The organism is Sodalis sp. RH22 (assembly GCF_047324165.1).
In the GTDB taxonomy this organism is placed as follows: Bacteria; Pseudomonadota; Gammaproteobacteria; order Enterobacterales; family Enterobacteriaceae; genus Acerihabitans.
The window spans coordinates 630210-687880 of the sequence record NZ_CP178731.1 but is presented as its reverse complement, the minus strand read 5'-3'; the positions used below and the strand labels follow the sequence as shown (position 1 = coordinate 687880).

Sequence of the window (57671 nt, the reverse complement as noted above, 5' to 3'; positions counted from 1 at the left end):
CAGCAGCCAGGGGGCCGCGGCGCTAAGCTCTGGCTTCGCCCTAGCCGGCATCGGGACGCGGCCGCCACGCCATGCGGTAGAAATGGCGATAATAGGCATCGGCCTGCTTATCGATATCCACATCGGCAAAACGCTGCGGATAGAGCTTTTTCGCCATCCAGAGCTCGCCGACGGCCAGCGCCTCCGGCATCGGATATCCCCAGGCCTTGGCATATTCCGGCATCAGATAGACCCGGTGATGTTTAACCGCGTCGACGGATTGCCAGGCCGGATCGCCGTTAATCTGTTGCACCACCTCAGGATAGCGGTCCTGGACAAAAATCACCTGCGGATCCCAGGCCAGCACCTGTTCCATCGACACCTGCTTAAAGCCGCTGATGCTGGCGGCGGCCACGTTCAGCGCGCCGGCGTGGCGCATCATCAGGCCGGTATACTTGCCCGCGCCGTAAGTGGTTAACTCCGGGTTGGCCATATAAACGCGGATACGCTTATCGGCGGGAATGTCCTTGAGCCGGTCGTCGGTACGCGCCCGCGCGCTAAAGGTATAGTTAATCAGCGCCTCGCCCTGATCCCGGCGGTTTACCACCTCGGCTATCAGCCGGATACCCTGGCGCAAGCCCTGGTTGTATGCCTCTTCCTCATCCGCCATGGCGGGATTGAGCTTGCCCTGTTCCCCCGGCTGATCCTGGCGTAACGACACCGCGATCACCGGGATCCCGGCGGATTCTATTTGCCTGATCATTTCCGGCGGCGCGTAATTGGCGACAAACACCACCTGGGGATGCAGCGCCAGCAGGCTTTCGATATTCACCTGGTTAAGATCGCCGGGCATCGGCAGGGTCGCCAGGCGCGGAGCGAAGCGGGCAAAATCCGGTCCAAGCTGCTTTTTCCAGCTCGACAGCACGCCGACCACGTCGTCCGCCGCGTCCAGTTGCACCAGCAGGTTCAGGGTTTGATGTTGCAATACCACCACCCGGTCCACGCGGTCGGGTAGCGTAACGCTGCGCCCCAGCTGATCGGTGAGGGTCCGCGCCGCGGCAGCGCCGGCGCTGGCCGCCATCGCCAGGGAAAGGAGGACAAACGTGAGGAAAACGCGTAAACGTGCTGCAAAGTGAGACATAATAATCGCTATGGGAGGAGGAATTCGGTGTGTAATGAAATATATAACGAGTGCCCCGGTTGCACAAGGACCTAAGAGCGGCGCCACGCCGGAAACTTATGCTCCCGGCGTGCCATCGGAGACGATATCAAGCGCGTCAACGCGGCGCCCCTGATGGCGGGAAACAACGCTTTCCCGCCCTGCCGGACGGGAAAGCGACGCAATCATTCCCAGCGTTTTAACAGGATGCTGGCGTTCACGCCGCCAAAACCAAAACCATTGGACAGCGCATAGGTCATGGCCACCGGTTCCGGCTCGCCGCGCACCAGATGCAAACCCGCCGCCGCCGGATCGATATTGTCCAGGTTAAGGGTGGCGGGCACGATTTGGTCGCGCAGCGCCAGCACGGTAAAGATGGCTTCCAGGCCGCCGGCGGCGCCGAGCAAATGTCCGGTGGCCGATTTAGTGGAGGTAATGGCCAGTTCGCTGTTGTCGCCGAACAGGTGTTTGACGGCGTTGATCTCGCCCAGATCCCCCACCGGCGTCGAGGTGGCATGGGCATTCAAATGCCGTACCTGCGCGGGGGTGATACCGCCCTGGCGCAGGGCGATCTTCATCGCCCGGTAGGCGCCGTCGCCGTCTTCCGCACCCGACGTCATATGGTAGGCATCGGCGCTGGTGCCGTAGCCGATGATTTCCGCCAGCGGCGTGGCCCCGCGCGCCAGCGCGTGCTCGAGTTCTTCAACCACCAGCAGTCCGGCGCCTTCCCCCATGACAAAACCATCGCGGTCGCGATCGAACGGACGCGAGGCGGTGGCGGGAGCGGCGTTGAAATGCGTGGAAATGGCCCTGGCGGCGGCAAACCCTCCCAGGCTGACGGTATCGATGGCGGCCTCGGCGCCGCCGCACAAGGCAATATCCGCCTCGTCGTTGCGGATCAGGCGCACCGCGTCGCCAATAGCCTGCACACCCGCCGCGCAGGCGGTAACCGGCGCGCCGATCGGCCCTTTGAACTGGTGTTTAATGGAAACATGGCCGGCGGCCAGGTTGGCGAGAAACGACGGCACCGTAAAGGGCGACAGCCGGCCCGGACCGCGATTATCCGAGGTGCGCACCGCGTTGGCGATGGCCGGGAAACCGCCGATGCCGGTGGCGATAATGGTCGCGGTGCGTTCTTTCTGCTCATCCGTGCTTGCCGTCCAGCCCGCCTGGCGCAGCGCTTCATCGGCAGCCGCCATGGCGAACAGGATAAACCGGTCCATTTTCTTCTGGTCTTTCGGCGGCACAAAACGGTCCGGATACAGGCCGCCTTCCGGGTCTTGTTCCGGGTCGGGAACCTGGCCGCCGATTTTCACCGGCAGTTGTGCAACCATCGCCTCCGGCAAGGGGCGGATGCCGGACTGGCCCGCCAGCAGGCGCCGCCATACGGTTTCTGTACCGCAGCCTAAAGGCGATACCGCGCCCATACCGGTAATAACGATTCGACGGTTACTCATAAAAATTCCTTGTGCGGATATGCATCATGATGGTTTTGCTTTTCCTGTCTTGTTTCCAGCCGACGCTTTATGCTTTCACCAGCACGCGGCCCGGCGGCAATTGTGACGTTTAGATGGGTGAGCGTCTCGCCGGTATCCCGGTCGACGAGCACCGGCGCGACTTTCCCGGCATGCCGGCGGTTAACAGGCACGATGGCGATATCCTCCTGCGCCAGGGCCTGGTTGCCCCATTGCAGCAGGGTCAGCAGTACCGGAAAAAACGCCTCGCCCCGTTCGGTCAGTAAATATTCAAACCGCGCCGGACGCGTGCTGTAGGCCTGTTTGTATAAAATGCCGTTGCGCACCAGGGTTTTCAGCCGGCGGGTAAGCATGGTCGGCGACAGACCCAGGCTGCGCTGAAATTCATCAAACTTGCTGAGTCCCTGGAAGGCGTCGCGTAAAATCAACATGCTCCACCATTCCCCCACCAGCTCAAGCGATTGCGCGATGGGGCAATCCATCGCGCCGATATTGGTTTTTTGCATGGCTGAACGCTCCTGGTGCCCCAAGCCGGCCCGTTTTGCGCAGGTGACTACCATAATTGTAGCCTTCGGGGAAGTCACTCTAGCGTACAAGTGTACGCTGAACAAGTCCGATCAGTGCGGGTCATTGGTTTGCGCCGCCGCGTCGCGCCGCCGGCAGCTTTTTATGCGCATGTTTACGCCATTTTTGGCGATTAACCCTGTTTGTGTTGTTTTCCAGCGGTATTAACCTTTCCTTTTATCGCAATAGCTATAATTCCGCACAGATAGCCACCATGATTAAATTAATTTGCCGCAGGGAATATATAAGTTTTTTTTATCGACCCGGCCTATTACTGGCTGCGCTTTTATTTATTTTATTTCAGTGCATATATTGATAGCGGCTATAAGTATTGGCGCACTGTCCATCGGCATGGAGAAGGCAATGAAGTATCTGATCAACGATCGCATTGTATTTAATACGCTGGAATATCGTTTATCCTTATTAGCGGATGATGAAACAGCGGTCAATCTCTCCAATACAGCCGGGCGCGTATTAGAAGCGCTTATTATTTCCCATGGCAACGGCGATACCGTCAGCCGGGAAGATTTATTTGCCAACGTCTGGGAAAAACATGGTTTATCCCCCTCCAACGGTAATTTAAATCAACAGGTCAGCCTGATCAGGAAAGCGCTGATCGCGCTTGGGCTGGAGGCCTCGGCCATCGTCACCCTGCCTAAACGCGGACTTAAGCTAAACGATCGTTTGGCTATCGCCGTATATGATCAATCGCCGGATCCCGCATTGGACACACCCATTGCCGATGATAACGGCGGCGGTATGGAGACCGTAGCCCCGAAGACAGATCATTTCACTAAAGAACTTATGATAAATTTATTTTTAGCGCTGTCGATTATTATCACCGCGTCGACTACCTATGTCTATTTCAGGCAAGACGACAGGCAGCCTCTCTATTTCTTTAACAATATTGATTCATGCAACATTTATACCTTGCGTCCGATAAACGACCGGGAGCGCCCGGATCTGGCCGCGCATATCCAGCGGGCCATGGCGGGAAATATTGCACGCTGCGACGCCCATGACAAGGTGCTGTTCTCCCGTACCGCCGCCACGATAAAGGACGGCATCAACCGCCGTACTTTCCTGGCGAAATGTGAACAGGAGGCCGGCGGTAAACTCACCGGTTGCCTCAATTTCTACTTTTATAACTGGGACGTCTGATGAAAAGAATCTGGCTTATCCTGGCGTTGCTCCTGTTATCGCTTACGCTGTTTTACCGCAGTCATTACCGCGGCGGTATTTCCGGCTACCAGTGTTCCGCCCTGATGGTTTATCGTTCAGCCATTCCCGCCGGATCGTTAACCTACACGGTGGAAGCCAAAATGTTTTTTACCAGTCCGAGCCAGGGTTTTTATGCCCTTAACGGCACCCTGGCCCATGACGATCGCCTCTATAACCTGCACCGGAGCCGCTTTTTTAGTTACCGGCAGCAAAACCAGCAGGGTTTATATGAAATAACCATTACCCGCGAAATTGTCTCCACGCTGGATAACGCCCCCAACGGTATCGCCAGCCCGGTGCTCCTGCCGGTAGGCGCATCCCTGTTGCCCAGCTTTAGGCGTATCGATAAAAACGCCATCCTGGTCAGCCTGCTGTATTCGCCATTTTTTATCTGTGCGAGTGATTAAGCATCATTATCAATTTACCCGGCCTGGATTGCCGCCTGCGGCGCCACAATCCGCCCGCGCCGCGGCGGCGGCGAATTAACGCCGCCCTATCTTTGACTAACCGGCCCGGAAGATAAATACTTCTAATGCAATCCGGCCGCGTGACGCGCCATTGCCGCGGCGGCCGGTTGTCCCGTCCCGTTACCGAGAGTCCAGGTATGCCATTGATATAACCTTATGAGAAAAAGCAGATATTTCGGTTTTCCCCGGCCAGATAAACAGACGGCGCCATCGCCTGAACGCCCCCGCTTTACCCTGCTGTTTGAATTGGGCGCATCCGCCGCGCTGCTGATCGTCGCCCTGATAGCCATTAACGTCTGGCATCTCTGGCAAACCTACCAGTCGGCGCTGGCCAAATCCCAGACCGCCACCATGAACCTGACCCAGGCGCTGTCGCAGCATGCCAGCGACACCTTCGCCCAGGCCGAAGCCACGCTTGATGAACTGGCGCAACAGATCGCCGCCCTGGGCAGCGGCGCGGCGCAGTTGCCCAGGCTGCATCAGCTTTTCCAGCAAAAAACCGCCGGGTTAAAGCAAATCAGCGCGCTGTCGCTGTTTGACGCCACGGGCCAGATGATCGTCACGGCGGCTGAGCGGTTGCCCGCCGTCAACGGCTACGCCGACCGGGATTATTTTATCTATCACCGCGACCATCCCGAACTGACCCCTCGCATCGGCAAGGTTATCCGCAGCCGCATGACCAATGCGCTGATCGTGCCCATTTCACGCCGGCTCAACCATCCCGACGGCAGTTTTGCCGGCGTACTGCTGGAAAGCATTATGATCGATCATTTTCGCAGCTTTTATACCCGGTTTATGATAAGCGATGATTCAACGTTAATGATGCTGCTCGACAACGGTACCGTGCTTTACCGTCACCCGTATAATGAAAAAGTCATCGGCACCACCATCGCCGGTTCGCCGCTATACCGGGATAATATCCGCCAGCACAGCTCGGGTATCGTCAACAGCGCCCTGGGAGCCGATCCGGCGCAAAAACTCTATAGCTATACGCATCTCAAGCAGTTCCCGGTGATCGTCACTACCGGCCTGTCGCTGGATCAGACCATGGCGGACTGGCGCCAGGACGCGTTCAACCATGTGGTGATGACGCTTATTTTTATCGCGATGATTACCGTGGTCTGCCTGGTGCTGATGCGTCAGGCGCGCGCGCGGATGCGCGCCGAGCAACAGCTCATCCACGCCCAGCAGGAGCTGCGCAAGTTAAACCGGTCGCTGGAGCGGCTGGCGCGTTCGGACGGACTGACCGGGCTTTACAACCGGCGGCATTTTGATCTGTCGCTGGACAATGAATTCCAGCGCGCGCTGCGCACGCAGCAGGTATTGGGCATCATTCTGCTGGACGTGGATTATTTTAAACAATTTAACGATCTGTACGGCCATGTGGCCGGTGATAATTGCCTCAAGCGTATCGGGCACACCCTGAAAAACCTGCCGCTGCGCCACCGCGACGTGGTGGCGCGCTACGGCGGGGAAGAATTTATCGTCCTGCTGCCCGCCACCGACCGGGACGGCGCCCTGGCGGTGGCGCGGCGCATCCAGCAAGGGATCGTGGCGTTGAATATTCCCCACCAGGGCAGCCCGGCCGGTATCCTGACGTCCAGCCTGGGCGTTTTTGTCGGCCTGCCGGAGGCTGGGCAGGACACGCCCAGCCGGCTGGTGGTCAAGGCGGATTCGGCCCTGTACCAGGCAAAACGCCAGGGACGCAACCAGATTTGCCAGGCCTGATGATCCAGGCGTCAGATGCCGCTGAACCAGTTATACCCCTGATCTTCCCAATAACCGCCGGGGTTGGTGTTGTCCACCGACAGGGAAACGATATGCTTGGCGTTTTTAAAGCCCAGCTTGGTCGGTACCCTGAGCCTGAGCGGGAATCCATAGGCGTCCGGGAGTGCCTTGCCGGCAAAATCCAGCGCCAGGGTGGTTTGCGGATGCAAGGCGGTGGCCATGTCGATACTGGAATAATAGCGATCGGCGCAGCGGAAGCCGACGAAGCCGGCGCGCAGGTCCGCCCCGACCCGTTCAAGAAAGGTACGAAGCGGCACCCCGCTCCACTGGCCGATGGCGCTCCATCCCTCAATGCAGATAAGCCGGGTAATCTGGCTTTGCCGCGGCAGCGCCCGCAGTGTATCCAGCGTCCAGGGCCGCTTATCGGCCACCCGCCCCGACACCTCCAGCCGATAAGTGGAGAGATCGATTTCCGGCACATTATATTCGGGATAAAAAGCATTGAAGGGGAACGGGTTGGCAACCTGATCCGCGCGATAGGTTTGCGCCAGGCGCTGCCCGCTGAACAGCCAGCCCTGGACCCGGTCGTTCCAGCGCGACATGGCCCAAAGCACCTTATCCACCTCGTCGCCGTCCTGCAGGTTACAGCCGGTAAGCAGGGTCAGCGCGCCCAGGGTCAGGCCGGAGCGCAGCAACAGACGCCGCTGCAAACGATAAAGCGCCTTCTGCTGCGCCGGTTCGAGCTTTAATCCGCTGTTTGATCTGTTATTCATCCTGCGCATCCCGGGGTGAACGGCGTATAACGCCGGTGATCATGGGCCAAAAGGTGGACGGCACGGCGATCACCATCGCGACATGAACCACGGCGAATAACACTATGCCGCTCATGGCGAAAAAATGCACATACCGCGCCCGGTCGAAGCCGCCAAACAGCGCCGCCAGCCGGTAAAGCTGTACCGGCTTCCACATGGACAGCCCGGAAAGGACCAGCAGCAGCCCGCATGCCAGGGCAAACCAGTAAAAGGCCTTCTGAATGGCGTTATAACGCCCAAGCCGGTGCGCCAGGCGCAAGGTCAGCGCCAGCTTAACGTCGCGCGCCAGCGTGCGCGGCGTCAGCGGCAGGAAGTCGCGGCGAAAATGCCCGCTGCCGATACCCCACAGAATATACAGCAGGCCGTTTGCCGCCAGCGCCCACATCACCGCCAAATGCCAGGCGATGGCGCCGCCCAGCCACCCGCCCAGGGTGAGGACGCTGGGAAAGGTAAAGGCGGGAAAAATCGGCGAGGCATTGTAAATGCCCCAGCCGCTCATCAGCATGGCGCACAGTATCGGCACATTCAGCCAGTGCATGATGCGCACCGGGGCGCGGTGCCGGCGTATTTTGGTTAACGACGGGGAAGAAGATGGGTTCACTGGCGCTCCAGGATCGGCCGGTTAACAGGCCGGGCGGCCACGCCGCCCGGCCTGAAACACGCATCGGATATTACATGGGAGGCACGGTGCCGTTAACACCGGCCACAATACGCGCCGCCACGACATGATCCGCGCTGCCCGGCGCCGGGAACAGGATAATATGCGCGCCGGGTTTCAACAGCGAGCGATCACCGGGTGACAGTGTCACAACAGGCACGTCATCCGGCACCACAACCTTTTTTTCGCCGTTCTGGTACTTCACCGTCATGGTGCGTCCGTTGGCATTTACCAGCGTGCCCACGGTGCCGTTGGTCATGGTGCCGACCTGGCCGTCGGATCCCTGCCAGGGCCGGAACCCTTCGCCGGAACCGCGCAGCGACGGGTCGAACACATGGACTTCAAGGGCTTTTAAGGTGCCGTCCGGCTGCGGCGCCGCGGCGGTGCCGATAAAGCTATTCGGTTTAATATCGCTGATTTTACCCTGCGCCACCGCGGAAATGGTGGTTTTGTCATTCAGGGTGGCGGTGACCGCCGCGCCCTTGCGATCGGTGAACTGCAGCTGGTCGCCGCTGAACTGCGTCACCGTGCCCCGCACCGCCATCGGTCTGGCGGGGGCGTCCGCCGCCATGACGGCGGGGGCGCACAGCGTAAGCATGCCCAGCAGCATGCCGGATAAAAGGGTATAACGAGCCATGAACGTCTCCTGTTCCAGTTTTGCGGCCTGTGGCGCGCCGGATATAACATTTTTTATACGACTTTATAACATTACGCGCGTTTTTGACATTTGGCTTGGGCAAAAAACGCTTTCGCGGCGGGAAGATGTTGAAAGATATTTCAGCATGAACGGCATCAAGGCCTGGCGCAGACAGAATAAAGCGGCGGCAGGGCATGGCGGCAAGACGATTAAAAGCGCGTGACCAGGGCGCGATGCATGGCTCACATCCTGTGGGCCATCCCGCGGGCCAACGCCTGCGGCGTTGTGCTAAAGCGCTCCCGGGTGTCGTGGTATGGCTCACCTCCCTGTGGGCCAACGCCGTATCATTCAGGGTTTGAGGATGACTTTGGTCCAGCCCTCGTCGCGATCGTCAAAATGCTGGTATGCCTCCGGCGCCTGCGCCAATTGCAGGCGATGGGAAATAATTTGTGACGGTTTCGCCTTGCCCTGGTGAATCAGGCGCGCCAGCTGACGGTTATAGGCCTTGACGTTGGCCTGGCCGGTGCGGATTTGCTGGCCTTTAAACCAAAAGCTGCCGAAATCGAACGGCATTTTACCCTCTTTGGCTAGCTCCTGGCGCGCACCCGGATCCTGCGGAACAAATACCCCCACCACGCCGATGCCGCCGGTGGCTTTGGTGGAGGCCACCAGGCTGTTCATGGTAACGGAGATATCCTCATGGCCGTGTTTATCGCAACACTGGTAGCCGACGCATTCGCAGCCGCAGTCGGTGCCGCGCCCGTCGGTCAGGTTTAAAATTTTCTCCACCGCCGCGTCGCCGACGCCGTTAATGGCCGTGGCGCCGAGTTTCTCGGCCAAGGCCAGACGGCTTGGGTGGGTATCCACCACAAACACCTGCGACGCGCCCTTGATGATGGCCGAATGGGCGGCCATCAGCCCCACCGGGCCGGCGCCGTAGATGGCGACGCTATCACCCGGACGCAATCCCGCCAGTTCCGTGGCGTGCCAGCCGGTGGGGAAAATATCGGATAGCATCACGTAATCGTCCTCTTTCTCCTGCGCGTCGCGCGGCAGCACCAGACAGTTGAAATCGCCGAAGGGCACGCGCAGCAACTCCGCCTGACCGCCCTCATAAGGTCCCATTTCGGCAAAGCCGTAGGCGGCCCCCGCCGAACCGGGGTTGGCGGTCAGGCAGAACCCGGTCAGCCCGCGTTCGCAGTTTTCACAAAACCCGCAGCCGATGTTAAACGGCAGGCAAACATAATCCCCGACCTTGATGCGCTCCACCCCCGCCCCGGTTTCAATAACCCGGCCCAGGTTTTCATGTCCGAAAATACGGCCCGTTTCAAAGCTGGTGCGGCCTTCATACATATGCAAATCCGAACCGCAGATATTGGTGGTGGTGATGCGCACCAGTACGTCGGTTGGCTTGATGATTTTCGCGTCCGGCATATCCTTCACCGCCACATCGCGTGGACCGTTATAAACGACTGCTTTCATGATTTCCTCCGGAACATGTCACTGTGATTGGGGGCAAAATGGTTTCTATCCGCATGCTTAACGGATAGACCAAAAGCCGCCGGGGCGCTATTAATGATGAGTTTTTTTACACAAAATATCGCGGCGGATAAGGATAACAATCGAGGCGGGACGTGCGTTAGAGTGAGATGACCTGTGGCATAAGGCGCTGAATAAAGGCTAATTAATCAGTATTGATGAACAGTGACCGGCGCAATACGACCTTGCGGGTACAACATCATGCCCCGCTCGGCGGCGGGGCATGATGCCTGGCGGTTAACGATTAACGTCGACGACAATCCGGCCACGGACTTTGCCGTCCAGCAGCGCGCCCGCGGTGGCGATGACCTCGCCCAGGCCGATTTCCCGGCTGATGCTGTTTAACAGGCCGTCGTCCACCAGGGCGGCGATTCGCTGCCAGGCGATCAGGCGATCGGCCACCGGGCGCATCACGCTATCCACCCCGGCCAGGGTCACGCCGCGCAGGATAAACGGCGCCACGCTTGCCGGCAAATCCATGCCCTGGGCCAGGCCGCAGGCGGCCACGGTACCCTGGTAGCGTAAACCGGCGCAGACATTGGCCAGCGTATGGCTGCCGACGCTGTCGATGGCGGCGGCCCATTGTTCCTTACCCAGCGGACGCCCCGGCGCGGAAAGCTGCGCCCGGTCGATAACCTCGGCTGCGCCCAGTTGCCGCAGATGTTCCGCCTCCTCCTGACGCCCGGTGGACGCCGTTACCTCATAGCCCAGGCGGGAGAGGAACGCGATGGCAAAGCTGCCGACGCCGCCGTTGGCGCCGGTAACCAGTACCTTGCCCCCCGCCGGCGTCACGCCGTTTTTCTCCAGCGCCAGCAACGCCAGCATGGCGGTATAACCGGCGGTGCCTATCGCCATGGCCTGCCGGGCGGTCAGCCCCGCGGGCAGCGGGATCAGCCAGTCGCCGTTCAGCCGCGCTTTTTGCGCCAGCCCGCCCCAGTGTTTTTCCCCCACGCCCCAGCCGTTAAGCAGCACCGCGTCGCCCGCTTTAAAAGCGCTATGATCGCTATGCGTGACGATACCGGCCAGATCAATGCCCGGCACCAGGGGGAACGTGCGTACCACCGGGCCTTTACCGGTAATGGCCAGCCCGTCTTTATAGTTGAGCGTGGAATACGCAACATCTATCTGCACATCGCCCGCGGGCAGCTGCGCCTCGTCCAGGCGGGTATGGCGGGCACGATAGCCTTGTTCGTCTTTCTCAACCAAGATTGCGTTAAACATGCTGATTCCTCAAATGGTCTTTAAATATCGTGAGCCCGGCAAGGGTTCAGCGCGGCAGACCGGCGAAAAACCCGTCGGCGAACCGCTGTAAAGGTTGGGGGCCGCCGGCCAGCCGGGCGCGCATTACCGCCCCTTCCCAGCCGATCCAGAAAAATTCCGCCAGGCCTTCGCAGTCCGCGTCCGGCGGTAATTGCCCGGCGGCGCGCGCCAGCCGCAGGCAGCAGGCGACCCGCTGTTGCCATTGCTGCAAAATGTCGCTGAGCTGGCGGCGGTAGCTTGCCGGCAGCACGTTGATTTCCTGCCCGAGATTGCCCACCAGGCAACCGCGTCTGAAATCGTATTTCGCCATGCCCAGGCTGAGGTCGGACACCAGCGCCCGCAGGCGCTCCAGCGGCGGCAGGGTTTCGTCCAGCAGCCAATGGTCCAGCTTGCGCAGAAAATAGCGGCCGTAGTAGTCGATAATCGCCTGCCCGAACGCTTCCTTGCTCTCGAAGTAGTAGTAAAACGAGCCTTTCGGCACGCCCACCTGCTTCAGGATGCCGTCGATACCCGAGGCGCTGAACCCCTGCTCGGTCAGGATAGCGGTACCGCAGCGAATCAGATTTTCACGGGTATCCGGCTGGTCCCGGGCGATTTTCGGCGGACGCCCGCGCCGCGCGGCAACAGTTTTTTCATTCATGGTAATAATATAGACCGATCGTCTATAAAAATCGAGTGTAACCTGTTCCACCGCGCGGTTTATTGCGCCGGATCATGATCCGGCAAACGCCAGGCCAACCGGCCTGGCGAACGTCGCGGGCAGCGTTACCCGGAGGAATCAGTCATGCGCGGTGACCGCGGCAGGCGCCGGCTCCGCCTGCAATTGCGTCGCCGGCCGGTTCCGGCCGCGCATAAACCACGCCGGGATAATCGCCAGGAAGAAAAACACCGCCACGATATAAAACCCGTCCTGATAGGCGAACAGCTGCGCCTTCGGCACCAGCATGGTTTCCAGGTAGGCCATTGAGCCGGGATTCACGCCTTGCGGTAAGCGGCTGCCGAACGGATTGCCCCAGTGGGAATAGAGCAGCGCCAGGCGGGAGATGGATTCCGCCGCCGTGGCGTTGGCGGCCGTCAGCGCCTGCGCCAGGGCGTCGCCGTGAAAAATGGTACGCCGGTCGATAATCACCGACAGCAGGTTAACGCCAAAGGCGCCGCCCAGCTGGCGGACAAAATTAAGGCTGCCGGATCCCTGGGCCAGCTTATCCGCCGGCAGCGCCCGCAGCGCCCCGGCGTTCAGCGCCGGCAGCATAACGCCCAACCCGATACGACCCAGCACGACCCACAGGGCCATGGTCCAGAAAGGGGTATCGACATCGACGCCGCCGGACAGCCAGCAGGACAGGCCGAAAATCGCCAGCCCGGCCATCACCGGCAGATGCGGCGGCAGGCGATCGCTCAGTTGTCCGGCAATGGGAAATATCAATCCCAGCACCAGCCCGGAGGGCATCAGCAATAATCCGGAGCGGGTGGGCGTATACCCCTGCACGGTTTGGACAAACAGCGGGATGATATAGGTGGAACCGTAAATGCCGGCCCCCAGCGCGAAGGCCACCACGCACCCGGCGGAAAAACGCAGGTTATTGAATACCCGCAGGCTAAGCAACGGCTGCGGCGCCACCAGTTCCCACAGGATAAACGCGGCGGCGGTTATCAGGGCGGCGGCAAACATGCCGATAATAAAAAAAGAATCCCATCCCTCGCGCTGGCCGTTGGACAAACCGGTGAGCAGCGTGATCAGCGCGCAGACCAACAGCAAAAACCCGAGGCCGTCGAACCTGCGGCGCGGCGCGGCGGCCTGCTTATCCAGCCCCGGCAGGATAACCATCGCCGCCGCCATGCCGGCAACGCAGAATGGCACCACCACCAGAAAGACAAAACGCCAGTCGTACTGATCGACCATCAGGCCGCCGACCGTCGGCCCCAGCGCCGGGGCCAGCACCACGCCCACCCCATAGATGCCCATGGCCTTGCCGCGCTGCGCGGGAGGAAATACCTGCGAGAGCACCACCATCGCCATCGGCTGGATAATGCCCGACGCGCAACCCTGCAGCACCCGGGCCAAAATCACTTCGGCGCCGCTGGCGCTGGCAAAGCCCAGCAGGCTGCCGGCGATAAACACCGCCAGCGCGCCGACAAACGCCCGCCGGTAGCCGAACCGCTCCAATACCCAGGCGGTCATCAGCATGGTGGCGGTCATCGAGGCTAAAAAAGCGGTGGAGAGCCATTGCACCTGATCCTGCCCCAGGCCAAACGCCCCCATGATATCGCGCATGGCCACGTTAACGATGGTGGCGGTGGCGGTGGTGGCGATGGTGCCCAGCATCACCGTGCCGGTGGCCAGCCAGCGATACGCGGGACCAAAACGCTGCGCCTGGGTCTCAATGGGCGACATTGATGGCCACCTCAACCATCAGGCCGGGTTTCAGCCGCGCGTCGGCCTGGTCAAAGGCAATACGCACCGGCACCCGCTGGGTGATTTTGGTAAAGTTGCCGGACGGATTGGGACTGGGCAGCAGGGCGAATTGATTGGTGGCGGTATTGCCGACCCGGATCACGTGCCCATGGGAAACCAGATCGGGATAGGCGTCGATGCCGATATCCACCGGCTGGCCCACCGCCACCTTATTCAGCGCCGTTTCCTTAATGTTCGCCTCCACCCAGACGTTGTGCGGATCGTGGACCATCATCACCCACTGTCCTGCCTGCACATAATCCCCCACATCGCCCAGCGTACGATCCACCACCCCATCCACCGGCGAGCGCAGGGTACGATCGGCGATTTCCTGGGTAATCTGCTGCGCCTGCGCCGTCAGCGCCACCAACTGCTGGCGCTGCATATCGATCTGCCGGTCCAGCACCTGCAGCTGCCCGCGCTGCGCCCGGGCATTGGCCAGCGCCGCCCGCTGCGACAGCAGCTGCGCCTCGGCCTCCCGCTGCTGATCCTGACGCTGCAGCAGGGCGGTATGGCTTTCATCCCAGGTCTTGCGCGGCGTCAGTCCGCTTTTCACCAAACTATCGTCACGCTGGAAATTGGCTTGCGCCAGCGCCAGCTGATGCCCGGCGTCGGACAGCGTCGACTCCGCCACGGTCAGCTGCGCCTGCGCCTGCTCAAGGGTGGCCTGGGTGGTTAAATCGGCGGTCTGGCGCTGCGCCTCGGTATAGCGGATTTGCGCATTGGCGGATGCCAGGTCGCCTTGCACCGCCGCCAGCCGCAGCCGGGCGTCGCGGTCGTCGATCTGCGCCAGGACCTGGCCTTTTTTAACATGATCGCCATCCATCACCGGACGCGCCACCAGCCAGCCGTCCACCCGGCTGGCCAGGGTCACCACCTCGCCGCTAATATGGGCATCATTCTCGGCCACATGGGCAAAACGCCAGTCAAGCCAGGTGATAAACCAGATAGCCAGCGCTATCACCACCACCAGCCCGGCGATAACCCAGGTTTTCTGCCGATTGTTAAGACGTTTAAACCGGGTGAGGGACAGAAATCGCCGCTCGTGTACACCACTATTCATACGGGTTCCCTGTCGACGACGGCCAAACTGACCAGCACCTGTTCCAGCAAACGGTTCATTTGTTCGATATCGTTATCGTCCACGCCGGCCAGCGCCCGATCGCGCACCTGCTGGGCCATCCCCTCCACCTGCTGGACCCGCTGCATGCCGGATTCGGTCAGATGGATCTCTTTGGCGCGGCGATCGCTGCCTTCGCGCCGCTCGATAAACCCCTGGTTTTGCAGGTTATCCAACAGGCGCACCACCGAGGACGCATCCAGATAAATGGCTTCGGCCAGGTCTTTTTGCAGCATCGGCTTGTCCGCGCGCGCCAGGTATAACAGCGGCACCCAGGTGGCTTCCGTCAGGCCATAGGGCTGGAGCTTGCGATCGATGACCCGCCGCCATTGCCGCGCGGTCTGGGCAATCAGGTTGGCGAAATGGCGCTTGGGCGACGGAGCGGGCAGCGTTGAATCGGTTAAAGACGAGGTAGGAGTTGATGACATAAGGAATAGATTCCAACACATTAGTTGATATATAAATAATAACTCCCTGTACCTATATATTGTCAAGACTTTACCGGCGCGACACGCCATTCCCCCTGCCCCATTGACCTTACTGGCGATTACGAGGCATTATCATTTGGTCAACATATTCATAATCATCGTAAAAGTGATCCCGCACTGCGATTTTGTCAGAGGACGCATTGATGCTCCGCCGTTTTTTTAGCTACTACCTTCCTTATAAGCGCTTGTTTGCGCTCGATTTCGGCTGCGCCATTCTCGCCGGCCTGCTTGAGCTGGGTTTTCCCATGGCGGTAAAACTCTTTATCGACAAATTACTGCCCGCCCAGGACTGGGTGCTGGTATGCGTCTCCGCCGCCGGCCTGCTGCTGATTTATTTGCTCAATACCGGGCTGATGGCGGTGGTTAACTATTGGGGCCACGCCCTGGGCGTGGGCATAGAAACCGATATGCGCCGCGAGGCGTTTAATCATCTGCAGAAGCTCTCGTTCCGTTATTACGACAATACCAAGACCGGCCACATCATCACCCACGTCACCAAGGATCTGGAGGAGGTCGGCGAAATCGCCCATCACGGCCCGGAAGATCTGTTTATCGCCCTGATGACGTTTATCGGCGCGTTTATCCTGATGGCCACCGTCCATGTGCCGCTGGCGATGCTGACCGTTATCATTGTCCCCGCCATGACCTGGCTGGTCAGCAGCCAGGGCGCGCAGATGACGGACACCTGGCGCAAGCTGTTCCGCCAGGTGGGTAATTTCAACGCCCGCATCGAGGAGAGCATCGGCGGCATCCGCGTGGTCAAGGCCTTTGCCAACGAACGCCAGGAAGAAGCCCTGTTTGCCCGTGATAACGACAGCTACCGCGCCACCAAGCTGCGCGCCTACCGCATCATGACCGCCAGCCTGACCCTAAGTTATCTCAGCACCCGCCTGGTCCAGCTGATCGTGATGGTTGCCGGCACCTGGTATGTGATCAAGGGCGAGCTAAGCTACGGCGGTTTTGTCGGTTTCCTGCTGCTGGTGGAAGTCTTTTTCCGCCCGGTTGCCAAGATTTCGGCGGTGCTGGAGAGCTATCCCAAGGGCATTGCCGGCTTTAAGCGTTTTACCGGGCTGATGGATACCGTGGCCGATATCACCGACCGCCCCGCCGCCCTGGCGGTGGACAGCCTGCGCGGCGATATCGTCTATCGCGACGTCAGCTTCGGCTACCGGGCCGATAAACCGATCTTCAGCCATCTGAACCTGACCATCCGCGCCGGCGAAACCGTAGCCTTTGTCGGCCCGTCCGGCGCGGGTAAAACCACGCTGTGCTCTTTGCTGCCGCGCTTTTATGACGTGGATGCCGGAAGCATCAGCGTGGACGGCATCGATATCCGCGATATGACCCAGGCTTCGCTGCGCGGCAATATCGGCATTGTGCAACAGGACGTATTCCTGTTCGGCGGATCGATCCGCGAAAATATCGCCTATGGCAAACTGGACGCCACTGATGAGGAAATCTGGCAGGCGGCGCGGCGGGCGCGCCTTGACGAGCTGATCGCCGCCCTGCCGGAAGGACTGGATACCCTGGTGGGCGAGCGCGGGGTAAAGTTGTCCGGCGGCCAGAAGCAGCGTCTGTCCATTGCGCGTATTTTCCTGAAGAACCCGCCAATCCTGATCCTCGACGAAGCCACCTCGGCGCTGGATACCGCCACCGAGCAGGCCATCCAGCACTCGCTGTCCGACCTGTCACGGGGACGTACCACGCTGGTGATAGCCCATCGCCTGGCCACTATCCAGCATGCCGATCGCATCGTGGTGGTGGATACGCAGGGCATTATTGAACAAGGCAGCCATAAGGAACTGCTGTTGCGGCACGGCACTTATGCCCGCCTGCATCAGGCCCAATTCGGCGCGGCCTGATTGCCGCGCGAATTAACCGAATAGCGTTGAAGTTATGTTAATGAAATAACCTCAACGGCTATTCTTTTTGACCAAAAACAATAATCATCCATTAATTACAAGACAATGCAATTATAACTCAGGGTATTATATCTTGTGACTCATCTCGCCTATTAATCAATTTTCTCGTAATAACACCCCTATCTTAGATTTGACGCAACGAATTGTGTGGTCAACAGGCCGATATTAGCGGTTAACAAAAAACGTTAACTTTCTTTGAGGAATGTATGGACTTCTTTATTCAACTGGCCGTTATTCTGGCCTGTCTGTTATACGGCGCCAGAAAGGGCGGTATCGCCCTCGGCCTCCTGGGCGGTATCGGGCTGGTTATCCTGGTCTTCGTCTTCCATCTCGAACCCGGTAAACCCCCGGTCGACGTCATGCTGGTGATTATCGCCGTGGTCGCCGCCTCCGCCACCCTGCAAGCCTCCGGCGGCCTGGACGTCATGCTGCAAATCGCCGAGCGACTCCTGCGGCGCAACCCCAAATACGTCTCCATCGTCGCCCCCTTCGTCACCTGCTGCCTGACCATCCTCTGCGGCACCGGCCATGTGGTCTACACCATTTTGCCCATCATCTACGACGTGGCGATTAAAAATAATATCCGCCCCGAACGTCCCATGGCCGCCAGCTCCGTCGGCGCCCAGATGGGCATTATCGCCAGCCCCGTGTCGGTCGCGGTGGTCTCCCTGGTGGCCATGCTCGGCAATGTGTCTTTTAACGGCCGCCACCTCGATTTCCTCGACCTGCTGGCCATCACCGTTCCCTCCACCCTGTGCGGCATCCTGGCCATCGGTATCTTCAGCTGGTTCCGCGGCAAGGACCTGGATAAGGACGAGGTGTTCCAGAAATTTATCGCCGACCCCGAAAACCGCCACTATGTCTACGGCGATACCGCCACCCTGCTCAACCAGAAGCTGCCGCGCAGCAACTGGGTGGCGATGTGGATTTTCCTCGCCACCATCGCCGTCGTCGCGCTGCTGGGCGCGATGCCGCAGCTGCTGCCGGTGTTCGGCGGCAAACGGCTGTCGATGGTATTGGTTATCCAGATGTGCATGCTATTTTCCGGCGCCCTGATTATCATCGCCACCAAGACCAACCCGGCGGCCATCTCGAAAAACGAAGTCTTCCGCTCCGGCATGATTGCCATCGTGGCGGTCTACGGCATCGCCTGGATGGCGGAAACCATCTTCGGCGCGCACCTGGCCGAAATCGAAGCCAGCCTCGGCGCCATTATCAAGGTCCATCCCTGGGCCTACGCGCTGGCGCTGCTGGTGGTCTCGAAGTTCGTCAACTCCCAGGCCGCGGCGCTGGCGGCGATTGTGCCCCTGGCCCTGGCCATCGGCGTCGACCCGGCCTATATCGTCGCCTCGGCGCCCGCCTGCTACGGCTATTATATCCTGCCGACCTATCCCAGCGACCTGGCGGCTATCCAGTTTGACCGTTCCGGCACCACCCATATCGGCAAGTATGTCATCAACCACAGCTTTATCCTGGTGGGCCTGCTTGGCGTGGGCGTCTCCAGCCTTGTCGGCTGGATCCTGGCCGCCGCCTACGGCTTTTTATAATAATCCGCTAGAAAATCCCGCCGCATTGCGGCGGGATGCGGGCGAATGCGCAATCTCTGAGCAAACAGACCCTTTACGTCCCTTCCCCCTTTGACATCGCCCACCACCATCGCTATTATGCGAACCCAGCGATTCCTCTGTAGTTCAGTCGGTAGAACGGCGGACTGTTAATCCGTATGTCACTGGTTCGAGTCCAGTCAGAGGAGCCAAATTCTGTTCTGTGGATGTCTACCGATGTCCATAGGTCATTGATAGAAGGATGAAAACCATCCTTCTATGCTCCAGCGACGTCCACTGAAATCCACCTGTATCCGATACTTTTAAGTCCATGTTTAAGTCCATCGGAAATGCGGGTGAGTTTGGTTCCGGATTGTTGCTTTATGATTGTTCGATTGGAAACCAGAATCCAGCTCTGACCAACAATCAGGAGCTACGATCATGGCACTTTCCGATACCGCAGTCCGCCGGGCCAAAATTACCGGCAAAGCCTATACCCTCTCCGATGATGCCGGCCTTTCGCTTGCTGTTTCACCCAAAGGTGGAAAAACCTGGCACTTCCGCTATTACTGGGGCGGAAAACAAAAGCGCATTTCTCTCGGTTGCTATCCAAGCGTCACACTCCGTGAAGCAAGACAGTTAAGAGATCATGCTTCTGCTCTGTTGGCAAAAGGCATTAATCCACGGACTGCCCGTGAGCAGCAGCGCTATGCCACCTTTCTCGCCTCTGAGAACAGCTTTGAAACCGTATTCAAGGAATGGACTGAATACCGGGCACTCACGTCGAAAGAAGGCAGAAAGTCGCCTCTTTCCCAGTGCCAGCGCGTTTTCAAGAATGATGTCCTGCCGAGAATTGGCAAAACATCTATTTATGATGTCCGCCGGACCGACCTGTTACAAATCATGAGCAGAATTGAACACCGCGGCGCATTCACCGTTGCCGAAAAAGTCCGCGGCTGGTTGAATCAGATATTCCGCTTTGCTTTAGTAAAAGTGGAAGGATTGGAGAATAACCCTGCTACCGACCTGAAGGTGGTCGCACTGCCTAAACCCCCTTCTGTCCATAATCCCTTTTTATGGATGCATGAAATCCCGGCTTTTTTACAAAACCTACGTCGTTATCCTGGCCAACCGAACACCCAGATGGGGCTTCGCCTGTTGCTGCTGACCGGTGTTCGCACCGGCGAGCTACGCCTGGCGACACCAGAGCAGTTTGATCTGGAGCGCGGGTTATGGTTTATTCCACCGGATAACGTAAAACAGCTAAAAAAGCTTTTGCGCAAGAATGGAAGACACTCGCAAGATATCCCGCCCTACACTGTCCCTTTATCTGTACAGGCTATTGAAATCATCTACCACTTGCTCGGAAATAGTAGACCTGCACAGCGATTCCTATTTCCCCACAATTCTGACCTGAAAAAGCGCATGAGTGAAAACACACTCAACCAAGCCCTCAAACGAATGGGATATAAAGATCGTCTGACTGGCCACGGTGTCCGCGGCACAATTTCAACGGCACTGCATGAAATTGGTTATCCAAAGGCATGGATAGAAGCACAGTTATCTCATACCGACCCGAACAAAGTGAGCGCAGCCTACAACCATGCGGCCTACGTTGAACAGCGGCGGATCATGATGCAGGACTGGGCGGACCGTCTTGATATGTTAGAACAAGGGCATATGGAAGCCGCCAATAGCCGGTTGGTTATTCAAATCGCGGGGATCCAAACAATGTCCGGCATGGATTCGGACATAACTTGTGAACCCTCTCAGGTGATAAGTGTCAATAGGGAATTTAACTGGGTTGACCCACGCATGCACCATCTTTCGGCGCTTGGGCAAGTCATGAATTCGGTTATAGTCCCGCCCCACCGGGATTCGAAAAGTAAGCGATTCAGATAATCGCTTACCCCTAACCGAACATTACGCGCCTTTAATCAGAAAAGTGATGTACGTGACAGAATTTAGGACGGTCCTCCCTTAGAGCCCCTATATGTAACAAAGCGCTTTGAAAAGAGACGTTAAACATTTCGCCATGAGTGAGTCCGGGATACGGCCAGTATGCCGCTGGCAGCCCATTCGCACGAAGGCTGGCCAGCGTTCTGCGGACTTTGCCCAGGGCATCCCCGACCTCACCTTGTACAATTTTTCCAGGAGCGTCAGCACCTTCCATAAGATATAGCTGCTTGTCATGGAAATTTCGTTTATTTATAGACTCCAGCCTTCTCAGCAGTGCGAAATCATCTCTTTCCAGAGACGGACTGGCGGCGTAATAAAATTTAAAAAAGGATGATGATAAATAAGATTCCATAACAAATAATCCTCCATAGGAATGCCCCCAAATCCCTCGTTTATCGGGGTTTATTTTAATATTTTTTTCTACTGCAAGAGAAATTCTGTCTTCAAGCAGTTGACGAAACATCGCGCTGCCGCCGCCTTTCCGGCCATAACGTTCAGAATCACCGTGTTCCTTACTATTCTGTTTGCCCGGTGGCGTATAATCATACGCCCGCGCGTTCGGTTCGAAGGGGAATTCTGTCTGATATCCAATGGCTACAATTACAGGCGGTGTTTTTTCTGAAAGCTTCCTCAGAAGGGTGTCCGACAACCTGTCCATGACGGCGTTTCCATCAAGCAGATAAAGGATGGGAAAACCTGATGTCGGGGGAGATTTGTCTGGGATGCCCGTCCATATCTTGTAATGTCTTTTCCCGTCCGCGGAGTCGAATCTCCTTACACTGAAATGATAAAAAGAGGATCCCCGGTCGGCAATATTCGACCCCAGTGGTTTCATATCCGGTTTGCCATAACTGTTCCCGGCATACAGGAGTATTATGAAAAACACGGCTGAAAACATCGTCATGCATTGATGACTATTTCGATATTTTCGGCCATTCATTTATGTCTTCTCCGTATTTGCCTATTGATAACTGCATCTGAACACCTTTTAAAGAAATATGCCTGAAAAGGTGTCCGGTTTTAGTCGACTGTTACAGTACGGTGAGTCCGTCGATAAGGGCTCCACGCCACCATGCAAAATCGTGGCCGCCGGTATAGATTGAAAGATCGCTATCTACGCCTGCCGCGAGCAGCCGTTGGTGCAATTGTTGGACATGAGGCACCATCGCGCCTTCCAAAGCGCCCACGCATAGCCGGATCCGCACCTCCTTCGGCGGCGTGGCCAGCACGTGTTCGCTCACCCAGGACGTATCATTCTCGGTGAACATGACGGGACGCCGGTTCCCATCCGGGGTCCACCACAGGGAGGGTGAGTGGCAAAGTACGCAGCCGAATATGCCAGGTGCATGCAAAGCTGCCATGAGTGCGGTAACGCCGCCAAGACTTTGCCCGGACAGTACAGTCTTTGAACGGCCAGCCCATGTTCTATCAGGATATTCCGCACGTACCTGAGGCACCAAGCGCTCGGCAATGTCGAATACGAGCCCGCTATAGCCACCCAGGATCGCACAGCGGTCGGTTTCATCAAGGTTGTCGATTCCTAGCACGGCCAAGGGGCCGATACGGCCATTATTGATGGCGACGTCGATGGCCCCAAGGATTCCTATGTGGTCGAACCAGGTCTCGGCGTCGAGCAATACCAGTAATCCTAAAGGCTCTGACCTGGGGACGTCGGGAAGATAGAGGCGCACGCGGCGCTTGTGGCCAGCGATAAATGGATACAACGTGGCGAGCACGCCGCGATGGGCGCGGGGTACTCCAGCCCACTCTCTTTCAGCCCACTCTCTTTGCTCTGGAGCCAGATCCAGGGCCAGGATAGACTCCTGTGCGTCCCCTCGTACGTTGATGCCAGGCGCCTTGTTAAACGGGTCGGGTCGACCGACAAATGGCGGTCGGCGGCCACCAAGCTGCGAGATAAGTTCGGGTGAGGTTCCCTTTGGAATTTCGATGATCGTGTATGATCCGCGGTACGTGGCCGGCAACCGTAGAGTCAGCATCCAGATGTCGCTAGACGCTACGTGGGTCATTAGCCCTTTGACGACATTGCTTTTGTCGGTCACACGGTTCAAGCGGACATAAACACCCTGCAGCGGCGTTCCCGAGCGCCATAGAAAGGTGACATCGCGGTCATCACTTTTATCGTTAACCTCAGTGACTAGAGGAATATCGACAGATTCAACGTCTCGCCAGAACGACGTGATGTCCGGCGGTGTGCGTGTTGCCAGCGGTGTGCGTATGCGTGCTGCGGCACCGACATCATCGGGCGATAAGGGCGGTATATTCCTCATTTTTGGCATTCCATGAAATATAAAGGTGGTGGGTAGTGTAGCGACCAATAAAAATTGGCCATTACATTAGACTGTTCATGGAACAGACGCGCTGATTCATTTGATGTTAGGCCGCCATTATACCCGTGGGATCTGATGGCACTGCACAAATCCTGTGATATAGCGAATTATGGCAGACTTGACCCCGGTGAGCTTTGGCAGCCGGTCGTCGGCACCATTCCGTCATAAGACTCCTGAAAAACCGTTGCATCGGATTGTTAGCCCAGCAGTTCCCCCGCCGATTTATGCTCTGCGTCATCCTATAGCGCCACAGCGGAGGAAACGGCGGCACCGGCGCTATCATGCCACAGTCGCGCGTAGAGGCCATCCAACGCAAGCAGCTCCGCATGCGTACCGTACTCGGCGATACTGCCGCCCTCCAGCACGGCGATCGCATCGCATCGACAGGCGGTGGTGAGTCGATGGGCAACCACCAGTACCGTTCGGCTATAAGCACGAGCGCCATCGGACAGAGACGTCATCAACGTCTCCTCTGAAGAACGATCCAGGCGGGAAGTGGCCTCGTCGAGCAGCAGGACATGCGCATCGGCAAGCTGCGCACGGGCCAACGCAATGAGCTGGCGCTGCCCAGCCGATAAATCCATCCCGCCGTTGTTCACCGGCGTCCGAAACCCTCGCGGCAAGGCACGCATCGTATCGAGCAGCCCAACCTGCAACGCCGCGCTTTCCACCTCCGCATCCATGCTCCATGGACGCGAATAGCGGATGTTCTCAGCGATATCGCCGCTGAACAACGCCACATCCTGCTCTACTAAGCCCACTTGGGAACGATAGTCGGCAAGTGACATCTCCTCGACGGCACGTCCCCCGATGCGAATCTTGCCGCTCGAGGGGGAATAGAGCCCGGCGATCAGCTTGACCAGGGTAGATTTTCCGGCACCGCTGCGACCCACCACCGCCACTACCGAACCCTCCGGTATGGACAGGCTTAGCCTATCCAGCGCAGGCTCGCTGCCGCCGGGATAACAAAATGTTACGTCTTCAAGCCGAAGCTCTCCCTTCATGGCAACTACCGCAGACGGATCCGAAGGTTCCATTTCCTCCGCTCCCTCGGTGGCCAGCAGTGCGTCAATATGCTTCCCGCTGGCGGAAGCTTGCTGGTAGGCATCGACAATGCCGGACAATTGTTGCACCGGCCCGTAGAACTGCCCCAGTAACAAGAAGAATCCCGCCAGCACGCCTGCGGTCAATTCACCTTCGGCGACGCGGGATGCACCCACCAACAGCACGGCGGCGTAAGATGCCTCGGTACAGAAGGTAAGGAATGGAAAGTAGACGGCAAGATATTTCTGAGCACGCACGCGGGTGGCGCGGAAGCGGTCCGACAGCGCACGCAGCTTGGTAGCCTCCAGATCCTGCTGCCCATGCGATTGCACCACGCGAAGCCCTGACACTTTCTCTTGCAGGGTGCTATTGACTTTGCCGATCTCTATGCGCGCCTGGGCATAGGCGGGTGAACTCAAACGGCGGTAAATCCATGTGGCCAGTATGACCACCGGGACACCGCCTAGCGCAACCAGGGCCAGGACCGGGTCGAGCCAGAACATGGCTATCGCAATGGCTACCATGGTGACCAGGCTGGTCGCGGCGCCGGCGAGACCGTTTTGCAGAAACCGTGCTAGTGCATCCACGTCTACCGTCATTCGGGTGAGCCGGGTATCGACGTTCTGCTCATGGTAAGGTAGGCCTAGCCGCAACAAATGCCCGAAGCTTCTTAACCGAACCGTGTGCTGCACGGTTTCCGCCGCGCGCGCCGAGACCACTGTCTGCAATGAATAGCAACACCAACTGATGGCAACCAGGCACAGGGCGAGCGCCGCACACATTCCGATCATGGCCAGGTTGCCCGCAGCTACGCCCGTGTCGATACCACGCTGCAAGAGCACGAGCACGCCGACGCTCGCTGCCGAGTCAACCGCGATCAGCATGGCCGCGGCCACAAACATCCACGCCACGGGGACTAACAGCGACGCCACCCGCCGCCCCTCACCTGCCTGTGCCAACCGCACCGCCCGTTCGGGCACGCGACTCATGCGTTCACGGAAACCTTCGCCAGCCATGGCCGTGGTGTCTTCATCGCCCTCACCACCAGGGGCCCCCAGAGAGGAGATTGGCTCGGGCCAGAGTATCGCGGTCGAAACGGGGGGTTTCTCCAGGAAATCGCCTGCGCTTGACATGAGGGAAACGAATGCCGGACAGCGCGCCTCAAGCTCAGCCTGCGTGCCGATATCGGCAACGCGCCCTTGCTCTAGTACCACAATCCTGCTGGCCAACTGCAACGTCGAACGCCGACGTGCTATAACCAGAAGCATGTGCCCATGGTCGGAATATCGGCCAAGCGCGGCGTTGATCTCTGCCTCGGTACCGGCATCAACTGCTGAAGTGGTGTCGTCCAGGATCAGTACACTTGGCGCTGTAAGCAACGCACGTGCGAGCGCAATACGCTGTCTTTGCCCACCGGAGAGGTTTGTCGCGCGCTCGGTAAGCCGGGTCTTGAACCCCTTCGGTAGCGCTAAAATGAAGGCAGTGGCTCCGGCCGCGTCAGCTGCATGGCTAATGTCCTCTTCCGTGGCATCCGGATGGCCATAGGCGATATTCTCGGCGACGGTGCCGGCAAAAAGAAAGGTATCTTCGAACACCACGCCAACCGCGCGACGCAGCTCTTCCAGTCTGAGATCGGCAATATTCTGCCTACCCCGCTCAGTGTTGAGCCACAGGTGCCCGGCGGTCGTATCGTAGAACCGTGCGAGCAGCATCAACAAGGTCGATTTACCCGAGCCAGACGCCCCCACTACCGCGATAGTCTCTCCCGCACTGATAGAAAACGACACGTCGCGCAGTACGCCAGCGCCGCCGCCGTAGTTGAATCCGACACCCTCCAATGCCAATCCAACAACTTTTCCGGCAACGGACTGAGACCCATCTTGCATTTGCGGCCGGGTGTCGATGAGGGAGAAAACGCGCTCGACCGAAGCCTGGGTACGCTGAGCAATCACCAGGAACGAGGCAAACACCCGGGTAGGGCCGGTCAGCATGGCGAGGAAACTGGCAAAAGCCACGAACGTTCCCAGGTCGATCCGTCCGGCCATCACGGACCAGCCGCCGAAACACAGCAACACGATTTGACCAAGCACCGGGAGTGCCAGCATGGTGGCGCCCGGCATGGCCTGGGCGATCGCCGAACCAATACGCACGCGTACCATATGCCGCGACTGGCGGTCCAGCCATTGCATCTCACGCAACTCCCCCACACAAGACTTGACGATGGAGATCTGCGTGAGAACCTCGCGCATGTGCTCTGTCAGATGAGCGAGCCTGTCCGAAGCCAGGCCCGTCTGCGCAAAAACACGACGGCGCGCGCGCAGCGCCGTCACGGCTAAACCGGCCAGCACGGCGACGACGATAAGCGTCATGGTCGGCGACATCCACAACATCACCGCGAGACCCGCAACGTAATAGGTAAGGACGGCCAGAGGCACAGGACACATCTGCAACAGAGTATGCATCTGCTGAAGATCGCTATTGGTGCGCGAAATAACCTGCCCCGTACGCAGGGCGTCTTGACCGGCCCCATCAAGTTTTTGGATACTGTCGAAAGCCCTTCCCCGCAAAGTGTGCTGAACCCACAACGAAAGTTCCCCGGCATAGCCGCGGCGCACATAGTTGCCGACGAAATCGAACAGCGCAATGAACAGCAGTCCAGCGGCGAGCCATGGCAACCCTGTGGGATCGCCAGCCAGTGCATCGTTAACCGCCTGGCGGGTAAGTAAAGGCGTCAACGCGGCCAGGATAATAGTCGTCACCGAGGCAAGTACCACAATGATGCTTAACGTCTTACGTTCCCAGCACACGCTGGCAAGGCGAACTATCCAGGAGCCAGCCGGCATTGGAGAATGGGCGGTGAGCATCAAGCCTCCTTCATCTGCGATAGAAGAGATCCATGGGTGCAATGGGCAAACCGCACCCAGACAGATCCAGTTAAAAATTGCGTCAGCGCACGCCCCGTGGGAATCCTTTGCGGGTAAAGGCAGCACCATCACAATGGCGTAACATAATCGTAGGACGGCTCTAGTCAGCCATGCTTCAGTTTTGCAACAAGGCTGTCAGCAACTTCGCATGGGCTAGCTTGCGTAGCCATTTCGGCAGCGACCTGTGCTGAAGCTGCACGCAGTGAGGTATTACTCAGGAATGTATTGATCAAATCGCTGGTCAATCCATCCTCGCCGGGGATGATCCCGCATCCCCGCTCCACGACAGCCTTGGCATTGACAGGACGATCCGCCCCTTGGCCAAACACGATCTGCGGTATCCCTGCGTGTAAAGCCGTAAGGGTGTTACCCGCCCCCCCATGATGAATAAATCCATCGGCGCCGTTGAGAAACACGCCCAGCGGAATCCAGTCGACAAGCCGTACGTTTGGCGGCAGCTTGCGCAAATCAGAACGCGCATTAGCTGATAGCTGTAAGATGATGTCGGCATCCACTTCGTCGGCCGAGTCCATAACCCACGAAATCAGATCCAGCCCATCGACCATGGGCTTGACGGTGCCAAGACTGACCAACAAACGTTTCCGGTCTGGCGCCCTCTCCCACCATTCCTCCCAGACTGCCCCTCCGTTGTAGGGTACATACTGCATTGAAATGATGGGTTCACCTTCATTCTGCAGAATACTCATACTCGGCGGCGTGACATCGATCCATGCCAGATCGCGCGGCGGCGCATCGACACCATGGCGGGCGTAGGCATCGGCCAACGATCGCGTCACCCCTTTTATATGCCATGGGGTGTGGCCGAATCCGACGGTTTGCATGACCACGGGGATACCATACTTAGCCGCAATTAATGGCCCTACGACGCCCAGCGGCGGATACACGATCAGGTCGGGCCGCCATTGCCCTGCGAATTCAACCAAGCGGTCGGCCATCTCTTCACTAAAGAAAGAGAAGTTCCCCATTCTGGTGCCTATGTTGCTCTTCTTCCTCATATCCTCCCGACGCCGATAGTCGGCCTCCGAATCGAATCCGGGCGCGGCATCGAACGCCACCAGGCCGGCCTCAGCCGCCTTTTGCGCAAATTTTCCCGTGCTCGCGATCACAACTTCATGCCCATTCACACGAAAAGCCTGAGCAAGAGAGAACACTGGATACAACAGGCCATACAAAGGTGGACCAACAAAGAGAATACGCATGAGAAAATCCCTCTCCGCTTGACGAACTGAAATCTGGAAGTTAACGCAAACACCCAGCCCGCTGAAGCGGCTCTGTTTTTCCAGTCAAGCCACCAATCAGCTAATCGAAGCTGAGATCCCTTTGAATTCCTATGGGGCGCTTAATCGGCGACCCAACAACGTAACTATTGCTTTTCCACCGTCAGATGCCCCAATAGGGCATCAGTCAGATAAAATCATAATTTGCAAATACTAATGATAATAATTACCAATATCATTAGTATTTGCAAGTATTATCTGACCCATCAGTGAAGCTGGGAAAGCGTGTAAGGACGGTAGCACGCCTACGGCGTGAGCGTGTCTGCTTCGCGGACCCGACAGCACGACCCCTGCTTTATGTTGAGCGCACGCAGCAAAGTGTTCTGCCAACGTCACTGACGCGGTCGCCAGAGTGCAATATCAGCATGACAGTGAATTTGCGGGCATGGTTTTTGTCCCGGATTTTATGGATAGTTTTCTGCATCGGGCCGCGAGAGGGATTGCCCTACCCGCAGCCCTCATACGTCAGTATGTGTTATTGGTTGGCATCAGAAATGCAAACCTAGTTGCATATAGTAGGTTCGACCCGATTCGTTGTACGTCCGCGCGCCTGCGCCATAGGCATAGGTACCGGAATTCCCGGAGGTAGTCGAGTTGCCCTCCCGGAAGTGTCGTTTGTCCAGGAGGTTATCAATCCCTCCGGTCAAATCCACGGATTTGTTAATGTTATACGTCGCGCTCATACCAAACAGAGCGTAAGGGGACACCTGCCAGGTTTCGCTGCCGGTGGTGGTTTCTCCTTTGGCGTTATATTTCTTGGGTTTTTGCTTGCCATACCATGTCATCGTACCCTGCACGGACAGGTCGTTCCTGGCCTGCCAGTCCAGCGTCGAATTAATCGTGTATTTCGGGATGATAGTCAGGTAATCACCGGTGGTTTTGTTTTTATTTTCGATGATATAAGTGAAGTTGTTCTTCATCATCACCGTTTCACTCAGCGGGAAGTTAAGCGTACCTTCCAGGCCCTGGACTACCGCTTTAGGGACATTCTCCCACTTGTAGATGTCTGATGTACTGTTGGAGTATTCCGCTGCTTCGCCCGCCTCAATCTTGTCGCGGTAGTCATTGCGATACCAGGTCAGACCAGCCTGCACATTATCGTGATGATATTCAATCCCGACCTCTTTATTGACGCTGGTTTCGGCCTCCAGATCCTTATTCCCCTGCAGATAGCAGCTGCCGGCGCTGGCATAGCATCCATTGCCGCTGCTGTATAACAGGTAGTTAGGGTTGGTCTGATACAGGTTCGGCGCTTTCCAGGCCCGGGCAATACCCATCTTCAAAGTGAAATCATCGCCCAGTTCCTGAGACAGATTTAATGCCGGGCTGAGGTTGCTGCCGGTGATGGTCTGATGATTAAACCTCAGCCCCGGTGTCAGACGGGTGGAGTCGGTTAGATCAATATTGTCCTCGGTATAAAGGCCGTAAATATCCGCCGAGCTGTAGGCACTACGGCCGGAGCTGGACACACCGCTTACCGCGCCGCCGGATGTTGTGGTCAGCGTATTCGAGGTGGGATCTTTCATCGTCTGATGATTCATCTCCGCACCAAAGGTGACGGTCTGGTTAACCCACATCTCGAAAGGGATATTAATATCGGAATGCAGGTTGGTATCGTTCAGATAGATGGTGGAGAACCCTTGATCCGCGCTGCTGAACATACCTTCAACGCCACCAGACAGCCCTTCCTTCAGGCGGGAATTACGTGTTTTTTCAAACTGAATGTAGTTACTGGTAGTTATCCCGTTATCCCAGGCACCGGTGTATTTCAGACTCAGATCCTGACGATAGATGATGTTTGTCTCTTTGCCGTAATACTTTTTCACCAGCGTGCTGGTGTTGGTGTTTTGGGTATCCCCCGCATAGAGATTACCCTGACGGCTGAAACCGGCATCCAGCTCCAGCGCCTGCATCGGCATAAATTCCCAGCGCAGGGCGGTATTAATATTTTTATTAATGACACCCTCACGGCCAGCCGGCACCATACCGGCATATCTCCCGGTACGTTCAGCCTCATGACCGCTGTTGATGTCCTGTGCATCTGCCTGGGTTTTGCTCCAGTTTCCATAGAGGCGCATGGTCAGGTTATCAGCCAGCTCCCCGCTCAGGTTGGCGTTATAGCGTTTGGTAGCACCTTCAGATTTGTGCTCTGGTACGCTGAAATAGCTATTGAAACTGCCGTGCCACTCACGGGCTGCCGGTTTGGTAATGATATTCACCACCCCTCCCATGGCGGCATTGCCGTACATGGCCGCAGCCGGGCCGCGAATGACCTCGATACGCTCAATCATCTCGGCGGGCACCCAGTTGCTGTCACCACGGGTATCACGTTCGCCACGCCAGCCATAACGTACGGAATTGCGGCTGCTCACCGGCATGCCGTCAACCAGGATCAGGGTATTTTCCGGCCCCATACCGCGGATATCGATCTGGCGGTTGTTGCCGCGCTGGCCACTGCTGGAGTTGCCGGTCAGATTCACACCCGGCATGGTGCGGATAATTTCGGAAACATCACGCTGAATGGGGTGTTTTTTGATGGCCTCGCTGTTAATTATCGACACACCAGGCGCCTGCAGGTTTTGCTTCGCCGCGGTCACTACGATGGTATCGCCCGCCGTTGCCGCGGCGCTGTCGTTATCGGCAAGCGCTGACGCACCGTCGCTTGCCTTGGCGTCGCCCACCGTCGCGGGGGATGATGCCGGCGCGGTGGTAGTACTGTCGGCCGCGGGCGCGGCCAAAGGAAATGCCAATGTCCCCAGGCCCAGACTGATTAGGGTCGCTAGGGAGTAACCTGATAATGTAGTATTCATAAGTTCCCTGAACTGCAGCCGATCTTGAGACTGCCCAAGCGAAATCCGGCAGTATGAACGGCCTGATATGTTATAAAATTGATAAAATAAGCAGTTTTTTCAGTAACTGCCCGGCAGCGAAAATGTAATGTTAAATCACTGTTAACATTACGTTATCCCATCGTTCAGTCACTCCCTTGACAAATAAAACGACCCTTGATGGAACTTTTACACATTATTGCAAATGGAAATAATTATCAATGGCATTTAGATTGTGTTTCGCATTTAAAATTTCACATTCAGGATTTAAACGAGGAATCAAGCCCAGCGGTAACTATCTACGAAGTTGACAGTTACCGGGCTTACGATGCTAGTTGCCTTAAATACTAAGTCTTATTCCGCGCGCGCTAAAAGAATCAATATCCAGTTTTATCTGCCGCAACCGCTACGCTGCTGGTCGCTGCGCCGACCTCATGGATACCGTCATCCCTCTTACCGGTCACATCAAGAATGGCAATGAAAACATAGCGTTCCTCGTAAGCTTTTAGAAAACCACTGCGGTTTATGTACCAAGACATTTAATGATCTTTACCATCATTAGCGGTGCGGCCATCAATACCGCACCTTATCCCGATATCCTATGGTTACCACCAGACTTCAGCTTGGGCACCAACGGTAAATTGATCGCTCTTACTGTCGGCAAACTCAAACTGACTAATGCCATTCCCCAGCACTTTCAGGTAGGCGCCGTAACAACGAATTTCCGAACGTGAGGTGCGCATACTGGTACCCAATTTAAAAGTCTGGAGCAGCGTGGTTTTATATCCTTTCTCGTGATATTCCACGCCACCAGTTTTATTTTTCTGATCAAACCAGCCTAATCCAATGCCTGTCTGGTGAGTGTCGCTCCAGATATAAGCGGGACGGATAACTATGCGGACATGGTCAAAATTGGTAAAGACGCCAAATTTGACCTTTTTTTTGTCGGCGACGCGCTGGCCACCAGCGTACACCGCCTGCCGTCCACTATGGCGCGGCTCGAGCCGCTCACGCTGTTGGCCACCCTGGCGGTCTCCACCCGTCATATCGGCCTGGCGGCCACCGCCTCCCCCACCTTCAGCGATCCCTTTACGCTGGCCCGCGCGTTTTCATCCCTGGATCATATCAGCCGGGGCCGGGTCGCCTGGAACGTGGTGACCTCGTATTCTACCAATGTGGCACGCAACTTCAGCCGGGAGGATATGCCCGACCACGCGGCGCGCTATGCCCGGGCGCGCGAATTCCTCGAGGTAGCATTTAAGCTGTGGAACGGCTGGCGGGATGGGCGGTGGTGGCCGATCGGACCAGCGGCCGCTATTTCGACGACGACAAGATCCAGCCGATCAACCATCACGGCGAACATTTTTCGGTGCAGGGACCGCTGAACATTTCCCGCTCCCCCAGGGGCGGCCGGTGATTATTGAAGCCGGGTCCTCGGCCGATGGCCAGACGCTGGCGGCGCAGACTGCCGAGGTAGTGTTCACCGCCAGCGCCTCCCTGGAGGAAGGACGGGCGTTTTATCGCAGCCAGAAACAGGCGGTGGCGGCCGCCGGACGCGATCCCAAAGCAGTGCTGATCTTGCCGGGGGTGATGCCGATCGTCGGCCGCAGCCGTGAGGAGGCCCGGGAAACCTGGCGTCAGCTTAACGCGCTGGTGGATATCGACAACGGGCTTGACCAGCTCTCCGCCCGCTTTGGTCTGGATCTGCGCGCCTACCCGCTGGACGGGCCGGTACCGCCGGTGCCGGACGGCGAGGGAAATCAAAGTCGCATCAAACTGTTGACCGATCTGGCGGCGCGCGATGGCTTGACCCTGCGCGAGCTGGCGGCGGTGGCCGCCGGATCCCGTGGACACCGGGTGGTGGTAGGCAGCGCTGACGATATCGCCGATGACTTCCAGCAGTGGCTGGAGGCAGGCGCGGCGGACGGCTTTAACGTGATGCCCGCGATTATGCCGGAACAGCTGGATCTGTTTATCGAGCTGGTGACCCCAGAGCTCCAGCGCCGAGGGTTATTCCGCACCTCATACCCTTTCGCCACGCTGCGCGAGAACCTGGGGCTACCGGCGGCGAGCTGAGCACGCCCGCCCCAGACCTCCCGCGCCTGAAGAACGTTTTTAGAGGAACCGCAATGAGTATTCGACTATCGCGACGTGTCCAGCGTGTGACGCTCTCCGCCAACGCCGCCGCCAAGCAACGCACCAATGAATTAAAAAGCGCCGGGGTGGATATTCTTGACCTGACCACCGGCGAACCGGATTTCGACACCCCCGAAGCCGTCAAGCAGGCGGCCTACCGGGCCATCGCCCAGGGTGAAACGAAATACACCGCCACCCCCGGCGTGCGCGCGCTGCGGGAAGCCGTGGTGCGCAAGCTGTCGCGGGAAAACCGGCTGGCCTATCCCCTGGCGGAAGTGGTTATCGCCAACGGCGCCAAACAGATCATTTTCAACGCATTCGCCGCTACCCTGGATGACGGGGATGACGTGCTGGTGCCGACGCCGTACTGGCCCACCTTCCCCGACAGCGTGCGTTTTAACGGAGGCGAGCCGCGTTTCCTGCCCTGCCCTTTGGAGCAGGGCTATAAGCTGCTGCCGGCGCAGCTGGAACAGGCCATCGGGCCGCGTACCCGCTGGCTGGTCCTTAATACCCCAGGCAATCCCAGCGGCGCGGTCTATGCCCGCCAGGAGCTGGAAAAACTGGCGGCGGTGCTGCGTCGCCACCCCCAGGTACTGGTGATGCTGGATGAACTGTACGAACATATCCTGTTCGACGGCCGCCAGCATATCGGGCTGCTGAACGTCGCGCCGGATTTGCGAGACCGCGCGCTGCTGGTGGGCGGCGTGTCGAAAACCTATGCCATGACCGGCTGGCGCATCGGCTACGGCGCCGGTCCGGCCACGTTGACGCAGGCCATGGTGGTCACCCAGTTGCAGATCTCCTCGGGCGCCAGCTCGGTGAGCCAGGCGGCGGCCCTGGCGGCGTTTGAAGGCGGCCTGGATTTCCTGCCGCCCCAGGTGGCCAGCTATCAGCGGCGCCGTGATACGCTGGTGGAACATCTTAGCGCTGTGGACGGGCTGGAGCTACTCCCTCCCCAGGGCAGTTTTTTTGTATTCTGCCGCTGCGCGGGACTGCTGGGGCAACGGCGGCCGGACGGCCGCCGGCTGGAAAACGAGGTGGATGTGCTCGATTACCTGCTGGAACGCGGCGTATCGGGCATCGGCGGCAGCGCTTATGGCTTGTCGCCCTATTTCCGCCTTTCCATCGCCACCGATGATGCCACCGTGGCCGAAGCGGGCCGGCGTATCGCCGCCGCTTGCGCCTTGTTAATGAAATGACTGCTCGCCCTGCCGGCAATCCAAGTTAGATCGCGCCCTGGCGGGTGCTGCCGTCGACCCCATGGGGATACCGGGGGCCAGGGCGACGTAGCGGTAAATAAGATGGTGGATCACGCGGATATTCGCGGGTTGGATACCGCATTACAGAGATCCGTCATCTGATCCCGCCACTTACTTACGACGCGAACTAGCGTTGCGCTGCCGTCGTGAAGCGTCGCCATGGGTTGCTCTTGTTCCGGGCTACGCCGCCTTCAGGAAACGCTCTTCGATAATGCTGGTTCTCTGGTTTCTTGTTCTCTTATGCCATCCGTGTGTCGTGCGGTTCCCGCGTGAGCGACATCGCCAGCCGGCCAATATCCCAGATAAAACCGGCCAGCTCCCGGGCGACGGCCACAATGGGAATATTTGCATTCTTCCCTTTTGCCACGAGCCTGCGTCATCTGGATCCAAAAGGGCGAACAGGATATCGGGCGCAAGCTCGACGGGATTTTCCGCCGCTGGCACCGCGACAGCTTGGCCGCCCTGGCGGATAAACGCGGTTGGTCGTACCTAGCGCCGGCGCTCGACAAGATGTGCCGGGAGACATTAAACGAGCAGTTATCCTGGGGGGCCATCCCAAGCTCAGGCTTTTTTGCCGCGCCACGTCATCCGCCGGCAGTCCAGCCCGGGTTATCCTCGGCTTATAGCAAAAACCGCTGTGCATTATGTTATCGTTATAGATGTTAGCTTTATAGCGGGCGGCCTTAACCGCCCGTCCCGTCGTCTACTTTGCATAGGGTGTATTATGATCGCAGGCATGCCAATCTCACGCCGAACGCTCCACAGTGAGATAGCCGATTTCATTCGTGACATGATCGTCCGGGGAGAGCTGGAGCCGGGCAGCAGGATCCCCGAAAAAGATCTGTGCGCACGTTTTGATATATCCAGAACACCCCTGCGCGAAGCGCTGAAGGTTCTGGCTACCGAAGGCATGATCATCTTGCTCCCGCAGCGCGGCGCCCGCGTGGCGGCGTTGACTAATGAAGAGCTGTACGAAATCTTCCCGATAATCGCCAGTCTTGAGGGCCTGGCCAGCGAGTTGGCTTGCCAGCATATCACCCGCGACGAATTAGCCGCTATCGAACAACTCCACGCGCAGATGCTGCTGGCTTACCAGCGGCAAGACAAACTCGACTATGCCCGCCTGAATCGGGAAATTCACCTTGCCCTGTTCAGCGCGGCCAGAAACCAGTCGCTGCTGGCACTCTATAAAACCCTTGAGCTGCGCATCAGGAATATCCGCCATACCGTGCGCCAGTTGCCGAAAGACTGGCAGCGGGCGGTGAACGAGCATGAGGAAATCATGGCCTGCCTGCGCGTAAAAAACGCCGCGAAACTGGCAAAGACCATGCGCAAGCATATCATGAGCACCGCCAACGCCGTCAAAAATGCCATGGATGCCAAGCTATAATATCCTGTCGGCCATGGCGCCGGGACCGTTATAGCGTCCGCTATCAGGCGCGTCCCGCGGCGTCGCCAGCTCCCTGACGTCATAGGTTTTTCTTATCAGTAATCTGGTTTTTACCTCCTGTGAAATGAATTCATTATTCATTATTTATTTTTATTGACCCCTCGCTCCAGCCGATCAATTCTTGCACGGTTCCCGGTCGCGCACCCAGGGTTTGCTTTCCCAGGGCGGCGGCGATCCCGAGCTCGCCGGCCGTCGGCGTTGATGCGTTCAGGCAACAGTTAATCACCTTTCCACGGAGCTACAATGAACAGACATTTTTTGGTTAACTTTTTTTGCCTTCTGGCCCTGGCGGGCACCGCCGCCAGCGCCGCGGAACTTGATGGAACGCTTAAAAAAATCGCCGACAGCGGCCAGATCACCGTGGGCCACCGTGATGGCGCGGTCCCATTTTCCTACTACGACGATAATCAGCGGCCGATCGGTTATGCGATGGATATCTGCAACGCGGTAGTGGCGGCAGTCAAAGCCCGCGTCCATAAACCAGAACTGGCGGTGAATACCCTGCCGGTCACCGGCACTACGCGTATTCCGCTACTGGCTAACGGCACCATCGATATGGAATGCGGCACCACCACCAATAACGCGGAACGACAAAAACAGGTGGCTTTTTCGACCACCTATTTTGTCGCAGCCGTGCGCATCATGTCCAAAAAGAGCGCACCGGTTGCCTCAATGGCGGAGCTTAAGGGTAAAACCATCGTCACCCTGTCCGGTACCACCAGCGTCAAAATCGTCAATGACGCCAATAATTCCCAGCATCTGGGCATGACCATCCTGACGGCCAAGGACCTGGCGGAGGGCATGCTGACCCTGGAGACCGGACGGGCGGCCGCGCTGATTTTTGATGATGTCTCACTGGCCGGCGCGCGGGCCACGTCCAAGTCGCCTGACGCGTTCCAGATCTCCGATCGGCCGCTATCCGTCGAGCCTTACGGCATTATGCTGCGCAGGAATGACGAACAGTTTAAGCAGTTGGTCAACGACACCATCGCCGGCCTGTACCAAAGCGGGGCCATTAACGGCATCTATAACAAGTGGTTTACCCAACCCATCCCGCCGCGGGGCATCAATATGCAATTCCCGATGTCCGCCCAGTTGCAAAAGGCGATTGCCCATCCAACGGATGACGCCAATCCCGAGGTCTATCGCTAATGCCGGCGCAAGTAACCCTGGCGGATGATCATCCCGGGCGCGTTGGTCGGCATGGCGCGCAGCCTCGACCGCAGGTCTTGGCTGCGGCAGGACAAGTGGCAAAATGAACTATAACTGGAACTGGGCCGTCTTTTTCGATACCGCATCCGACGGCGCCCATACCTGGTGGCAGACGCTGGTCATCGGCCTCGGCTGGACGGTGGCCACCGCCGCCTGCGCCTTTTTTATCGCGCTGGTCCTGGGGGCGCTTGCCGGCGTGGCGCGCAATACGCCGAACCGGTGGTTAAATAGCTGCGGCAGCGCATTTGTCGAGGTATTCCGCAATATTCCCCTGCTGATGCAAATGTTCCTTTGGTATTTCGTCTTTCCGGAAATGCTGCCGGCGGCGCTCGGCGACCAGTTGAAGCAATTACCGAACGCGCAGTTTTATACAGCGGCGCTCTGTTTGGGATGCTATCACGGTGCCCGTATGGCGGAAGTGGTCAGGGCCGGCCTGGAAAGCCTGTCCAAAGGCCAGCGCATGGCGGGACAGGCGTTGGGGCTGACCCTGGCGCAAACCTATGCTTATGTGCTGCTGCCGGTGGCAATGCGCATGGTGACCCCGGCGGTAACGTCCGAATTGTTAAGCTGCACCAAAAACACCTCGGTGGCGCTGGCGATAGGGCTGATTGAATTGACCGGCGGCGCCCGCGCCATGCAGGAAAACACCTTCCAGGTGTTTGAAGCCTTCAGCGGCGCGACCCTGCTCTATCTGCTGCTCAACCTGGCGGTGGTTTTTTTCATGCGCGGCGTGGAGAAAAAAGCCGCGCTACCCGGATTTGCAACCGGCGTCGGCCGGGAAAAGGGCTGATTGATGCTGACGGGATTTGACTATCACACTATTATCCGCACCCTGCCGTATCTGTTTATGACCGGGATGAGCTTTACCCTGCGCCTGACGCTGTGCGCAACCCTTGCCGGTCTGGTGTTCGGCACCTTGCTGGCGCTGATGAGGCTGTCCGGCATGCGTTTTTTGTCTATTCTGGCGACCTGTTATGTCAACCTGATGCGCTCGCTGCCGCTGGTTTTGGTGATCTTCTGGTTCTATTTTCTGGTGCCCTATCTCCTGCAATCGGTCACCGGCGCCGCCTCGCCGGTGCGGGTGGACCCGTTCTGGTCATCGGTGATTACCTTCAGCCTGTTCGAAGCCAGCTATTTTTGTGAGATTGTCCGCTCGGGCATACAGTCGCTGCCCAGCGGGCAGTCTTCCGCCTCGCAGGCGCTGGGTATGACCGGCCGGCAGACCATGCTGTACGTGATCCTGCCGCAGGCCATGCGCAATATGCTGCCGCTGTTCCTGACCCAGACCATTATTTTATTCCAGGACACCTCGCTGGTCTATGTACTGTCGATTACTGATTTCCTGGGCGCCGCGGCCAAGATTGCCCAGCGCGACGGACGCCTGCTGGAGATGTATCTGTTTGCCGCGGCGGTCTATTTCCTGATGTCGTTTGCCGCCTCGTACTCGGTGCGGATGCTGCAAAAACGGGTGGCCATTATTCGCTAGAACTGATGCGTCTCGGGTTTATCTGCCGTAGCCTGAGCTGCGCCCAGGCCAACCGGAGATCAATGGCAACCTTTTATCCGGCCGATCGCGCGGTTAGCATGCGCGCTATTTTCTCCTTATACCATGGTGCTTACATGTCCCCATTACCAACTGTTTCGGTTCCGTCCGCTGCGGGAAACAACGCAGCGCTGTTAGCCCTTGCAGGCCAGCGCCTCAATGTTCTGCAACATGAGCGCGTGGTGCTCTATGCCGGCGCAAACCTGCCCAGTCCCGAGGCAATGGCGGCTTATTCCCCGGGATTAAGCGCCTATCCGGCCATGGGACCCAGTTTTGATAAGGAGCAGCCCGATACCGGCCTGGTCTCCGCGCTTGAAGTGGCCGTTGCCGATCAGATTAGCCGGCTGTTCGGTTCACTCTGGGCGGACACGCGCCTGCCGAACTGCACTACCGCCAACCTCGCCGTTTTCCACGCGTTCGCCAGACCGGGCGATCTGTTGCTGGCTCCCGCAGCCGCCCATGGCGGGCATTTAAGCCAGCGCAAAGGCGGAACGCCCGAATTGGCGGGCCTTAACGTTGAGGATCTGCCCTACGATGAACATCACCTTTGTCTTGACCCGGCGGCGGCGGCGGCGATGATCCTGCGCCGAAAACCACGTCTGGTGATGCTGGGACGCTCGGTCATGCTTAAGGCGGACGATATAACGCCGGTGATAAACAGCGCGCAGCGGGTCGGCGCCAAAACCATTTTTGACGCGTCCCATGTACTGGGGCTGATCGCCGGCGGGATGTTTCCCAATCCCCTGTCGCTGGGGGTGGATATCATGACCAGTTCGACGTATAAGACGCTGCCGGGCCGACCGCACAGTATTATTGCCGGCGGCAATTTGGCCGATCGGGCTTTGTTGGCCAGCGTCATCGAAAATCGCATGATCGCCAACGGCGATGCCGGCTGTTTACCGTCCCTGCTGGTGACTCTGGAGCAGGCAAAACAGAACGGCGCGAACTACGCGCGCCGCATTTGCCGCAATACCGCCGCCATGGCCGCGGCGCTCAGGGCGGCAGGCGTCGTGGTGATGGCGGCGCAGCCCCATGAAACCGCGACCCATCAGTTGCTGATCCCCATGAGCCCGGCGCTGTCGGCCAAACAGACCCTTGCCGCGCTTGAACAGCAGGGGATACTGGTGGGCACCTGCGCCGATCCGGCCGCCGCCGGTCATTTCGCCCTGCGCGTCGGCACCCAGTTCATGACCACCCTGGAGCTTGATGAGACCGGGTTTGCCCGCATCGCGCAACGCCTGGCCGCGCTGTTGGAACGGACAGCCGATAATCGTATGCGGATACGAGCCGGGAGGTAACTCGCTTTACGCTCGACATCAGGCCATACGGCCAGTGGCGCAATGCATCCCAATGCCGCTGGCCGGTTTTCCCCCACGGCTGCAGGCTAGCGTGGGAGACCGCAGCTTCGGCCATTATCTGCGGAGCAGCCAAACGCCGACCTCTCGTGGCCTGGGAACCTTTATTTCCTTATTTGGGGCAAACGTCCTATCAGTATCACTGAAACTGTTGATCTGTTCAGTTGGCACAGGCTGTCGAGAGGAAAATATTTCCTGAAGTGGCGATGCACCTGCAGCAAAAACCGATCGCGATTATGTATTTTGCCATTGGCATGAAAATGATTTTAATAATGCGGTTTGGATAATTCCCGCCGCGAGATGACCAGACGTACGTTACCGTCAAGTAGAAAATGTACTCGATTCACTGCAAGCATCCAGATCAAATATTGAAAAGAAATTTATTACCGAATTGGGCATGACAATCCACAAAGTGATCCAGGAAGAGCGGTTGAGGAAAGCCAAGGAACTTCTCACCACCACCGCAATCCCGATTAGCGAAATCTGCAAATTATGCAGTTATAATACCATCCAATATTTTTATTTTATTTTTAATCAACAAACGGGAATGACTCCCTCGAAATACCGTAACAGCCGGTCTTATCAAAACCAAGGTAAAGATGCCGATTTGATTTATTGACAAGTTTCGTTCAACTATGGCCGCTATGCATTATCCGGCTGACGTTTCAACAACCGCCCCCGCCGTTCTTGTACCTGCCCGTCCTCGTAACCCGCCACGCCATTGACTACCACCAGATCGATCCCGGGCGCTTGCCGGCATGGGTCACCGTAGGTGGCGACGTCCTGGATCCGCTCCATGTCCACCAGGGTTATATCGGCGAACGCCCCTTCGCGCACCACGCCGCGATCCCGCAGGCGAAAGCGCGCGGCCGGCAGCCCCGTCATCTTGCGCACCGCCTCGGCCACATCGAACAGCCGCAGATCGCGGCAATAGTGTGCCAGCACCCTGGGAAAGGTGCCCCAGAGGCGCGGATGAGGATTAGGGTCGTTCGGCAAGCCGTCGGAACCAATCATTGACAGCGGATGCGCCAGGATCTTGCGCACGTCGTCTTCGCTCATCATGCTGTAGATCGCCCCGGCCGGGCGCAGGCGTTCTGTGGCTTGCCATTGGTCGACACCCCACAACGCGGCAATCTCTGCAAGCCGCTGCCTGGCCATTTCCGGGTGCGGCTCCGACCAGGTGATATAGATCTCCATCTGTCCGTCGACGCGCCAGGCGTCAAGCGTGGTGGAGCTGGCCGCATACGGATAGCAATCGCAGTTGCAGGGCTGCTGGCCGGCGGCTTTTTCCAGCGCGGCCAGGGCCTGCGGCGCACGGCCCCAGTTGCCCGCGCCGGCGCACTTGAGGTGTGATATCACCAAGTCCGCCCCGGCATTACGGGCGGTGCTGAACGACTCTTGCAGCGAGTCCAGCAAACCGTCGTGTTCATTACGCATATGCGTGGTGTACAGCGCGCCGTAAGCGCCGACAATGTCTACCAGGCGCTGCATTTCCGCCGCCGGCGCCTGTTTGGCGTTGGTGTAGGCCAGACCGGAGCTGAGGCCGATGGCGCCATCGTCGAGGGCGCCTTTCAGCGCCGCGCACATGTGTTCCAATTCGCACTCCGTCGCCGGTCGATCGAATTGCTCCATGACGTTGGCCCGCAGCGCGGTGTGGCCGATCAGCGCCGCCACGTTGACGCTCGGGCCGGCGCGCTCAACCGCGTTGGCATAATCCCCGAAGGTCGGGTAAACAAATACCTCCTGCGCGCCCAGCAGGTTCATCGGGTCCGGCGGCGCGCCGGGCAAGGTCACCGGCGAGCCGCTGATGCCGCAGTTGCCGACGATCACCGTGGTAACGCCCTGGGAGATTTTGGCAAGCATGTCCGGACTGCGGATAACCTGGATGTCGTCGTGGGTATGCACGTCGATAAAACCCGGCATCAGGCAGCGCCCGGCACCGTCAATCACCCGTCGCGCAGTCTGTCCGGCAAGATTGCCGATAACGGCTATCCGATCGCTACGGGTCGCGACGTCGGCGATATACGGATCGGCGCCGGTGCCATCAACCACGGTGACCGCACGGAACAATAAATCAAACGCCATGTGAGATCCTCCGGCCCGCGGCGAAATCCCAGCCCTTGCCGGGAACCGCGTCCATCAATTGTTGAGTATAGGGATGCCGCGGGCGGGTCAGAACATCGCAGGCCGGTCCGTACTCGATAACCTTGCCGTGTTGCATCACCAGCACGTCGTCGCATAACTGCGCCGCCACGCGCAAATCGTGGGTGATAAACAAAATGGCGACGCCCATACGGTGTTGAATATCGCCAAGCAATTGCAGCACCTGCGCCTGAACCGAAACATCCAGAGCGGACACCGCCTCGTCGGCGACGATCACGTCCGGCTCCATCGCCAGCGCGCGGGCGATGGCGATGCGTTGCCGCTGTCCGCCGGAAAACTGATGTGGATAACGGTCGATGGCGTCGGCGGGCAGCCCAACCAGTTCAAGCAACTGCTGGCCGTTCGCCCAGGCCTGGGCGAACGACACGCCGTGATTCATCGGTCCTTCCACCAGGCTCTTGCCAATGTTCATACGCGGATTGAGCGAACGATTGGGGTCCTGGAAGATCATCTGTATCCTTTTGCGGTGAGGTTTGAGTCCGGCGGTCGAGAGTTCGGAAATATCATTGCCGGTAACCCGGACCGCACCGCTGGTAGGCGTCAGCAAACGCATCACGCAACGCGCCATCGTCGACTTGCCGGAACCGCTTTCGCCGACGATCCCAAGCGTCCGGCCGCGCTTAAGGGTGAAGGTCACATCGTCCAGCGCGCGCGTACCCTCGCGCCGATTACCGAACCAGCTTAGCGCCGTGCCGGCGGCCGGATAGATTTTGCCCAGTTCAATGACGTCAAGCACCACCTGCGTCCTGTGCAGCTCACCGCGCGCGGGCCGCGGCACCAAGCCTGGGACCGCCGCCAGCAGGGCTTTGGTGTAATCCTCGCGCGGTTGCGACAGTACCTGCTCTACCGTGCCGGATTCCACGATACGTCCCTGGCGCATGACGCAGACGCGGTCGGCGATATCCACCACCACCCCCATATCGTGGGTGATAAACAGCACCGCGGTACCGTGTTTTTGCTGCAGCTCGCGGATCAGTTTAAGAATCTGTTGTTGGGTCGTCACGTCCAGCGCGGTGGTCGGCTCATCGGCGATCAGCAGGCGCGGCTCGAGCACCAGCGCCATCGCTATCATGATGCGTTGGCGCTGGCCGCCGCTGAGTTGATGCGGATAAGCATCATAAACCCGTTCGATATCCGGCAGATGCACCTGCGCCAGCGCGCTGATAACCTGCGTACGGCGCTGCGAGGCGCTTAAATCAGTATGGGTCTGCAGCACTTCGTCGATCTGGCGTCCCACCGTAAGCACCGGGTTGAGCGCGGTCATGGGCTCCTGGAAAATCATCGCCATGCGGCTGCCGCGCAGCGCCTTAAGCCGCCGGTTGCCGACCCGCAGGACATCTTCGCCGTCCAGCAGCACTTGCCCGCCCATCACCCTGAGCGCGCCTTGGGGCAGCAGACCCAGGGTGGCCAGCGACGTTACCGACTTGCCCGAACCGCTTTCACCCACCAGGCACAGCGTCTCCCCGGCACGGATACCGAATGAGATATCCTGCAGCACAGGAATGCCCTGCGCGGTATCAACACACAAATGCTCTACCCGCAGGGTGTCGTTTTGCCGTTCACTCATGCGCCGCCCCTTTTGTTCATGCGTGGGTCGAGGGCATCGCTCACCGTGTCGCCCAACAAGTTGATCGATAAAATACACAGCGACAGCGCCAGGCCCGCCCACAGCACCAGCGAAGGCTTGAGCTGGAAGTACAGGCGGCCTTCGGAAATAATGTTCCCCCAGGTCGGCGTCTCGGTGCCGATGCCGGCGCCGAGAAACGACAGGATCGCTTCGGTCAGGATCGCCGACGCGCATATATAGGTGCCCTGCACAATCAGCGGCGCCAGAGTGCCGGGCATCAGGTGCCGGATCAGGATCCTGAAGGCCGGCGTGCCCATCAGCACCGCGGCCTCCACATACGGCTCCTCACGGATCGACAGCACCCGCGAGCGCACCAGGCGCACCACCTGCGGGATCTCCGGCACCATGATGGCTATCATCACCGTCCATATGCCGGCGCTGCTTAGCGAGACGATAGCAATGGCCAGCAGGATGCCGGGGATCGCCATCAGACCGTCCATCACCCGCATCAGCACGGCGTCCAGGCGCCGGAAATAACCGGCCAGCAGACCCAGCGGCAAGCCAATCAGCACGCTCAGCACGGTCACGCCCAGTCCCACCATCAGCGAGATGCGCGCGCCATAGACAATACGCGAAAACAGATCGCGGCCATAAGCATCGGTACCGAGCCAGAATTCGGCGCCGGCTGGCCTGAGCCGAAGCGCCGGAGATAGGGCAATGGGATCGTGATTGGCAATCCAGGGCGCGAACACCGCCATGGATACAATCAGCATCAGGCAGATCAATGCGATAATCGATGTCAGCGGCAGACGCGGCAGTGTTAACCAACGATACCGGGGGGCCGGCAAGGTCAGGAGATCCGGTTTACTCATGGCAATGCCCTCAGTAGCGAATGCGCGGATCGCTGAGCGCGTACGACAAGTCGATCAGCAAATTGATGATGACATATACCCCGCTGGTCAACAGGATCATGCCCTGAATAACCGGATAGTCCCGGGCCAGCACGGCGTCGACAATCAAGCGCCCCAGACCCGGGATGTTGAATACGCTTTCGGTGACCACCACCCCGGAAATCATCAGCGCGAAACCGGCGCCAATCACCGTCAGGATCGGGATGGAGGCATTGCGCAGCGCATGCCTAAACAGCACGTGGATTTCGGCCAGGCCCTTGGCGCGGGCGGTACGGATGTAGTCTTCGCCCAACACTTCAAGCACGCTGGCCCGCGTCATCCGCGCCACCAGCGCGATGTAGACCGACGATAAGGTCAATGCCGGTAATACAATACGCTGGGCAAACGGCCAGACTCCCCCGGTGATGCTGCGAAAACCCTGTACCGGCAACCACTTCAGTTCGATGCCGAATACGGTAATCAGCACATAACCTATGACGAACACCGGTATCGAGAATCCCAGTACCGACGTCGACATCACCAGATTGTCTATCCAGCTACCGTGTTTCCAGGCCGCCAGTACCCCCAGCGGTACCGAGATAAGGATAGTGAAGGCAATCGCCGTCAGCGCCAGGCTCAGGGTCGGCTCCAGGCGCTGGCCGATCATGCCCAGTACCGGCGTGTGGGCCATCAGGGAGGTGCTGAAATCTCCCTGCAGCAGTTGCCAGACCCAGACGAAAAACTGCCGGTACAGCGGCTCGTTCAGGCCCAGGCTTTCGCGGATGGCCGCCAGTTGCTGCGGAGTTGCCATATCGCCGGCAATAATCGCCGCCGGATCGCCCGGCGACAGCCGCAGCAGCAGGAAGACAAACAGCGCCACCACCAGCATCACCGGGATAGCCGCCAGTACGCGGCGAATGAAGTAACCCATCATCGAAGCCTCCGAAGGCAATAATTATCCGCTAATCAGTCGCTTTTCTCGACGTTCCAGAACACGGTGGACGGCCCGGTCATCAAGTGGCTGATATGGCTGTTCCAGGCCGCCACGTCGTAATACTGACCCAGCGGGATATAGCTGACCTGGTCCATCGCACGCCTTTGGATTTCGACCGCAATCTCTTTCTGCTTGGCGGGATCGGTGGCGGTGGCGAAATTCACCCGCAGTTCATTCATCTGCGGGTCGGTCGGCCAGCCGAACCAGGCTCCCTGCCGGCCACCGCCATCGAGCATGGGGTTGACCACCGGGTTCCAGATGGTTTCCGCGTTCCAATAGGTAAAGAACAGATTCCAGCCGCCCTGCGCCGGCGGGTTCTGGTTGGCGCGGCGCGATACCAGGGTCTGCCAGTCCATCGGTTGCAGCTCTACGTTGAACCCCGCATTGCGCAGGGCCTGAGCCGCCACTACCGGTTGTGGCGCCTGGCTCGGGACGTCGGTCGGCTGCATGATAACCACCGGCGTGCCGTCATAGCCGGCTTTTTTCAACAGCGCCCTGGCGGCGTTCAGGTCGCCGCCGCGGGTCAGCGACTCGCCGCCCGCCTGACTGTCCAGCGCCGTGCCGCAGCCGAAGACCGACGCGCACAGTCTGAAGTACTTCGGGTTGCCAACCAATGCATCAAGTACATCCTTCTGGTTCATCGCCAGCAGCGCGGCGCGGCGAATGTCGGGATTGTTGAACGGAGGATAAAGGAAGTTCATCCGCCCGCCGGTCATCAATCCCAGTTTGCTCAGGACGCCGGACTTGAGATGATCGTCGGCCTGGATCATCGGCAACAGGTCAATGGGCACCTGCTCGATAAAGTCGATGTCACCGGAAGACAGTGCGTTGATCGCGGTCATGCGGTCGGGCATATTGATCCATTCGACGCGATCAACCTTAACCACCTTGCCGCCGGCAGTGCCGCTGGCAGGCTCCTTGCGCGCAATGTATTCTTTGAATTTTTCGTAGACCACCCGGTTGCCGGGGTCGAATTCGCCGGCGACGAATTTATAGGGGCCGGAACCGGTATAGTCGGTGATAGTCTTGCCGTCAGGCGTATCGGCGACCCGCTCCGGCATCATGAATGCCGCCACCGATGAAGGCTTGGCCAGCAGTTGCAGGACGTAGCCGAAGGGTTTGGCCAGCGTCAGGGTAATGGTTTTGTCGTTGGTGGCGGTGATACCCGCGGTGTACTTCATCATCAGTTGACCGCCGACATCGAACCGTGCCCAGCGCTTGAGGGAAGCGACGCAATCGGCGGCGGTCACCGGTTTGCCGTCATGCCACAGCAGGCCGTCGCGCAGGGTAAAGGTGTAGGTCAGGCCGTCGGGCGAGACGCTCCAGTCGGCCATTTGCGGCTTGGGCACAAAGTTTTCGTCCATGCCAATCAGGGTATCGTAAATCATGAAGCCATGGTTGCGGGTGATCTGCGCGGTGGTTGCGATAGGATCCAAAACACGCAGGGATGACGACATTACCGCGTGCAGGGTTTTCTCCGCGCCCAGGGCGTACGGCGTGTTCATGGCGGCAATCAGGCCGATAGGCAGCAACAGGCGGGTAACCAGGGAACGGGACGGACGTACTTTCATTCTCAATACTCCTCAAAAATGGCAACGTTCGGTGTCGGCGCTCTTGCCCTGCGGCGCGACGTAGTTAGACCAGACCGGGCACTTTGGCGCGCCCGGCGACGCCATTCCCGGCGCTCAGACGCTCCCCGCCAGCGCATGGCCGATATATAGCTGGCGCAGTCGGCGGGTTAACGGCCCCGGCGTGCCGTCGCCGATGGGCTGGCCGTCCAGGGTCACCACCGGATAAATAAACGATGTGGAGGAGGTCACGAAGGCTTCAGCGGCATTCTTTGCTTCCTCCAGGCTGAAGGCGCGCTCTTCGCGTTGCAGGCCGTGTTCTTTCACCAGGACGAGCAGCGCGCCGCGCGTGATGCCGGGCAACAGCGCGCGGGAAAGCTCGCGGGTCACCACCGCGCCGTCGCGGGTTATGATAAACGCATTATTGGAGGTACCTTCGGTCACCCGTCCATCCTTCACCAGCCAGGCGTCGTCGGCGCCCTGGGCTTTTGCCTGTTCCTTGGCCATGCAGGCGTAGAGAAGTTGCGTGGTTTTGACATCGCTGCGCCCCCAGCGCATATCCGGCAGACCGATGATATTCATGCCGCGTTTTGCCAGCGGACTGTCGAGCACCGCCTTGGCCTGGGTGAAAAGCGCCACCGTCAACGGCGTGTCCGCGGGCGGATACAAAAAGTCGCGGTCTGCGGCGCCACGGCTGACCTGCATATACATCAAGCCTTCGCACAGCGCATTGCGCGCGATAAGCTGCCGGTGGACCGCCAGCAGCTTATCGTCGTCAAGCGGCAGGACCAGAGCCAGCTCCGCCAGCGAGCGGCGCAGGCGGGCCAAATGCGCCTTGGCATCCACCAGCTTGCCGCCCAATACGGCGGTCACCTCGTAAATGCCGTCGGCGAACATAAAGCCGCGATCGAAGATGGAAATCTTCGCATCATTCTCGGCAATAAACTCTCCGTTGAGATAAACGGTGCGCATGGACTGTCGTCTCCTGGTCAGGGGCGCTGGACGCCGGTTTGGCGGGTAATGATGCCGTAATGCTCGATACGCCGGTGGCGGGCGAAATCGAAAATGGTGGTCTTGCCGAAATTGCACAAATCCATATCGCAGCGGTGGACGATAAGCTCGTCGTCCTGCCCTTTAGCCCTGGCGACCACAAAACCGTTGGGATCGATGATTACGCTGCCGCCCATCAGCGGGAAGCCGTCCTCGACCCCGGCCTTGGCCACGCCGACCACCCAGGTGGCGTTTTGATAAGCGCCGGCCTGCATGCACAATTCGGAATGGAACAGCCGCTGCTGTTCGCCTTCACCGGGTTTTTGCGAGTTGATTGACGGCGTGTTATAGCCCAGCGTGACCAGTTCCACGCCCTGCAGTCCCATGACACGATAGGTTTCCGGCCAGCGGCGGTCGTTGCAAATGCACATGCCAATCACGGTTTCCCGATCCTCCCATGTGGGGAAACCCAGGTCGCCGGGTTCGAAGTAGCGTTTCTCCAGGTGCTGGAAGTCGCGGCCGGTATCGAACTCGACGTGTCCGGGCAGATGTATCTTGCGGTATTTGCCGATGATGCTGCCCTGGCGGTCGGTTAAGATGGAGGTGTTGTAATGATGCCCCTCAGGGGTCAACTCGGCGTAGCCGAAGGTGATGGCGATGCCGTGCTCACGCGCGAAATCGAACAGCGGGCGGGTCGCCTCGTTGGGCATCTCCCGTTCGAACCAGGTATCCACCTCGCGCTGATCTTCCATATACCAGCGGGGAAAGAACGTGGTCAGGGCCAGCTCCGGGAAGACCACCAGTTCACATCCCTGCTGCCGGGCCTGTTCCAATAGCGCCAGCATACGCCGGACCACCGTTTCCCTTAAATCGCTTTTTTGAATAGCCCCCAACTGGGCGCCGCCGATGACGATTTCGCGCATGCCGTTTTCCTCCCACAAGACCGACCCGATGCCGGCAAACCTTTTGCGTTACTTAGGGTCATTGTGGGAACTTCAGGTAAGGATGTCGTATGCCAATATGTCGGCCTTGGTTAACCTGAGGTTAATCCATATTGAACAGGTGAAAACCGCTGCCGCCGAGCGTGTTGCGCAATTGCTCGACAAACACCTGGGCAAACTGCGCCAAAGGCTCGCGCCGCAGGTGCACCAGGCTGATGGTCAGGCGTTCTTCGCTGAGGATGGGCAATACCGCCATCCGCCCCTCTCCCGAGGCGCGGAAGGAAATTTCATCGACCACGGAAAAACCACTGCCGTTTTTGACCAGCGCGCACGCGTGGTGGGGCGAGTCGACATCGATGCTTGGCCGGTATGGCAAGCCCACATGTTCGAAGGCCATCTTCATGAAGCTGTAGAACGGCGTATCGGCGGTATAGCCGATGAACGCCGCATCCGCCAGCGCCTGGGGCAACTCGTCGGCCTGAACCCGGGTCAGCGGATGATCCTGCGGGCACACCACCATAACCCGGATATAGCTCAGCGGCACCGCGCGCAGGTTGGGATGATCGATGGGGAACAGGGAAATACCCAGATCCGCCTGCCGGTCAAGCAGCCGGTCGCGCAGCAGGACATGTCGCAGGCATTCCAGGCTGATGCGAATATCCTCGTTGCACTGCCGGAAAGCAGCAATGGCGTCCGGCACCAGTTGATGCCCCAGGCTGGGGCTGCTGGCGACGCGCAGCACGCCGTGACGCTGCTGGACCAGATTGTGCAGCGTGGTATTGACCCGCAGGATATCGCGATACACCGATTCAACATCGTTGAACAGGCTACGCGCCTCCGGCGAGGGATATAGCCGTCCCTTGACGCGCTCGAACAGCTGGAAGCCGATACGCGCCTCGGTGTGCGAGAGCATCCGGCTAACCGCCGGCTGGGAAACAAACAGCAGTTGCGCGGCGCCATTGATGGAACCGGTGATCATGACAGCGCGAAAGACTTCGATCTGGCGCAAGTTGAGCGGCTGCATGCAACGTACCTCTGTGGAATTTTAGCGTTCGCGCCGGGGACAACGCATAACATCAGGTTATAGGAAGATAGCAATTAGTATGCCAATACACCCAATTGCCTGAAAATCGCGCTGACAGCGAAGGGATTAGCCAGTAAAAATAGCCTTCACCCATTGTTACAGGAGCCTTACCCGTGGCCGTTCCACAAACCATACTGCCCATCTCGCTGTTGATCATCCTGGGGTATGTCCAGGCGCGCCGGGGCGTTCTCGAGTCCCACGCCATCAAGGCATTGGGCGGCCTGGCCTTCAAGCTGTTCATGCCGATGGTGTTGTTTACCGGCATGGTCAACGCACCGCTGCACGACGGCCTGAACACCACGATCCTGGCGGCGTATTTTGTTCCGGCACTGATGGTTTTCGCCCTGGTCAACCTGTTCGCCCATCGCCGCCTCGGCCACCCAACGCCCTTTGGACTGACCGCCTCCTTTTCCAATAACGCCCTGATCGGCGTGGCGATGGTCTCGGGCCTGTTCGGCAACGACGGGCTAGTGCTGCTGTTCACCGTACTCGCCGTGCACAGCCTGCTGCTGTTCAGCTTCCAAAGCCTGTATGACAGTTTCGCCGGCAGCGAGCCGTTCAAACCCGGCCCGCTGGTAAGCAGCCTCGCCAATCCGATGATTGTCGGCCTGCTGCTGGGCACGGCGGTCAATCTGTCGAATGTGGCGCTGCCGGTCTGGACCACGCAATTAACGACCTGGCTGGCCCAGGCGGCGTTACCCTGCGCGCTGATCGCGCTGGGCGCCAATTTGGCGGGCTTTCGCCTGCGCCCCGGCGGGTCTGCCCTCGGCATTACCGCCGCCAAGCTTGTCGCCATGCCGCTGCTGGTTTTGCTGACGTGCATGCTGCTGGATATCGGCGGTATGCCGCGCCGGGTGCTGGTACTGATGGCCGCCAATCCCTCCGGCGTCAATGTGCTGGGGTTTTCGCGCTCGCTGGAAGACACCCAGGTAACCAGCTCGGCCATTTGTCTTTCAACACTCTTATCGGCCGTCACCCTGCCGCTGTGGATGTGGGTTGATAGCCTGCTGTAATCCGCCGGGCGTAACGCGGGGTAACAAAACGCCGGCGCCCGAAGGGGTTGAAGCAGGTTGCACCAAGGCTGGCGGCCGCAGAAAGACCACCACCGGTCGAGCAAGTCGTCCTGCCAGAGCGCCTGTGCCGTCGCCAGCATAACGCGCGGCTCCGGCAGGATCTGCGCTAGCATCCACTTGTACAATGCTGTTAGTTGCCTAAGGGAATAAAGCGCTGCAGGAAGCAGCAAGTGCCACAGATCTATATGCCGCATTGCCGACGGTAACAGTCGCCGTTTCAAGATCAGCAGTTGTGCCATAACAACCTGTTTAATCCAAGAAAACAAGTCGCTATAAAACAATCCTTTCCTGTGATTGACTAATGCATTTCTTGAACATGCTTGCTGCAAAAGACGCATTCGAGCCGCAGCGCCGCGCTATCACTGACTTATATCGATTTAGGCTTCGCTTTTCTAAAAAAAAAATTTCAAATAACGTTTGACATAAAATAATTAACAGAATGTTTGTAGGAAAAAGAGGGTGATTATTTAATGCCGTTTTTATGGTCTCACATGCGGTGTTGACCGCATAGATCTATACACCCATTCTCGCTTATGATGATAAGGTTTTCTTATGTAGATATTTCCCAGGAGAGCAATAAATATAAATCATTTTTGTGATACGTAATGAAATAGAAATCATCATTTCGATGTGATAAATAAAAATTTGCACAAAGTAACATTTTCACTTCATCATTTATGCCTTTTTTTAAATAGATCAGCCGTTAATTTTCAATTTCAGGTTTGTTTTTATTTCCCATAAACTATTTTCTATTACATTGCAGAATAGTTTACTAATGCCTTCATGAAATACTTCTGACGATATAAATTGAAACTTTCATGATAATTCATCTATAGATTAATTATCAATCAACTGCTGATCATTAATTCATCATAATAGAGGAATCGATCGTTAATAACAATAGTTACTCAAATATTGATAGGTTTTATCTATCAATAAGGTTTTTACGATCGATATAAACGATTAGAATAATAAATGCTAAGGGCGTTTAATTTGAAGTTAGGCTTTGTGTCGCCTTGGTAAGGTTAAGTCGTTCATAAAGGAATATCGACGAAGTATTAAGATTTAGAATAAAATATATAACTGGTGAGCTTCATTTGATGCAATATATAAAATATTGCAAGATTGTTATTATTTAAGCTAGGGTGCACAGTTATGGGAATTGTTGCATTGAGTCTGAGTGTTTATGTTAACATTTGCATCATTTTTGCAACTTTTTCTGCAAGCATTTTTTTACTTAGCCGCAATGAAGCCTTTTCATTTGATGCATCCTACAGCAAGCGTGTTATATTTGGTGTTGTCGGCGGACTTATTACCTTGAGCATTCAACAACAACATGGGGTTTTGACAACAGGTTTCCCCGTTTTTAGTTTCACTGGTTTACCCGTAATTTTAACAATAATAATTGGCGGCTGGGTCAGTGGTTTAATATCCCTGGCAATAGGTATCATTAATATTGATGGAGACCTTTATGAAAAGATGATTATGGGCCTCGTCCCACTAACCCTTTTTCCCTTTAAAATATGGCGTAGCACATCATCGAGAATACCTCTGTTTATTGTGTTTATCATTCTACTCTACAACACTATTACGTTTCATTTTATTAATAACTCACCGCATGATATAAACTCTCTGATAGTTTCTACACTTTTGGAGTGTTTTTGTTTTCTGATCATATATTATGCACTGATGGCTCAGAAATCCTATATTAAAGACAATATAATGATTAAGGATTTCGCCATGATTGACAGCGTCACTAATTTAAATAACCGCAAACGGGTTGATCAAGAAATTGTCCGACTCGCTCTAAAGAAAAACTCATTCGGGGTGGTATTGATTGATCTGGATGATTTCAAGCTTGTCAATGATCGTTATGGGCATCTTGTCGGCGATCAATTACTCTATGAAATAGCTGATGTTTTTAGAGGTACAACGCGAGCTAAGGATTTTGTCGGCCGTTACGGGGGTGAGGAGTTTATCATGTTCATCCAAAATCAGGATCCCGCTGCGGTGCTGTTGGTTTGCCAGCGTATCAGGCAAGCAGTTTCAAAAACGCTGTTTCTGGGAAATTCACAACAGCCATTCAATATCACTGTTTCTATCGGGGTGAGCATGCATTATGCCGATAAAGATCTTATGAAGAGTATACATCAGGCCGATCTGGCCCTTTATAAAGCCAAAAAGCAAGGTAAAAACACTGTCGTAATGAACGATTTCTTAACTGCGGCTTCAGATTTTTTGCATAAATAACTGAAAATGCTATTTACACTTATATTTTCCTGATTAAAGTCAGCCGTGAAAATTTAAAGCCTATGGTGATATGGATCATTCTATTTACATTTTTAAAAAATCAGTCGCTGCAGCAGCATGAACGGGGATCAGCGAGAGACTGTGAAGTGAAAGGGCCATGGTTCTTCTGGCAAGCAGTGATCTAATGAGTTCGAACATTAAGAATTCCCTCGGGCTGTAATATTAGGACGGCAGCGTTAACGGATTCGAAACGCGGCGTTTGCCCCCCACGTAGCCACGAGTAGACTTCCATCAGGTGCACGTGCCAACCCTACCGGGCTGATCAGTCCATCAGCGATCACCGTGCGAGTACCTTCTCGGTCGACGCGGCTGACAGTCGTCCCGCCATAGTCAACAACATAGGCTGCATCTGTACCTGCTGGGACGATGCCGGGGCCTGGGCTGGTGAATTCGGTATTGATTGTTTTTGCCTTCATCCCATTGGATACGAGGGATATTCCGCCCGCAATATTACTGACCAGTAAATCACCATTGGGCAGTTCTACAGCACCTACCGGTGTTTGCAAACCTTCGGCTACGATCTCTATTCTTCCGTCTGGATGGGCAGCAAGAATTTGGTTGGTCTTCCGATTCGCGATCAGCAAGCGACCTCGCATATCAAAAGAGAGACCCGCCGGCGTTGCCAGCCCCTGTACGAAAACAGTCTTATCGCCGTTGGGTGTGAAACGCCACACCAGGTCTTCGTTGTAGGAGGCGACGTACACATCTCCCGTGGATGAAACAGCCAATCCAGACGGGCCACTGAGGCCACTGGCAAAGACCACACGTTCGCCATTAGGCGTGAAGCGCAACACAGTGCCGGCCGACCAATTCGCCACATAAAGGTTGCCGCGCATGTCGTAGGCCATACCGACCGGTGAACTGAGTCCCTCATGGACTGCGGTCCGATCCAACGTCCAATTGACTACTGATTGCGCTTGGGCCGAGGCAGGCAGGTTCAGCGAGACTGCCATAATAAACGCCAACCACACTGAGTAGAATATGTGCCTCATATTGTTACCTCCTGTGAGAAAATTTCTTTGGCGGCGAACAGTCCGTTAAGTGCTGCGGGAAAGCCGGCATAAACCGCCATCTGCATGATGATCTCAACGATTTCTTGTTGAGAGCAGCCGACAATGCGAGCGCCGTGGATATGTACCTTGAGTTGCGGCAAAGCGTTTCCCGTGGCGGTTAGCGCGGCTACCACAGCGAGTTCTCGGCTCTTGAGGTCGAGTCCCGGCCTCGAATAGATATCGCCGAACGGAAACTCAATGAGCAGGCGGGCAAAATCTGGTGCAATGTCCTTCAGGCTCTCAATAACGTTCTCTCCTGCCTGACCATCAACTTCCTTAAGCTTCGCCAGGCCTCGTTCATAGCGTTCGTTATTCATATTCACTCCTGAAGGGTTTTGATACTTGCACTGTATGTTTCGCCTTCGTATTAATCCAATATCATTTTTGTGATACCTTTTGGGTATGAATGAATTCATTGATCTACGACTGGTGCGAGCAGACCGATAAGCAGGGCCACCACCATTACTAGCCCGCGACAATGGGCCGTTGAGCTGTATGAGAAATCTTCTATTGAAAGAAAGGTGCTGATGTCGACTAAAAATTGCACTCAACAGCAATCTTCATTGGCGTCGCCAATCTGCAATTTCCCGAAAAAAAATACATCAGTGGGGTTACTGACTGGGCGTGATAATAAGTCTTCGGGGGGAACTGTCTGCGGGTGTAGCGCAAAATCCACAACATCGCAATATCGCCCGAATGGCGGCCGGCGTGCCCTCGACGTCCAGTAATAACGGACTCTGTTGGCGCCCCTGTTCATCAAACACGCTTGCCAAAGCCTGGGGGTCCACTAATATTCCCCTTCCCTTGGGAAAAAATGTTCTGTGCCCTTCGCGACTTCGCTGCGACGAGGTAAACGCATTCTGCCAACCGTCCAATTGCAAAAGCGTCAATGCGCAGTGCAAACGATACATGTCACTGTGTTGCGACAGTTGGTCTGCGCCTAACTCCCAGTAATACAACAAACAGTGTTTCAACCGAGTCGAGGCCGGGTTTATTTGGCCAAGTCTGAGCAACGACAGCAACACCGGCGCAATATCGCGTGAGAAGCGTTTTTGCTGCTGGGCCTGCTGAAGCCAGCATCGAGTAGGAGGCGGGATTGCTCCCGCCGTCCTCTCACACCACCGTACGTACGGTTCCGTATACGGCGGTTCAGGCTATACGGTTTAGCCGGTTTATCGTATCCAGTATCGAGACCAGTCCAAGCCGGTCCCACCATTTCTTCGGCAACGCCTGATTCATATGCGACGCTCCCGAGTTCCACCAGGGACCTCGTCCATTGCTCGTCGATTTCCAGGCGCGTTCTGCATTCAGCCCCAAGCGCGTCAAGTTCCGTGCCCTTGTCGAGGGATTCTTCCATTGGCGCCATAGGGCACATCGCAGTTTATGCCGCACCCAGCCATCAAGCTTTTCGAGAGGCCTTTTGCTCTGACTTAACTTAAAGTAACCGGCCCAGCCGCGCAGTATCGGGTTTATTCGCTCGATGACATTTGCCATCTTGCGTCCCCGCGCACCCCGCAACATCTCCCCCAGCCTGTCGCGCAGTCGGCCTTGGCTTGCCATGCTTACTCTCAGTCTCGGTTGCTGTCGATGCCTGCTTATCCCATAGCCGAGGTAGTCACATTTCCAGGCTTCGGCTACACGGCTCTTTTCCCCGTTCAGCGTCAGTTTTAACCGCTGGTTCAGGAAGCGCTCCACGCTTACCATTACCCGTTCGCCAGCCCGTTGACTGCGCACATAGATGTTCGCATCATCGGCATAACGCACGAAGCGATGACCCCGCTTTGTCAGTTCGATATCGAGTTCGTTGAGCAGGATATTCGACAACAACGGCGAGAGCGGGCCCCCTTGCGGCGTCCCTTCCTGCCGTCGGCTCAGTATCCCACCCGCCATCACCCCGGACTCAAGATAGCGACTGATAAGCGTAAGCACGCGTTTGTCTTCAACCCGGCGCTGTACGCGGGCCATCAGGATATCGTGGTTAACGCGATCAAAGAACTTTTCCAGATCGAGTTCCACGCACCAGTGATGCCCGGCAGCTACGTGGGCGCGGGCCGTTTCGACTGCCTGATGGGCGCTTTTCCCCGGACGGAAGCCATAGCTGTAGTCCGAGAACAGCGGGTCGAAGATTGGCGTGAGCTGTTGTAGCAAGGCTTGTTGAATCAGGCGATCCACCACACTGGGGATACCTAAATGGCGGGTTCCACCTTTGGGCTTGGGGATCTCAACCGCGCGTACCGCTTGCGGATGATATTCCCCTGTCAACAACCGGGCCTTTAAGATCGGCCAATACTGTTTCACGTAGCCGGCCAATTCAGCCACCGTCATGCCATCGGCACCCGGTGCGCCTTTATTGCCGACTACGCGTTGATACGCACGCTTGAGATTCGCCGGTGCGAGCACCCGCTCCATCAGCGTGTCCGGCTCCGCGTTCGTCCACGTCGCAGACGTCGCCGATGCTTGCACACTGTCGGCCATCATCCTCGGATACCGTCCGGGACTCGGGGAAACAGTTTTCTCGGGGAGAATATTCGGTGTTTCAGCATTCGACGAGACTCCAACGCCTACTGGCGGTATAACCTGTTCAGCCCTTGGTGACGGGGTTAATCGTCACTTACTACGGCCTCGGCTGACTTCTGCACGCTCATCCCGTCGCCT

45 protein-coding genes, 1 tRNA gene and 3 pseudogenes are annotated in these 57671 nt (G+C 57.5%); 17 read left to right on the top strand and 32 right to left on the bottom strand.

The genetic code is table 11. The features are described from left to right. Nucleotides 1–40 precede the first annotated feature (40 nt). The 3 genes from ACL2XN_RS03195 to ACL2XN_RS03185 all read right to left on the bottom strand — a co-directional run bounded on the left by ACL2XN_RS03195 (nucleotide 41) and on the right by ACL2XN_RS03185 (nucleotide 3119). Complete coding sequence (locus ACL2XN_RS03195) at nucleotides 41–1060, bottom strand: ABC transporter substrate-binding protein (protein ID WP_413731057.1); 1020 nt, start codon at nucleotides 1058–1060, stop codon at nucleotides 41–43. 263 nt (nucleotides 1061–1323) lie between these two features. Beyond that, on the bottom strand, nucleotides 1324–2595 hold the full coding sequence (gene fabF, locus ACL2XN_RS03190; RefSeq protein WP_413730270.1) for a beta-ketoacyl-ACP synthase II: 1272 nt from the start codon (nucleotides 2593–2595) through the stop codon (nucleotides 1324–1326). Then, entirely contained in the window at nucleotides 2592–3119 is a 528-nt protein-coding gene (locus tag ACL2XN_RS03185; RefSeq protein ID WP_410014638.1) for a winged helix-turn-helix transcriptional regulator, read from the bottom strand. The genes fabF and ACL2XN_RS03185 overlap by 4 nt, the downstream gene beginning before the upstream one ends. A 421-nt stretch (nucleotides 3120–3540) precedes the next feature. Between ACL2XN_RS03185 and ACL2XN_RS03180 the strand changes: the two genes are divergently transcribed. The 3 genes from ACL2XN_RS03180 to ACL2XN_RS03170 all read left to right on the top strand — a co-directional run bounded on the left by ACL2XN_RS03180 (nucleotide 3541) and on the right by ACL2XN_RS03170 (nucleotide 6593). Then, the gene (locus ACL2XN_RS03180) at nucleotides 3541–4338 is read left to right on the top strand and encodes a winged helix-turn-helix domain-containing protein (protein ID WP_413730268.1); all 798 of its coding nucleotides are present in this window, start codon (nucleotides 3541–3543) and stop codon (nucleotides 4336–4338) included. Beyond that, nucleotides 4338–4805, top strand: a complete 468-nt coding sequence (locus tag ACL2XN_RS03175) for a FidL-like protein (protein ID WP_413730267.1) — start codon at nucleotides 4338–4340, stop codon at nucleotides 4803–4805. The genes ACL2XN_RS03180 and ACL2XN_RS03175 overlap by 1 nt, the downstream gene beginning before the upstream one ends. A 216-nt stretch (nucleotides 4806–5021) precedes the next feature. After that, entirely contained in the window at nucleotides 5022–6593 is a 1572-nt protein-coding gene (locus ACL2XN_RS03170; protein WP_413723068.1) for a diguanylate cyclase, read from the top strand. 11 nt (nucleotides 6594–6604) lie between these two features. On the opposite strand, the gene ACL2XN_RS03165 is transcribed toward ACL2XN_RS03170, so the two are convergent. The 9 genes from ACL2XN_RS03165 to ACL2XN_RS03125 all read right to left on the bottom strand — a co-directional run bounded on the left by ACL2XN_RS03165 (nucleotide 6605) and on the right by ACL2XN_RS03125 (nucleotide 15502). Next, nucleotides 6605–7366 (bottom strand): molybdopterin-dependent oxidoreductase, encoded by a 762-nt coding sequence (locus ACL2XN_RS03165; protein ID WP_413723069.1) that lies wholly within the window; start codon nucleotides 7364–7366, stop codon nucleotides 6605–6607. Continuing rightward, nucleotides 7359–7943, bottom strand: a complete 585-nt coding sequence (locus ACL2XN_RS03160) for a cytochrome b/b6 domain-containing protein (protein WP_413731056.1) — start codon at nucleotides 7941–7943, stop codon at nucleotides 7359–7361. The genes ACL2XN_RS03165 and ACL2XN_RS03160 overlap by 8 nt, the downstream gene beginning before the upstream one ends. 133 nt (nucleotides 7944–8076) lie before the next feature. Next, nucleotides 8077–8700, bottom strand: coding sequence for a hypothetical protein (locus tag ACL2XN_RS03155; RefSeq protein ID WP_413723070.1), 624 nt, complete (start codon nucleotides 8698–8700; stop codon nucleotides 8077–8079). A gap of 348 nt (nucleotides 8701–9048) precedes the next feature. Then, nucleotides 9049–10182 carry a glutathione-independent formaldehyde dehydrogenase gene (locus ACL2XN_RS03150; protein ID WP_413723071.1) on the bottom strand — a complete coding sequence of 378 codons (1134 nt, stop codon included), beginning with the start codon at nucleotides 10180–10182 and terminating at the stop codon, nucleotides 9049–9051. 294 nt (nucleotides 10183–10476) lie between these two features. After that, nucleotides 10477–11460 carry an MDR family oxidoreductase gene (locus tag ACL2XN_RS03145; RefSeq protein WP_410014630.1) on the bottom strand — a complete coding sequence of 328 codons (984 nt, stop codon included), beginning with the start codon at nucleotides 11458–11460 and terminating at the stop codon, nucleotides 10477–10479. A 46-nt stretch (nucleotides 11461–11506) separates the two neighbouring features. Next, nucleotides 11507–12139, bottom strand: coding sequence for a TetR/AcrR family transcriptional regulator (locus ACL2XN_RS03140; protein ID WP_410014629.1), 633 nt, complete (start codon nucleotides 12137–12139; stop codon nucleotides 11507–11509). Between the two features lie 138 nt (nucleotides 12140–12277). Continuing rightward, nucleotides 12278–13894 carry a DHA2 family efflux MFS transporter permease subunit gene (locus ACL2XN_RS03135; RefSeq protein ID WP_413723072.1) on the bottom strand — a complete coding sequence of 539 codons (1617 nt, stop codon included), beginning with the start codon at nucleotides 13892–13894 and terminating at the stop codon, nucleotides 12278–12280. Then, a complete protein-coding gene (locus ACL2XN_RS03130) occupies nucleotides 13881–15017 on the bottom strand; it encodes an HlyD family secretion protein (RefSeq protein ID WP_410014627.1) in 1137 nt (378 codons plus the stop codon). Before ACL2XN_RS03130 ends, ACL2XN_RS03135 begins: the two co-directional genes overlap by 14 nt. Continuing rightward, the gene (locus ACL2XN_RS03125) at nucleotides 15014–15502 is read right to left on the bottom strand and encodes a MarR family winged helix-turn-helix transcriptional regulator (RefSeq protein WP_410014626.1); all 489 of its coding nucleotides are present in this window, start codon (nucleotides 15500–15502) and stop codon (nucleotides 15014–15016) included. Before ACL2XN_RS03125 ends, ACL2XN_RS03130 begins: the two co-directional genes overlap by 4 nt. Nucleotides 15503–15705: 203 nt before the next feature. Between ACL2XN_RS03125 and ACL2XN_RS03120 the strand changes: the two genes are divergently transcribed. The 4 genes and pseudogenes from ACL2XN_RS03120 to ACL2XN_RS03105 form a co-directional block, all read left to right on the top strand. Further along, nucleotides 15706–17424 carry an ABC transporter ATP-binding protein gene (locus ACL2XN_RS03120; protein WP_410014625.1) on the top strand — a complete coding sequence of 573 codons (1719 nt, stop codon included), beginning with the start codon at nucleotides 15706–15708 and terminating at the stop codon, nucleotides 17422–17424. Nucleotides 17425–17690: 266 nt separating this feature from the next. Continuing rightward, entirely contained in the window at nucleotides 17691–19031 is a 1341-nt protein-coding gene (locus tag ACL2XN_RS03115; protein WP_413723073.1) for an anaerobic C4-dicarboxylate transporter, read from the top strand. Between the two features lie 133 nt (nucleotides 19032–19164). Next, nucleotides 19165–19240, top strand: a tRNA-Asn gene (locus ACL2XN_RS03110). A 229-nt stretch (nucleotides 19241–19469) separates the two neighbouring features. After that, nucleotides 19470–20727: pseudogene (locus tag ACL2XN_RS03105) on the top strand (tyrosine-type recombinase/integrase); the annotation flags it as partial. A gap of 234 nt (nucleotides 20728–20961) precedes the next feature. Here the strand turns inward: ACL2XN_RS03105 and ACL2XN_RS03100 are convergent. From ACL2XN_RS03100 to ACL2XN_RS03065, 8 genes and pseudogenes are all read right to left on the bottom strand, one after another. Then, nucleotides 20962–21927, bottom strand: a complete 966-nt coding sequence (locus ACL2XN_RS03100; protein ID WP_413730265.1) for an alpha/beta hydrolase — start codon at nucleotides 21925–21927, stop codon at nucleotides 20962–20964. 91 nt (nucleotides 21928–22018) lie between these two features. After that, nucleotides 22019–23275 carry an alpha/beta hydrolase-fold protein gene (locus ACL2XN_RS03095; protein WP_413730264.1) on the bottom strand — a complete coding sequence of 419 codons (1257 nt, stop codon included), beginning with the start codon at nucleotides 23273–23275 and terminating at the stop codon, nucleotides 22019–22021. Nucleotides 23276–23574: 299 nt separating this feature from the next. Then, nucleotides 23575–27243: a salmochelin/enterobactin export ABC transporter IroC gene (gene iroC / locus ACL2XN_RS03090; RefSeq protein ID WP_413730262.1), complete on the bottom strand. Its 3669-nt coding sequence runs from the start codon at nucleotides 27241–27243 to the stop codon at nucleotides 23575–23577. 164 nt (nucleotides 27244–27407) lie between these two features. Next, the gene (locus ACL2XN_RS03085; protein ID WP_413730261.1) at nucleotides 27408–28523 is read right to left on the bottom strand and encodes a glycosyltransferase; all 1116 of its coding nucleotides are present in this window, start codon (nucleotides 28521–28523) and stop codon (nucleotides 27408–27410) included. 376 nt (nucleotides 28524–28899) lie between these two features. Then, nucleotides 28900–29025: pseudogene (locus ACL2XN_RS03080) on the bottom strand (IS630 family transposase); the annotation flags it as partial. A gap of 64 nt (nucleotides 29026–29089) precedes the next feature. Next, nucleotides 29090–31411, bottom strand: coding sequence for a TonB-dependent siderophore receptor (locus ACL2XN_RS03075; RefSeq protein WP_413730259.1), 2322 nt, complete (start codon nucleotides 31409–31411; stop codon nucleotides 29090–29092). A 395-nt stretch (nucleotides 31412–31806) separates the two neighbouring features. Next, nucleotides 31807–31968, bottom strand: a complete 162-nt coding sequence (locus ACL2XN_RS03070) for a hypothetical protein (RefSeq protein ID WP_413730257.1) — start codon at nucleotides 31966–31968, stop codon at nucleotides 31807–31809. A gap of 66 nt (nucleotides 31969–32034) precedes the next feature. Continuing rightward, nucleotides 32035–32403 carry a carbohydrate porin gene (locus ACL2XN_RS03065; RefSeq protein ID WP_413730255.1) on the bottom strand — a complete coding sequence of 123 codons (369 nt, stop codon included), beginning with the start codon at nucleotides 32401–32403 and terminating at the stop codon, nucleotides 32035–32037. Between ACL2XN_RS03065 and ACL2XN_RS03060 the strand changes: the two are divergent. The 3 genes and pseudogenes from ACL2XN_RS03060 to ACL2XN_RS03050 all read left to right on the top strand — a co-directional run. Further along, nucleotides 32353–33505, top strand: a pseudogene (locus tag ACL2XN_RS03060) (LLM class flavin-dependent oxidoreductase); the annotation flags it as partial. The gene ACL2XN_RS03065 and the pseudogene ACL2XN_RS03060 overlap by 51 nt on opposite strands. Before the next feature lie 53 nt (nucleotides 33506–33558). Next, nucleotides 33559–34764: an aminotransferase class I/II-fold pyridoxal phosphate-dependent enzyme gene (locus ACL2XN_RS03055; protein ID WP_413730254.1), complete on the top strand. Its 1206-nt coding sequence runs from the start codon at nucleotides 33559–33561 to the stop codon at nucleotides 34762–34764. Nucleotides 34765–35560: 796 nt separating this feature from the next. After that, nucleotides 35561–36214: a GntR family transcriptional regulator gene (locus ACL2XN_RS03050; RefSeq protein ID WP_413730253.1), complete on the top strand. Its 654-nt coding sequence runs from the start codon at nucleotides 35561–35563 to the stop codon at nucleotides 36212–36214. On the opposite strand, the gene ACL2XN_RS03045 is transcribed toward ACL2XN_RS03050, so the two are convergent. Then, entirely contained in the window at nucleotides 36209–36355 is a 147-nt protein-coding gene (locus tag ACL2XN_RS03045) for a hypothetical protein (RefSeq protein WP_413730252.1), read from the bottom strand. The genes ACL2XN_RS03050 and ACL2XN_RS03045 overlap by 6 nt on opposite strands. A 162-nt stretch (nucleotides 36356–36517) precedes the next feature. Here ACL2XN_RS03045 and ACL2XN_RS03040 point away from each other — a divergent pair, with 162 nt between their 5' ends. The 5 genes from ACL2XN_RS03040 to ACL2XN_RS03020 all read left to right on the top strand — a co-directional run bounded on the left by ACL2XN_RS03040 (nucleotide 36518) and on the right by ACL2XN_RS03020 (nucleotide 41003). Further along, on the top strand, nucleotides 36518–37426 hold the full coding sequence (locus tag ACL2XN_RS03040; RefSeq protein ID WP_413730251.1) for a transporter substrate-binding domain-containing protein: 909 nt from the start codon (nucleotides 36518–36520) through the stop codon (nucleotides 37424–37426). A 103-nt stretch (nucleotides 37427–37529) separates the two neighbouring features. Then, nucleotides 37530–38276 (top strand): amino acid ABC transporter permease, encoded by a 747-nt coding sequence (locus ACL2XN_RS03035; RefSeq protein ID WP_413730250.1) that lies wholly within the window; start codon nucleotides 37530–37532, stop codon nucleotides 38274–38276. Nucleotides 38277–38279: 3 nt separating this feature from the next. Next, nucleotides 38280–38972 (top strand): amino acid ABC transporter permease, encoded by a 693-nt coding sequence (locus tag ACL2XN_RS03030; RefSeq protein ID WP_413730249.1) that lies wholly within the window; start codon nucleotides 38280–38282, stop codon nucleotides 38970–38972. A gap of 134 nt (nucleotides 38973–39106) precedes the next feature. Beyond that, the gene (locus ACL2XN_RS03025) at nucleotides 39107–40327 is read left to right on the top strand and encodes a glycine hydroxymethyltransferase (protein ID WP_413730248.1); all 1221 of its coding nucleotides are present in this window, start codon (nucleotides 39107–39109) and stop codon (nucleotides 40325–40327) included. A 454-nt stretch (nucleotides 40328–40781) separates the two neighbouring features. Next, nucleotides 40782–41003: a helix-turn-helix domain-containing protein gene (locus ACL2XN_RS03020; RefSeq protein ID WP_413730247.1), complete on the top strand. Its 222-nt coding sequence runs from the start codon at nucleotides 40782–40784 to the stop codon at nucleotides 41001–41003. 23 nt (nucleotides 41004–41026) lie between these two features. Here the strand turns inward: ACL2XN_RS03020 and ACL2XN_RS03015 are convergent, their stop codons facing one another. The 8 genes from ACL2XN_RS03015 to ACL2XN_RS02980 all read right to left on the bottom strand — a co-directional run bounded on the left by ACL2XN_RS03015 (nucleotide 41027) and on the right by ACL2XN_RS02980 (nucleotide 50521). Continuing rightward, the gene (locus ACL2XN_RS03015; protein WP_413730246.1) at nucleotides 41027–42469 is read right to left on the bottom strand and encodes an N-acyl-D-amino-acid deacylase family protein; all 1443 of its coding nucleotides are present in this window, start codon (nucleotides 42467–42469) and stop codon (nucleotides 41027–41029) included. Continuing rightward, entirely contained in the window at nucleotides 42459–44114 is a 1656-nt protein-coding gene (locus tag ACL2XN_RS03010; protein WP_413730245.1) for an ABC transporter ATP-binding protein, read from the bottom strand. Before ACL2XN_RS03010 ends, ACL2XN_RS03015 begins: the two co-directional genes overlap by 11 nt. Further along, the gene (locus ACL2XN_RS03005) at nucleotides 44111–44986 is read right to left on the bottom strand and encodes an ABC transporter permease (RefSeq protein WP_413730244.1); all 876 of its coding nucleotides are present in this window, start codon (nucleotides 44984–44986) and stop codon (nucleotides 44111–44113) included. The genes ACL2XN_RS03010 and ACL2XN_RS03005 overlap by 4 nt, the downstream gene beginning before the upstream one ends. Before the next feature lie 10 nt (nucleotides 44987–44996). Then, nucleotides 44997–45938, bottom strand: a complete 942-nt coding sequence (locus tag ACL2XN_RS03000; RefSeq protein WP_413730243.1) for an ABC transporter permease — start codon at nucleotides 45936–45938, stop codon at nucleotides 44997–44999. 32 nt (nucleotides 45939–45970) lie between these two features. Next, complete coding sequence (locus ACL2XN_RS02995; RefSeq protein ID WP_413730242.1) at nucleotides 45971–47569, bottom strand: ABC transporter substrate-binding protein; 1599 nt, start codon at nucleotides 47567–47569, stop codon at nucleotides 45971–45973. A 114-nt stretch (nucleotides 47570–47683) separates the two neighbouring features. Beyond that, a complete protein-coding gene (locus ACL2XN_RS02990; RefSeq protein WP_413730241.1) occupies nucleotides 47684–48538 on the bottom strand; it encodes a D-amino-acid transaminase in 855 nt (284 codons plus the stop codon). Between the two features lie 17 nt (nucleotides 48539–48555). Further along, entirely contained in the window at nucleotides 48556–49479 is a 924-nt protein-coding gene (locus ACL2XN_RS02985; RefSeq protein ID WP_413730240.1) for an N-carbamoyl-D-amino-acid hydrolase, read from the bottom strand. A gap of 121 nt (nucleotides 49480–49600) precedes the next feature. After that, a complete protein-coding gene (locus ACL2XN_RS02980) occupies nucleotides 49601–50521 on the bottom strand; it encodes a LysR family transcriptional regulator (RefSeq protein WP_413730239.1) in 921 nt (306 codons plus the stop codon). Nucleotides 50522–50694: 173 nt separating this feature from the next. Here ACL2XN_RS02980 and ACL2XN_RS02975 point away from each other — a divergent pair, with 173 nt between their 5' ends. Both ACL2XN_RS02975 and ACL2XN_RS02970 read left to right on the top strand, forming a co-directional pair. Beyond that, complete coding sequence (locus ACL2XN_RS02975) at nucleotides 50695–51594, top strand: AEC family transporter (RefSeq protein ID WP_413730238.1); 900 nt, start codon at nucleotides 50695–50697, stop codon at nucleotides 51592–51594. 1215 nt (nucleotides 51595–52809) lie between these two features. After that, the gene (locus ACL2XN_RS02970) at nucleotides 52810–53904 is read left to right on the top strand and encodes a GGDEF domain-containing protein (RefSeq protein WP_413730237.1); all 1095 of its coding nucleotides are present in this window, start codon (nucleotides 52810–52812) and stop codon (nucleotides 53902–53904) included. A gap of 236 nt (nucleotides 53905–54140) precedes the next feature. On the opposite strand, the gene ACL2XN_RS02965 is transcribed toward ACL2XN_RS02970, so the two are convergent. The 3 genes from ACL2XN_RS02965 to ltrA form a co-directional block, all read right to left on the bottom strand. Next, nucleotides 54141–54917, bottom strand: coding sequence for a hypothetical protein (locus ACL2XN_RS02965; RefSeq protein ID WP_413730236.1), 777 nt, complete (start codon nucleotides 54915–54917; stop codon nucleotides 54141–54143). Between the two features lie 35 nt (nucleotides 54918–54952). Continuing rightward, a complete protein-coding gene (locus ACL2XN_RS02960; protein ID WP_413730235.1) occupies nucleotides 54953–55333 on the bottom strand; it encodes a carboxymuconolactone decarboxylase family protein in 381 nt (126 codons plus the stop codon). 832 nt (nucleotides 55334–56165) lie between these two features. Continuing rightward, nucleotides 56166–57494: a group II intron reverse transcriptase/maturase gene (gene ltrA / locus ACL2XN_RS02955; RefSeq protein WP_413730234.1), complete on the bottom strand. Its 1329-nt coding sequence runs from the start codon at nucleotides 57492–57494 to the stop codon at nucleotides 56166–56168. Nucleotides 57495–57671 lie beyond the last annotated feature (177 nt).

What these genes read in the sequence shown, in the direction of transcription:
- ACL2XN_RS03025 (WP_413730248.1), top strand. Translation starts at nt 39,107, where the DNA reads ATGTCCCCATTACCAACTGTTTCGGTTCCGTCCGCTGCGGGAAACAAC.
- ACL2XN_RS03010 (WP_413730245.1), bottom strand. Translation starts at nt 44,114, where the DNA reads ATGAGTGAACGGCAAAACGACACCCTGCGGGTAGAGCATTTGTGTGTT.
- ACL2XN_RS03140 (WP_410014629.1), bottom strand. Translation starts at nt 12,139, where the DNA reads ATGAATGAAAAAACTGTTGCCGCGCGGCGCGGGCGTCCGCCGAAAATC.
- ACL2XN_RS03005 (WP_413730244.1), bottom strand. Translation starts at nt 44,986, where the DNA reads ATGAGTAAACCGGATCTCCTGACCTTGCCGGCCCCCCGGTATCGTTGG.
- ACL2XN_RS02960 (WP_413730235.1), bottom strand. Translation starts at nt 55,333, where the DNA reads ATGAATAACGAACGCTATGAACGAGGCCTGGCGAAGCTTAAGGAAGTT.
- ACL2XN_RS03175 (WP_413730267.1), top strand. Translation starts at nt 4,338, where the DNA reads ATGAAAAGAATCTGGCTTATCCTGGCGTTGCTCCTGTTATCGCTTACG.
- ACL2XN_RS02965 (WP_413730236.1), bottom strand. Translation starts at nt 54,917, where the DNA reads ATGGCAGTCTCGCTGAACCTGCCTGCCTCGGCCCAAGCGCAATCAGTA.
- ACL2XN_RS03115 (WP_413723073.1), top strand. Translation starts at nt 17,691, where the DNA reads ATGGACTTCTTTATTCAACTGGCCGTTATTCTGGCCTGTCTGTTATAC.
- ACL2XN_RS03045 (WP_413730252.1), bottom strand. Translation starts at nt 36,355, where the DNA reads ATGAATAATGAATTCATTTCACAGGAGGTAAAAACCAGATTACTGATA.
- ACL2XN_RS03155 (WP_413723070.1), bottom strand. Translation starts at nt 8,700, where the DNA reads ATGGCTCGTTATACCCTTTTATCCGGCATGCTGCTGGGCATGCTTACG.
- iroC (WP_413730262.1), bottom strand. Translation starts at nt 27,243, where the DNA reads ATGCTCACCGCCCATTCTCCAATGCCGGCTGGCTCCTGGATAGTTCGC.
- ACL2XN_RS03020 (WP_413730247.1), top strand. Translation starts at nt 40,782, where the DNA reads ATGACAATCCACAAAGTGATCCAGGAAGAGCGGTTGAGGAAAGCCAAG.
- ACL2XN_RS03085 (WP_413730261.1), bottom strand. Translation starts at nt 28,523, where the DNA reads ATGCGTATTCTCTTTGTTGGTCCACCTTTGTATGGCCTGTTGTATCCA.
- ACL2XN_RS03120 (WP_410014625.1), top strand. Translation starts at nt 15,706, where the DNA reads ATGCTCCGCCGTTTTTTTAGCTACTACCTTCCTTATAAGCGCTTGTTT.
- ltrA (WP_413730234.1), bottom strand. Translation starts at nt 57,494, where the DNA reads ATGATGGCCGACAGTGTGCAAGCATCGGCGACGTCTGCGACGTGGACG.
- ACL2XN_RS02980 (WP_413730239.1), bottom strand. Translation starts at nt 50,521, where the DNA reads ATGCAGCCGCTCAACTTGCGCCAGATCGAAGTCTTTCGCGCTGTCATG.
- ACL2XN_RS03195 (WP_413731057.1), bottom strand. Translation starts at nt 1,060, where the DNA reads ATGGCGGCCAGCGCCGGCGCTGCCGCGGCGCGGACCCTCACCGATCAG.
- ACL2XN_RS03160 (WP_413731056.1), bottom strand. Translation starts at nt 7,943, where the DNA reads ATGCACTGGCTGAATGTGCCGATACTGTGCGCCATGCTGATGAGCGGC.
- ACL2XN_RS03180 (WP_413730268.1), top strand. Translation starts at nt 3,541, where the DNA reads ATGAAGTATCTGATCAACGATCGCATTGTATTTAATACGCTGGAATAT.
- ACL2XN_RS03095 (WP_413730264.1), bottom strand. Translation starts at nt 23,275, where the DNA reads ATGAGGAATATACCGCCCTTATCGCCCGATGATGTCGGTGCCGCAGCA.
- ACL2XN_RS03130 (WP_410014627.1), bottom strand. Translation starts at nt 15,017, where the DNA reads ATGAATAGTGGTGTACACGAGCGGCGATTTCTGTCCCTCACCCGGTTT.
- ACL2XN_RS02995 (WP_413730242.1), bottom strand. Translation starts at nt 47,569, where the DNA reads ATGAAAGTACGTCCGTCCCGTTCCCTGGTTACCCGCCTGTTGCTGCCT.
- ACL2XN_RS03135 (WP_413723072.1), bottom strand. Translation starts at nt 13,894, where the DNA reads ATGTCGCCCATTGAGACCCAGGCGCAGCGTTTTGGTCCCGCGTATCGC.
- ACL2XN_RS03055 (WP_413730254.1), top strand. Translation starts at nt 33,559, where the DNA reads ATGAGTATTCGACTATCGCGACGTGTCCAGCGTGTGACGCTCTCCGCC.
- ACL2XN_RS02990 (WP_413730241.1), bottom strand. Translation starts at nt 48,538, where the DNA reads ATGCGCACCGTTTATCTCAACGGAGAGTTTATTGCCGAGAATGATGCG.
- ACL2XN_RS03100 (WP_413730265.1), bottom strand. Translation starts at nt 21,927, where the DNA reads ATGAATGGCCGAAAATATCGAAATAGTCATCAATGCATGACGATGTTT.
- ACL2XN_RS03185 (WP_410014638.1), bottom strand. Translation starts at nt 3,119, where the DNA reads ATGCAAAAAACCAATATCGGCGCGATGGATTGCCCCATCGCGCAATCG.
- ACL2XN_RS03000 (WP_413730243.1), bottom strand. Translation starts at nt 45,938, where the DNA reads ATGATGGGTTACTTCATTCGCCGCGTACTGGCGGCTATCCCGGTGATG.
- ACL2XN_RS03015 (WP_413730246.1), bottom strand. Translation starts at nt 42,469, where the DNA reads ATGGCGTTTGATTTATTGTTCCGTGCGGTCACCGTGGTTGATGGCACC.
- ACL2XN_RS03075 (WP_413730259.1), bottom strand. Translation starts at nt 31,411, where the DNA reads ATGAATACTACATTATCAGGTTACTCCCTAGCGACCCTAATCAGTCTG.
- ACL2XN_RS03170 (WP_413723068.1), top strand. Translation starts at nt 5,022, where the DNA reads ATGAGAAAAAGCAGATATTTCGGTTTTCCCCGGCCAGATAAACAGACG.
- ACL2XN_RS03150 (WP_413723071.1), bottom strand. Translation starts at nt 10,182, where the DNA reads ATGAAAGCAGTCGTTTATAACGGTCCACGCGATGTGGCGGTGAAGGAT.
- ACL2XN_RS02970 (WP_413730237.1), top strand. Translation starts at nt 52,810, where the DNA reads ATGGGAATTGTTGCATTGAGTCTGAGTGTTTATGTTAACATTTGCATC.
- ACL2XN_RS03070 (WP_413730257.1), bottom strand. Translation starts at nt 31,968, where the DNA reads ATGTCTTGGTACATAAACCGCAGTGGTTTTCTAAAAGCTTACGAGGAA.
- ACL2XN_RS03035 (WP_413730250.1), top strand. Translation starts at nt 37,530, where the DNA reads ATGAACTATAACTGGAACTGGGCCGTCTTTTTCGATACCGCATCCGAC.
- ACL2XN_RS03125 (WP_410014626.1), bottom strand. Translation starts at nt 15,502, where the DNA reads ATGTCATCAACTCCTACCTCGTCTTTAACCGATTCAACGCTGCCCGCT.
- fabF (WP_413730270.1), bottom strand. Translation starts at nt 2,595, where the DNA reads ATGAGTAACCGTCGAATCGTTATTACCGGTATGGGCGCGGTATCGCCT.
- ACL2XN_RS02985 (WP_413730240.1), bottom strand. Translation starts at nt 49,479, where the DNA reads ATGCGCGAAATCGTCATCGGCGGCGCCCAGTTGGGGGCTATTCAAAAA.
- ACL2XN_RS03145 (WP_410014630.1), bottom strand. Translation starts at nt 11,460, where the DNA reads ATGTTTAACGCAATCTTGGTTGAGAAAGACGAACAAGGCTATCGTGCC.
- ACL2XN_RS03040 (WP_413730251.1), top strand. Translation starts at nt 36,518, where the DNA reads ATGAACAGACATTTTTTGGTTAACTTTTTTTGCCTTCTGGCCCTGGCG.
- ACL2XN_RS03030 (WP_413730249.1), top strand. Translation starts at nt 38,280, where the DNA reads ATGCTGACGGGATTTGACTATCACACTATTATCCGCACCCTGCCGTAT.
- ACL2XN_RS03165 (WP_413723069.1), bottom strand. Translation starts at nt 7,366, where the DNA reads ATGAATAACAGATCAAACAGCGGATTAAAGCTCGAACCGGCGCAGCAG.
- ACL2XN_RS03050 (WP_413730253.1), top strand. Translation starts at nt 35,561, where the DNA reads ATGCCAATCTCACGCCGAACGCTCCACAGTGAGATAGCCGATTTCATT.